Annotated in this window: 43 protein-coding genes (2 of these 43 cut by a window edge); 18 read left to right on the top strand and 25 right to left on the bottom strand. The window is 65.8% G+C overall.

All coding sequences use genetic code 11. The features are described 5' to 3' along the window. A protein-coding gene (locus SMA01S_RS08050; protein WP_066820156.1) for a mandelate racemase/muconate lactonizing enzyme family protein crosses the window boundary here: on the bottom strand, positions 1–1,031 show its 5' portion. Its footprint begins 163 nt before the window's first position; only the first 1,031 of its 1,194 coding nucleotides appear in the window; its start codon is at positions 1,029–1,031; the stop codon falls past the left edge of the window. A 101-nt stretch (positions 1,032–1,132) separates the two neighbouring features. On the opposite strand from SMA01S_RS08050, the gene SMA01S_RS08045 reads away from it, so the two are divergent. Next, positions 1,133–2,026 (top strand): LysR family transcriptional regulator, encoded by an 894-nt coding sequence (locus SMA01S_RS08045; RefSeq protein ID WP_066820155.1) that lies wholly within the window; start codon positions 1,133–1,135, stop codon positions 2,024–2,026. A 22-nt stretch (positions 2,027–2,048) separates the two neighbouring features. On the opposite strand, the gene SMA01S_RS08040 is transcribed toward SMA01S_RS08045, so the two are convergent. The 5 genes from SMA01S_RS08040 to SMA01S_RS08020 form a co-directional block, all read right to left on the bottom strand. Continuing rightward, positions 2,049–5,867, bottom strand: a complete 3,819-nt coding sequence (locus tag SMA01S_RS08040; protein ID WP_066820241.1) for a LamG-like jellyroll fold domain-containing protein — start codon at positions 5,865–5,867, stop codon at positions 2,049–2,051. 124 nt (positions 5,868–5,991) lie between these two features. Next, positions 5,992–7,086, bottom strand: coding sequence for an alpha/beta hydrolase (locus SMA01S_RS08035; RefSeq protein ID WP_066820154.1), 1,095 nt, complete (start codon positions 7,084–7,086; stop codon positions 5,992–5,994). Further along, positions 7,083–9,506 carry a glycoside hydrolase family 20 protein gene (locus SMA01S_RS08030; RefSeq protein WP_066820152.1) on the bottom strand — a complete coding sequence of 808 codons (2,424 nt, stop codon included), beginning with the start codon at positions 9,504–9,506 and terminating at the stop codon, positions 7,083–7,085. The genes SMA01S_RS08035 and SMA01S_RS08030 overlap by 4 nt, the downstream gene beginning before the upstream one ends. After that, positions 9,503–11,509 (bottom strand): alpha/beta hydrolase family protein, encoded by a 2,007-nt coding sequence (locus SMA01S_RS08025; RefSeq protein WP_066820150.1) that lies wholly within the window; start codon positions 11,507–11,509, stop codon positions 9,503–9,505. The genes SMA01S_RS08030 and SMA01S_RS08025 overlap by 4 nt, the downstream gene beginning before the upstream one ends. Before the next feature lie 14 nt (positions 11,510–11,523). Next, positions 11,524–12,933 (bottom strand): glycoside hydrolase family 28 protein, encoded by a 1,410-nt coding sequence (locus SMA01S_RS08020; protein WP_066820148.1) that lies wholly within the window; start codon positions 12,931–12,933, stop codon positions 11,524–11,526. Between the two features lie 331 nt (positions 12,934–13,264). Between SMA01S_RS08020 and mtnB the strand changes: the two genes are divergently transcribed. From mtnB to SMA01S_RS07995, 5 genes are read left to right on the top strand one after another with little or no spacing between them, the layout of a single operon-like run. Further along, positions 13,265–13,891 (top strand): methylthioribulose 1-phosphate dehydratase, encoded by a 627-nt coding sequence (mtnB, locus tag SMA01S_RS08015; RefSeq protein WP_066820145.1) that lies wholly within the window; start codon positions 13,265–13,267, stop codon positions 13,889–13,891. Beyond that, positions 13,888–14,463: a 1,2-dihydroxy-3-keto-5-methylthiopentene dioxygenase gene (locus SMA01S_RS08010; RefSeq protein WP_066820143.1), complete on the top strand. Its 576-nt coding sequence runs from the start codon at positions 13,888–13,890 to the stop codon at positions 14,461–14,463. Before mtnB ends, SMA01S_RS08010 begins: the two co-directional genes overlap by 4 nt. 7 nt (positions 14,464–14,470) lie before the next feature. After that, a complete protein-coding gene (gene mtnC, locus SMA01S_RS08005) occupies positions 14,471–15,109 on the top strand; it encodes an acireductone synthase (RefSeq protein WP_066820141.1) in 639 nt (212 codons plus the stop codon). Continuing rightward, positions 15,106–16,161 (top strand): S-methyl-5-thioribose-1-phosphate isomerase, encoded by a 1,056-nt coding sequence (gene mtnA, locus SMA01S_RS08000; protein ID WP_066820139.1) that lies wholly within the window; start codon positions 15,106–15,108, stop codon positions 16,159–16,161. The genes mtnC and mtnA overlap by 4 nt, the downstream gene beginning before the upstream one ends. A 33-nt stretch (positions 16,162–16,194) precedes the next feature. Then, positions 16,195–17,130 (top strand): ribose-phosphate pyrophosphokinase, encoded by a 936-nt coding sequence (locus tag SMA01S_RS07995; protein WP_066809325.1) that lies wholly within the window; start codon positions 16,195–16,197, stop codon positions 17,128–17,130. A gap of 672 nt (positions 17,131–17,802) precedes the next feature. Here SMA01S_RS07995 and SMA01S_RS07990 read toward each other — a convergent pair. The 4 genes from SMA01S_RS07990 to SMA01S_RS07975 form a co-directional block, all read right to left on the bottom strand. Next, positions 17,803–18,624, bottom strand: coding sequence for a hypothetical protein (locus SMA01S_RS07990; RefSeq protein ID WP_218016853.1), 822 nt, complete (start codon positions 18,622–18,624; stop codon positions 17,803–17,805). 260 nt (positions 18,625–18,884) lie between these two features. Continuing rightward, the gene (locus tag SMA01S_RS07985; protein WP_169804210.1) at positions 18,885–19,205 is read right to left on the bottom strand and encodes a PilZ domain-containing protein; all 321 of its coding nucleotides are present in this window, start codon (positions 19,203–19,205) and stop codon (positions 18,885–18,887) included. Between the two features lie 80 nt (positions 19,206–19,285). Next, complete coding sequence (locus tag SMA01S_RS07980) at positions 19,286–19,987, bottom strand: sulfite exporter TauE/SafE family protein (RefSeq protein ID WP_066820237.1); 702 nt, start codon at positions 19,985–19,987, stop codon at positions 19,286–19,288. Between the two features lie 67 nt (positions 19,988–20,054). Further along, on the bottom strand, positions 20,055–20,564 hold the full coding sequence (locus SMA01S_RS07975) for a sterol desaturase family protein (RefSeq protein WP_066820134.1): 510 nt from the start codon (positions 20,562–20,564) through the stop codon (positions 20,055–20,057). A 115-nt stretch (positions 20,565–20,679) separates the two neighbouring features. Here SMA01S_RS07975 and sucC point away from each other — a divergent pair, with 115 nt between their 5' ends. The 3 genes from sucC to SMA01S_RS07960 all read left to right on the top strand — a co-directional run bounded on the left by sucC (position 20,680) and on the right by SMA01S_RS07960 (position 23,841). Continuing rightward, on the top strand, positions 20,680–21,894 hold the full coding sequence (gene sucC / locus SMA01S_RS07970; RefSeq protein WP_066820132.1) for an ADP-forming succinate--CoA ligase subunit beta: 1,215 nt from the start codon (positions 20,680–20,682) through the stop codon (positions 21,892–21,894). 271 nt (positions 21,895–22,165) lie between these two features. Beyond that, positions 22,166–22,912, top strand: coding sequence for an electron transfer flavoprotein subunit beta/FixA family protein (locus tag SMA01S_RS07965; protein WP_066820131.1), 747 nt, complete (start codon positions 22,166–22,168; stop codon positions 22,910–22,912). Continuing rightward, positions 22,909–23,841, top strand: a complete 933-nt coding sequence (locus tag SMA01S_RS07960; protein WP_066820129.1) for an electron transfer flavoprotein subunit alpha/FixB family protein — start codon at positions 22,909–22,911, stop codon at positions 23,839–23,841. The genes SMA01S_RS07965 and SMA01S_RS07960 overlap by 4 nt, the downstream gene beginning before the upstream one ends. Positions 23,842–24,191: 350 nt before the next feature. On the opposite strand, the gene SMA01S_RS07955 is transcribed toward SMA01S_RS07960, so the two are convergent. The 5 genes from SMA01S_RS07955 to SMA01S_RS07935 form a co-directional block, all read right to left on the bottom strand. Then, positions 24,192–25,415, bottom strand: coding sequence for an MFS transporter (locus SMA01S_RS07955; RefSeq protein ID WP_066820127.1), 1,224 nt, complete (start codon positions 25,413–25,415; stop codon positions 24,192–24,194). Next, positions 25,415–26,419 (bottom strand): histone deacetylase family protein, encoded by a 1,005-nt coding sequence (locus tag SMA01S_RS07950; protein WP_066820235.1) that lies wholly within the window; start codon positions 26,417–26,419, stop codon positions 25,415–25,417. Before SMA01S_RS07950 ends, SMA01S_RS07955 begins: the two co-directional genes overlap by 1 nt. Next, positions 26,419–27,612 (bottom strand): Na+/H+ antiporter NhaA, encoded by a 1,194-nt coding sequence (nhaA, locus tag SMA01S_RS07945; protein ID WP_066820124.1) that lies wholly within the window; start codon positions 27,610–27,612, stop codon positions 26,419–26,421. The genes SMA01S_RS07950 and nhaA overlap by 1 nt, the downstream gene beginning before the upstream one ends. 132 nt (positions 27,613–27,744) lie before the next feature. Further along, positions 27,745–29,322, bottom strand: a complete 1,578-nt coding sequence (locus tag SMA01S_RS07940) for a lysine--tRNA ligase (RefSeq protein ID WP_066820122.1) — start codon at positions 29,320–29,322, stop codon at positions 27,745–27,747. An 84-nt stretch (positions 29,323–29,406) separates the two neighbouring features. Beyond that, positions 29,407–29,832, bottom strand: a complete 426-nt coding sequence (locus SMA01S_RS07935) for a hypothetical protein (RefSeq protein ID WP_066820120.1) — start codon at positions 29,830–29,832, stop codon at positions 29,407–29,409. A 213-nt stretch (positions 29,833–30,045) separates the two neighbouring features. On the opposite strand from SMA01S_RS07935, the gene SMA01S_RS07930 reads away from it, so the two are divergent. Together SMA01S_RS07930 and SMA01S_RS07925 are read left to right on the top strand one after the other, a co-directional pair. After that, entirely contained in the window at positions 30,046–32,772 is a 2,727-nt protein-coding gene (locus tag SMA01S_RS07930; RefSeq protein ID WP_066820118.1) for an ATP-dependent DNA helicase, read from the top strand. Then, a complete protein-coding gene (locus tag SMA01S_RS07925) occupies positions 32,769–33,305 on the top strand; it encodes a SixA phosphatase family protein (RefSeq protein WP_066820116.1) in 537 nt (178 codons plus the stop codon). The genes SMA01S_RS07930 and SMA01S_RS07925 overlap by 4 nt, the downstream gene beginning before the upstream one ends. Here SMA01S_RS07925 and SMA01S_RS07920 read toward each other — a convergent pair whose 3' ends face one another. The 3 genes from SMA01S_RS07920 to SMA01S_RS07910 all read right to left on the bottom strand — a co-directional run bounded on the left by SMA01S_RS07920 (position 33,306) and on the right by SMA01S_RS07910 (position 35,763). Then, entirely contained in the window at positions 33,306–34,598 is a 1,293-nt protein-coding gene (locus SMA01S_RS07920) for a hypothetical protein (protein WP_066820110.1), read from the bottom strand. Between the two features lie 134 nt (positions 34,599–34,732). Then, on the bottom strand, positions 34,733–35,263 hold the full coding sequence (locus SMA01S_RS07915; protein ID WP_066820108.1) for a YceD family protein: 531 nt from the start codon (positions 35,261–35,263) through the stop codon (positions 34,733–34,735). After that, the gene (locus SMA01S_RS07910; RefSeq protein ID WP_066820106.1) at positions 35,260–35,763 is read right to left on the bottom strand and encodes a ubiquinol-cytochrome C chaperone family protein; all 504 of its coding nucleotides are present in this window, start codon (positions 35,761–35,763) and stop codon (positions 35,260–35,262) included. Before SMA01S_RS07910 ends, SMA01S_RS07915 begins: the two co-directional genes overlap by 4 nt. Positions 35,764–35,900: 137 nt before the next feature. Between SMA01S_RS07910 and SMA01S_RS07905 the strand changes: the two genes are divergently transcribed. After that, a complete protein-coding gene (locus tag SMA01S_RS07905) occupies positions 35,901–36,392 on the top strand; it encodes an outer membrane protein assembly factor BamE (protein WP_066820105.1) in 492 nt (163 codons plus the stop codon). Positions 36,393–36,648: 256 nt separating this feature from the next. After that, positions 36,649–37,110, top strand: coding sequence for an RcnB family protein (locus SMA01S_RS07900; protein ID WP_066820103.1), 462 nt, complete (start codon positions 36,649–36,651; stop codon positions 37,108–37,110). 132 nt (positions 37,111–37,242) lie between these two features. On the opposite strand, the gene SMA01S_RS07895 is transcribed toward SMA01S_RS07900, so the two are convergent. From SMA01S_RS07895 to SMA01S_RS07885, 3 genes are all read right to left on the bottom strand, one after another. Further along, positions 37,243–37,677 (bottom strand): hypothetical protein, encoded by a 435-nt coding sequence (locus SMA01S_RS07895; protein ID WP_066820101.1) that lies wholly within the window; start codon positions 37,675–37,677, stop codon positions 37,243–37,245. Between the two features lie 249 nt (positions 37,678–37,926). Further along, positions 37,927–40,152, bottom strand: coding sequence for a penicillin-binding protein 1C (pbpC, locus tag SMA01S_RS07890; protein WP_084250175.1), 2,226 nt, complete (start codon positions 40,150–40,152; stop codon positions 37,927–37,929). 270 nt (positions 40,153–40,422) lie between these two features. After that, positions 40,423–46,227: an alpha-2-macroglobulin family protein gene (locus tag SMA01S_RS07885; RefSeq protein WP_066820099.1), complete on the bottom strand. Its 5,805-nt coding sequence runs from the start codon at positions 46,225–46,227 to the stop codon at positions 40,423–40,425. Between the two features lie 68 nt (positions 46,228–46,295). Here SMA01S_RS07885 and SMA01S_RS24515 point away from each other — a divergent pair, with 68 nt between their 5' ends. After that, complete coding sequence (locus SMA01S_RS24515) at positions 46,296–46,478, top strand: hypothetical protein (RefSeq protein ID WP_157093863.1); 183 nt, start codon at positions 46,296–46,298, stop codon at positions 46,476–46,478. Then, the gene (locus SMA01S_RS07880; RefSeq protein WP_066820097.1) at positions 46,475–47,671 is read left to right on the top strand and encodes an alpha/beta hydrolase family protein; all 1,197 of its coding nucleotides are present in this window, start codon (positions 46,475–46,477) and stop codon (positions 47,669–47,671) included. Before SMA01S_RS24515 ends, SMA01S_RS07880 begins: the two co-directional genes overlap by 4 nt. A 383-nt stretch (positions 47,672–48,054) precedes the next feature. Here the strand turns inward: SMA01S_RS07880 and SMA01S_RS07875 are convergent, their stop codons facing one another. Continuing rightward, on the bottom strand, positions 48,055–49,341 hold the full coding sequence (locus SMA01S_RS07875) for an NAD(P)/FAD-dependent oxidoreductase (protein ID WP_066820095.1): 1,287 nt from the start codon (positions 49,339–49,341) through the stop codon (positions 48,055–48,057). Positions 49,342–49,642: 301 nt separating this feature from the next. On the opposite strand from SMA01S_RS07875, the gene SMA01S_RS07870 reads away from it, so the two are divergent. Beyond that, the gene (locus SMA01S_RS07870; RefSeq protein WP_066820094.1) at positions 49,643–52,006 is read left to right on the top strand and encodes a TonB-dependent receptor; all 2,364 of its coding nucleotides are present in this window, start codon (positions 49,643–49,645) and stop codon (positions 52,004–52,006) included. A gap of 202 nt (positions 52,007–52,208) precedes the next feature. Here the strand turns inward: SMA01S_RS07870 and bla are convergent, their stop codons facing one another. Next, positions 52,209–53,099 carry a class A beta-lactamase gene (gene bla, locus SMA01S_RS07865; protein WP_084250174.1) on the bottom strand — a complete coding sequence of 297 codons (891 nt, stop codon included), beginning with the start codon at positions 53,097–53,099 and terminating at the stop codon, positions 52,209–52,211. A 245-nt stretch (positions 53,100–53,344) separates the two neighbouring features. Between bla and SMA01S_RS07860 the strand changes: the two genes are divergently transcribed. Beyond that, entirely contained in the window at positions 53,345–53,962 is a 618-nt protein-coding gene (locus tag SMA01S_RS07860; RefSeq protein ID WP_066820091.1) for an SCO family protein, read from the top strand. 23 nt (positions 53,963–53,985) lie between these two features. On the opposite strand, the gene SMA01S_RS07855 is transcribed toward SMA01S_RS07860, so the two are convergent. After that, complete coding sequence (locus tag SMA01S_RS07855; RefSeq protein ID WP_066820088.1) at positions 53,986–54,960, bottom strand: cytochrome c oxidase assembly protein; 975 nt, start codon at positions 54,958–54,960, stop codon at positions 53,986–53,988. A gap of 29 nt (positions 54,961–54,989) precedes the next feature. Between SMA01S_RS07855 and SMA01S_RS07850 the strand changes: the two genes are divergently transcribed. Beyond that, positions 54,990–56,015 carry a cytochrome c oxidase assembly protein gene (locus tag SMA01S_RS07850; protein ID WP_066820077.1) on the top strand — a complete coding sequence of 342 codons (1,026 nt, stop codon included), beginning with the start codon at positions 54,990–54,992 and terminating at the stop codon, positions 56,013–56,015. 341 nt (positions 56,016–56,356) lie between these two features. Here the strand turns inward: SMA01S_RS07850 and SMA01S_RS07845 are convergent, their stop codons facing one another. Then, a protein-coding gene (locus tag SMA01S_RS07845) for a TonB-dependent receptor domain-containing protein (RefSeq protein ID WP_066820075.1) crosses the window boundary here: on the bottom strand, positions 56,357–57,671 show its final stretch. The gene runs 1,541 nt beyond the window's last position; the window shows 1,315 of its 2,856 coding nt (coding positions 1,542–2,856); its start codon lies beyond the right edge, outside the window; it ends in the stop codon at positions 56,357–56,359.

Below are 57,671 nucleotides of genomic sequence, written 5' to 3'. Positions count from 1 at the left end.
TCGGGATAGCTTTCATTACCGCCGAGATGCAGCCCGGCCGCGATGTTGAGCGACATCTGGTGCCCGCCATGCGGCACCACGCGCCGCGTCGACCAGCCCTCTTCCTTGAGCACGTCGAGCGTGCGGAGATATTCGACCAAGCCGTACGACAAGGCGCAGTCGAACTGCAGCCAGTCGCGGTCCTTGTGCATGCCGCCGAACTTCAAAAGGTTGCGCGCGTCCTGGTGCGAGAACAGATTCTCCCCGGTCGCCATCGGCAGATCGTAATGCCGGCCGAGTTCGGCCTGGAGCGCGAAGTCGAGCGGATCGCCGACCTCTTCGTACCAGAACAGATTGTACGGCTTGATCGCCTCGCCGAAACGGATCGCGGTGTCGAGATCGAACCGTCCGTTGACGTCGACCGCGAGGCACTGCCCGTCGCCGACCACCTCGAGCGCTGCCTCGATCCGCGCGATATCCTGGTCGAGCGGCACCGCGCCGACCTTCATCTTGCAGACGCGATAGCCGCGGTCGCGATAGGAGCGGAATTCGTCCTGCAGCTGTTTGTGATCCTTGCCGGGATAGTAATAGCCGCCCGCGGCATAAACCCAGACCTTGTCGTCGGGCGTGCCGCTGCCATAACGCTCGGCCAACAATTGATAGAGCGGCTTGCCGGCGATCTTCGCCACCGCATCCCACACCGCCATGTCGATCGTGCCGACCGCGACCGAGCGCTCGCCATGCCCGCCCGGCTTCTCGTTGGTCATGAGGGTCGACCAGATCGCGAAGGGATCGAGATTATCGTTGGCTTTGTCGATCAGGCTCTCGGGATCGGCATCTGTCAGCCGCGCGAGGAAGCGATCGCGCATCAGCGCGCCCTGGCCGTAGCGCCCGTTCGAATTGAAGCCGTATCCGATCACCGGGCGGCCGTCGCGCATCTGGTCGGTGATCACTGCCACGACCGAGCACGTCATCTTCGAGAAATCGATATAGGCATTGGCGATCGGCGAGGCGATCGACACCGTCTGTTCCCGGACTTCTACGATACGCACTTCACGCCCCCATCCCGCTTGATTGGCATCGGGATAAGCCGGCTGACCAGAGCAACGCCAATGCCGTTGCGGGGCATCGCCATGCCGTTTATGCATAGCGCATGGAACTCGCCTGGCTCGAAGACTTCGTCGCGTTGAACGAAACCGGCAATTTCTCGCGCGCCGCCGAACTCCGCCACGTCACCCAACCGGCCTTCAGCCGGCGCATCCGCGCGCTGGAGGATTGGGTCGGCACGCCATTGTTCGAACGCACCCCGCAAGGCACGCGACCGACGCCGGCGGGCGAGCAATTCGCACGCGGGGCGCCGGGGCTGGTGCGGACGATCACCGACTTGCGCCGCGATGCGCGCGAAATCGGAGGACGCGAGACCGCGACGCTCCATTTCGCCGCGACGCACTCTTTGTCCTTCACCTTCTTCCCGGGCTGGCTGCGGCGAGTCGAGCAGGCGGCGACGATCGGTCCGGTGCGCCTGGTCTCGGATTCGATGCAGGCGTGCGAGGAATTGATGCTCCAGGGGCAGAGCCAGTTCGTGCTGTGCCACCACCATCCGATCGCGCCGAGCCGGCTGGAAAGTCCGGCCTTCGCCTCGCGCGACGTGGGCGAGGATTCGCTCGTGCCGTTGGTCGCGCCCGACGCCGACGGACAACCGCGCTGGCGGCTCGACGACGCTGGCGGCGACCTGCCACTCCTCGCCTATAGTGCGGAGTCCGGCCTCGGCCGGATCGTCGCGGCCAATCGCTTCGAGCAACGCGCGCCGACGCTCAGGACCGTTTTCTCGGCGCAACTAGCCGCCACCTTGCTCGGCATGGCGCGCGGCGGCAGCGGGATCGCCTGGCTGCCGGCGAGCCTTGCCGCCGACGATGTCGAGCGCGGATCGCTCGTCCCGGCCGGCGGCGCCGGCTGGGCCGTGCCGGTCGGCATCCGCTTGTTCCGCCCGGCCGCGCGCCAGAGCGTCGCGGCCGAGCGTTTCTGGAGTCACTTGCCGCCCGTCTGATGCCGATCAAGCATCGCCGCCGCTACTTATTGCGGGTCGGGGCCGGCAGTGCGACGGCGTTGTTGAGGTAAGTCACTTCCGGCGTACCGTCTGGCAGTGCGACCCGAACCCGCCAGCCCGACCCGGCTCCCGCCGCGAGCGGCATTCGCACCATCGCCGTCTTGGGCGTCAGGTCGACCGGCGCGTCGAGCGTTGGCACCGCGGCGCTGGCGGCGACCTTGCCGGTGGCGTCGATCAGCTCGGCGCGGCCGCCGCTGGCGGGAAGCGCACCGAGGCTGTGCACGGTCACCTCGACCGAGCGGCCGGCGACCTTCACGTCGTCGACGCCGATACCGAGATCGGCGCGACGCTCGGTGGGCATACCCGGCGTCTCGAGCGTGAACTCGAGCACCGTCGTCGTGTGGGGTGCGAAATTGACATCGACCGATCCGCTGCGTTCGAGCGTCACGTCGCTCGCGGCCGGATTGCCGTCGGCGGTATCGCCATCCGACGCGCTGGTCCCGGCAGTCATCTTCCATTTGCCGGCGGTCACGTTCCAGGTCGACATCGTCGCCGGCTGCGCCACGTCGCTGGTATTGTAGGCGATCACCTTGAAGTGGCCGGTGGTCGCGCCGGGCACCAGGATCGCCACCGCTTCCGCCGCGTCCGGCTTGGCGAAACGCCAGCTGACGGTATTGCCCGGATAGGTCTGGTTGCGCACCAAGGCGATGCCGCCCAGCCGCTGCCGCTGGAGATACTCGTTGGGCATCTCGACGCGGTCGGTCCACCAATGCCCCTCGGTGTACATGTACATATGCTGCGACTTGTAGGCGATCGCGTCGCCAGCTTGTTCCTCGAGCAGCTTGCGGTCGCCGGTCGCGTCCCAGCCGGCGACGCGGCCGAAATCGCTCTTGGTGCCGGCCAGGACCTTGCCCCAATCGGTCTTGCCGAGCTCCGCCACGACATTCTCGTTGAGGTCGTTGAGCGATCCGGGCCCGTTCTTGGCCACGCGGCTCAGCAGCGGGGTCAGATACTTTTTGTCGCCAGTGAAGCGATATGCCGCCCAGGCCGATTGATACGGCGTCGCAATGCCGCCGCCGTCGCCGACGCGCTCGGCATCGGTGCGCCAGTTGATCTCGTTGGGATAGGTCCAATTGCCATCGGCGCCCTGCTTGCCGTGCGCCATCCAGCCGTCGATCACACCAGTGACCAGCCCCTCGGCGGTCGGGTTGGCATTGTACACGCCCATCAGGATCGGCGCGTGCATGACGGTGAAGCTATACGGTTTCTGCCATTCCCACGGGCCCTCGCGATAGACCTTGCGGCCGCCATACCAGTTGCTGGCGAAATGCATGTGCCCGGCAGGGTTCTTGAGGATGATGCCGGTCAGCGCCTTGGCCGTCGCTATCAGCCGCTCGACCGCCTTGGGCTCGCCCCAGTTGAGATAGAGCCGCTCGGCATCCGAATTGAGCCCTTCCTCATAGGCATGGAGCTCGTCGGTGGTGATATAGCCGAGCCCGTTGACCCGCATGCCGTTCTTGTAGACCGAGTCCGACAGCGCACGCAGCGAGGCGTTGATCTTGTCGGGATCGACCCCCATCAGCGCCAGGCCGGGCCATTGTTCGAGCAAGTCGACGTCGTCCGAAATACCGCCGCCGAAATCGCCATAGGGCACCTGGCGGTTGTCGATCCACCAATCGACGAACTGGCGGGTGAGCTTGAGGTCCTCGAGCTGGCGGAACGCCCAGAGCGGCACGCCCGCCGGCGGCGTCGGCTGGGTGAAGGGCGGCATGCCCGTCGCGCCATAGCTGATATCGGCCCAATAACGCCGCCCTTCGAGATTGTCGGGATCGACGCGGAGCAGGTCGGTGATGTCGCCCTTGAGTCGCCGGAACAGCCCCTCGCGGCCCGAGGCGGTATGCTCCTCGACCAGGAAGCCCCAATTATCCTTCACCTGATCGAAGCGATCCTGGATATGCTCCTTCTTCGCTTCCTCGCGGTCCTTGAACACCAATCGCACGTTCATTCCGTCGAGCGAGTCCGCGCCGAAATCGGCCGAAGCGCTGGCGACGGTGATGTAGAAGGGATCGTTGGTCAGGATGCGGTCGCGCAGGTCGAGCCAGACCGTGCGTGCCTGGCCGGGCTTCACCGACACGGTCACGTCGATCATGTCGCGGTCGGGCCAGATCGGATCCTTGATCCGGATATTGAGCGGGATCACCCCGTCCTTGTTCGCCGCTACCTTGAGCGCGGGAATGTCGAGCGCGATGCCGTCGAGCCCGTCATGGACGTTGGCCCAGGTATAGTTCCACGCACGCGCCAGCGGCTTGTCGGGGAAGGCGTCGCCGAAATCGGACGGCACCAGAATGTGGACGATCGGCGCCTCGTTTTTCCCGCGCACCGCGTTGCCGACGGCGGTTGCGCTGCCGGCCCCGGGCGCGGCGTGCCCGGCGCTCGCCGGAAGCGCGACGACGGTGGCCCGCTCGTCGGCGGGGAAGCGACCGGCAATGTATTTGGTCAGCGGCGCGATATTGGCAAAGGCCGGCGCGGTCTTCGAATCGACCACGTAATTGAGCTTGAGCGTGCCCTTGGGCTCGGCGCCTTCCTTGACGTCGTAGGCCCAGATTTCCTGGATCGGCGTTTCCTGCGCGACATTGGTGAAGCGCAACTTGCCGCCAGTCTTGTCGCCGAAGCTGGTGATCGATTTCTCGACGCCTTGCGGACGCTTCGCCAGTGACACGTACTTGCTGCCATCGGCAGCGTAATCGAGCCCGCCATAGGCGGCGCCGCGGATCTCGACGCGATTGACCGTCTCGTTGGCGGGGATGGTCAGGTCATAGGCCTTGCCGCCTTCGACATAGACGTTCCAGTCGGGCAACTCGAAATAATCGTCGCGGCCGGGCAGGCGCGAGCGGTTGTAGACGCCCGGCCAGGTCGTCTCGGCAATGCCGTCGACGCCTTTCCACATCCATTCCTTGAGATCCTTGGCGTCGGCGAACTCGACCTTGCGGATCGTCGTGCTGTCGGCGGTCAGCAGAGGCGGCGAGGCGCCATCGAAGCCATAGCGATGGAGAAACGCGGTGCGCTCGTCGCTCGCGACCGGCTTGTCGTCGGCCGGGGCGCTGTTGTTGGCGAGCGCGGCGACCGCGCCGGCATCGAGCATCCGATCGTAGACGCGGATCTCGTCGACATCGCTGCCGCGCATGAAGCTGTAGCGGCTCTGCACCTGGTGCGGCGAGATGATCCGCCCGGCGAGGCCGAACTGGTCGAGCCCGCTGTCGAGCACGGCCTTCTGATCCTTGCGAGCGACTTCCTTGCCATCGACGAACAGCCGCACGCCGACCGCCTCGTCCCAGGCGAAGGCGATATGGTGCCAGTCCGTGGGGCTCGGCAACGCATCCATACGGAAGGAGACGCGCTCTCTCGCAAGGTTGTTGTCGGTGACGAAGGCGTCGAAGCCGTGGCCGTTCCAGTCGATCCTAAGGAACGCCATGTCCCAGCTGGTATGGTCGGCATATCCCACTCGGAACAGCACGAACGGCGCCTCTCCGACGGGCGTGCGCGAGCGCCAGAAGAAGGACAAAGTGCCGCGTCGCGCATAGATATTGCCCGGCGCCTTCCACGCGACATAGCCGTCATCCTGCCATTCGATCGCCCCGCCCGATTTCCCGGTGGGGACGATTGCGACCTTGGACTGGAAATTGGGCACCGGTTCGCCGGCCGCGGTGTCGGCGGTCAGCGTCTTGTCGGCGGAAACGTGGAACAGCAGCTTGGGCGGCGCTTCCTGCGCGTTCGCAGCCGACCCGATCATCGCCGCGGCGCAAACCGCCGCCAGCAATGCCACTCGCTTGTTGCTCGCCATGCCCGCTCTCTTTCGCATCTGGCCGCTCATTGGCGGCCGACTCTCCCAAGCCCTTGCGGGCGACCGATCGATAGAAACTTATGACACCGGTATCAATAACGATTTTTCGGGCCTTTTCGGCCGCTTATCGGATCCGCCTCAACAGCCACTTTTCGTAGAAGGCGGCGATCTCCAGATTGTTCTTCTCGAGCATCTGCATATGCCCGTTGCCGCGGATACCGACGGTGGGCAGATAGACATAGTCGTTGGGCACGCCCGCCTGAGTCAGGAAAGCCGAGGTGCAATAATCCTGGCCGGCGTGATACGATGCCTCGCCCGACGCGATCAGGATCGGCGTGCCCGCCAACCAGGGCAGGCGATAGCGCGGCGACGGCTGCAACCAGCAATCGACCCCCATCGCCTGTTTCTCGGGTGTCCGCGTCATGCCGAGCGCGGCGGCATCGGGCAAAGCGGGGGTGAAGGTGAGGCAGGCGTCGGTGATCCCGCACGGCGTCGCCGGGCCCTTGCCCGCGCGGCTGGCATTGCCGGTCGGCTCGACCGCCATGATCGCCTTGATCCGCCCCGGATTGGCCTGGGCGATCATCCAGCTGAGCGGCCCGGCCTGCGAATGCGTGACGATGATCGCAGGGCCGATCTTTCTCAGCAACTCGGTCACCGCGCGCGTCGTCAGCGCATATTGCATGTCGACGTCGGGCATGTTGGCGACTTCGGACGCGAAGAATTGCTCGAACACGGGATCGCCGGGGAGGCCGGTGCCCGGCCATTGCGTGTGCAGCTTGGCGGTTGGCCAGGGCGTGGGCGTGATCGTCTGGCTCGCGGTGAAGCGCTCGACGATCTGCTTGCGGCTGGGGTCATGTTCCTGCGGACCATAGGCCTTGGGGAAATAGCCCGACCGCCCCTTGCCCGGCTGATCGACGACATAGACCGGCCAGCCGCGCGACACGAACCAGGTCGCCCAGCCGGGGCGGCCATCGGGCGTGCCGAGGAACCCGGCGCCGGTCAGCCGGCTGCCATGGATGAACACGATCGGATAATGGCGCGGCGGCACGCGCGCCGGGATTTGGTAGAAGACGTGCATCTGGCCCGACATGCCGTCGCCCGACACCTCGCCGCCGGTATAGAGTACGCCTTGCTCGCGGATCGTGACGGGCAACGGCCGCGTAGCCGCGGCGGCGACGCCCGCCATGAGCAGCAGCGCGAGAGGGGCCCGCGCGATCATCGCGGATCGATCACCCAGAAGGGCCGCGTCTCGGCCTGGAGCGGGAAGCTGCGCGCATTGCCGCCCACGTCCTGCACCTCGACCGCATACATCAGCCCTTCGCGCGTGAACGGTACTTCCGCGCGCCAGCCGTCATTGCCCATGATCATCTCCTGCGCACGCCAATGCGCATCGCTCGGCAACGGCTTCCACCACAGGATCACGCGGTCGATCGGCCGTGCCGCACTGGCCTTGGCGGTCACCGCGATGCTCTTGCCGTCCGCCGCGATACGATAGGTCGGTTGCCCCGCGACGCCGAGCCCGCCGGTCCCGCCCTTGTCGGTGTCGGTCAGCAGCAGCGGATTATGATGCGCGCCCTTGGGCCGGGCGTTCCACAGATCCTCGGTCGTCGCATCGAGCTTTTCCAGGTCGGCCAGCGCCGGTCCCCAGCTGAACGCCTTTTGCCGGCGCAGCGGATTGTTGAGCGGCTGATAGACCGGGTCCGCTAACCCTGCGAGCGCCGCCCAGGCGTCGCGCGAGCGCTTGAGCAGGACATTGGCCTGGTCGATCTCGCCGCGCTCGTTGGTTCGCACGCCATGATCGAGCCACACCAGCCCTTCGATCCGATCGGCATGATAGTCGCCGAGCCGCGCCGCCGCGGCCAGATCGGTGTGCAGCAAGCGCCATTCGTCCGCCGCGCGGCCGGTCAGCGGTGGCATGTCGGCGATCGCCCTGTCCGCCTCGCCGCTCGCGTCGTGCAGCCGCGCAGCGACCGCGAACGGACCGTAGCGGCCATCCACCAGGCCATCCATCTTGCCGAGCACGAATTTGTCGATGGGCAGGAAGCTGCGGTCGTCCTCGGTCTGGTCCTGGGCATATTGCAGCAAGCTCAGCGGGATCGGCGTGCGCGACCCGACCACGCTGTCGTTGGTCGTATAGCCGGTCTCCGTCTCGGGCGAATAATCGCGATGATCGGCGCCGATGAAGCGATAGGCATAGACCAAAGGCACCACTCGGCTCGCCGCCTGCATAGCGCGATAGGCCGCATCGCCGCCCGCGCCATAATGGTCGCGCCATGTCTGGATCAGCGTCGCTTCGGGCAGCTCCGGATCGTATCCCAGCCTTCCCCAGGCCAGATACCACATCCAGTCCTTCTGCCAGACGTACGGGAACACCGCCTGGTCGGCCGGCGCCCGATACATCTTCGCGGCATAGGGGCTGAAATAGGAGACCGGCGATTCGAGCGTGAAACCGCGCGCGTCGCCCAGCCGGAACGTTCGCACCGTCTGGCGGATGAAATCGGTATTCGCCCAGGACCAGAAGCGATGCGTTCCGTTGGAGCGCACTTGCCACAGGATGCCGTAATCCGCCGGGCGGTCGAGATAATGTTCGTAGCTATAAGTCGCGAACCGCTCCTGCATCGCCTGATAGGGCAGGCCGAGATGCTCGCCATTATATTTGATCTCGACGTCGAACTTGCCCGGCGCCGCCGCCGCGATCGGCTCGAGCTGCTCCTTCGAGGTCAGCCACGAGCGCGTGTAGAGGCGCAGCGAGTTGTTTCCCGCCATCGCGAACCCGCGCAGATAGGCTTGTTTGAAAAAATCGGCCGGTTGCCCGGTCTCACCGACGCGGAAGCCGAGCATGTAGAGCTGGGGCAACTCGCGGATCAGCTGCGCGGTCGCCTTGGCGGTATAGTCCGCGATCTGCCCGGCCGGGACACCCTTGATCGGCGATGGCGGCTTGGTCGGCGAACGCGGGCGATCCTCGTTGATCGAATAATTCATCAGCGCGACGCGAACGCCCCGGCTGGTGGCATAGGCGACAATCGCTTTCAGCGACGCCAGGTTCTTCGCTTGCTCGGCCGGATTGCCGACGCCGGGATAGCCGGGCACCCGGACCAGCATCGGGTAGAGGTTGGAAAAGCCGGTCGTGTCGAGATCATAGGCGCCGTGCAGGTCGAGCATGTTGAAACGGTTGCGCGCCAGCATATCGATATAGGCGCGCCACATCGTCAGGTCGTTGAGCACGAACGGATGGATGTGGATGAAGGCATTGTCGGCGCGGATCGCTACCCAGGGCTTCTGCTTCGTCGATCGCAGGCCGGCGACGATCTCGCGCCAGTTATCGCCCGACGCGGCGCGCACCTGTTCGGCCAGTTCGAGCAGGCCGTATTTGGCTCCCGCCGGCCCACCCGCCGCGATCGTCACCGTCGTCCCCGACCGATCGAGCGCAAACGCCTGATCGTCGGGTTCGGGTTTCACGGCGATGGTCACCGTGGCCTCGATATTCGCACGCGTCAGGCGATGTTGGGCGAGCGCCTGATCGAGTTCGCCCGCCGCCCAGCGCACCTGATCGGGCACGGTAGCCGGCAGGCGCAAGGCAGCATGCGCGGGCGCGGTGAAGCCCAATGTCAGCAGCAGGCAGAAGAACAAGCGCTTCACGGCTGCATCTCCGTTGCCGACCAGCTCCAGGTCGCGCCCTTGGGCATCAATCTCGTCACCTCGGTTTCGCGAAGGGGCACACCGACCGGGTCGACCGGTGCGACCAGCTCGACCGGGCGCCCGTCGAGCGCACGGATGACATCGCGCAGATCATAGGCCTTGAGCACGCCCGGCACCGCGATCGCCGGCAAGTCGGGCGCGATCGGGCGGCTGACGGCGTCGCGGAAGGACACCTGGCTGCCGGTCAACCGCACCGCCGCGATGCGCGGGTCGAGCGCTGCCGCCTGCAAGGCGATCGGCCCCATCGTTCCGCTCGCCGCCACGGTGATCCGCGCGCCAGGTTCGAGCCTGGCGAGCCAGTCGATGGTCGCGATCACATCGTCGATGCGAATCCCGGTCAGCGTACGCCCGACGAGCAATGCCCTGAGCGCGAGCAGATTCTGGTCGCCCACCAGGCTCGACTTGATCTCCTCGCTACCGTCGGCGCCGCGCGGCTGGAGCGCGACGACGGTCCAGCCGGCAGCGGCAAGCTTCGCCATCCGGCCGTTGGACGCGGCCAGGGCGTCGAGTGGCGTACCAGGATCGAGCAGCAACAGAATCCGGCCCGATGGCTCCGCCGCTCGCTTGATCCGCGCCTGGAGCGGGCCATTGGCAAGCGCGAGCGTCATTCGCCCGGCCTCTCCGATATCCGCGTCGGGCGCTGCCCCCGATAGGCCTTTCGCGCCGGTCAGCGCGCGTATCGCCTCGCGGACCCTTGCGGGAGGCGAGTCAGGCGTGACGATCGCCCTGGCGCGCGCGCGGTTGATGTCGGCGATCGTCGTCCCACCGCCCGAGGTCGCGATCTGGCCGGTCGGCGTCACCAACACATCCTCCGGCCGCGGGGGCTGGAGCCGCTCGAACGGCACGACTGGCCCGGTCGCACGCAGGTTGCGGCGGAAAAAGTCGATGATCCGATTGGCCATCGGCGCGATCGCACCATGCGGCCCGGGCCCGGTATACCATTCGAGCCGGTCGGCCTTGCCATAGGCGCCCCAGAAACGCCTGGCCTCGGCGACCGCTGCCTTGGCGCCCTCGAACGGGAACATATCCTCGGTGGTCGAGATCACCGCATAGGGTTTAGGCGCGGCGAGTTCGACCCAGTCGGGAACGTCGAGTCCGCTGCTGATGAATCCCGGAATACTCTGTTCGCCATCCTGCGGCCCGGGTCCGGCGAGCAGATGCTTGAAGTCGTTGACATAGCAGGCGACACCCGCTGCCCGCACGCGATCGTCCATTGCCGCGACATAGGCGGTCGCGGTACCGCCACCCGAACAACCGAACGCACCGATCCGGTTCGCGTCGACCTCACGGCGCGAAATGAGATAATCGATCCCGCGCATTTCCTCGTTGATGAAATAGCGCGCGAGATGATCGCCGGTCAGCATCGTCTGGAACCCGGCGATGCTGTGGTCGCCGGTCGGCCGCTCGCCGCGCGACCGCCCGGTCATCGCATCCCAATATTCCATCCGCTCGCCTTCGCCGACGATGTCGTAAGCGAGCGCGACGATGCCGTTGCGCGCGAAGCTGGCGGCGAAGGCGTAATTGCCGGCCTTGCCGTTGGGGCCATGGCCAGGTGCGACGATCACCGCGGGATAGGGGCCGGTGCGGCCGGTCGGTACGAACAGATTGGCGGTGATATGCTGGCCGGGCATGGCGTCGAACATCACTTTTTCGACGCGGAAGCCCTTGCCGGCAAAGCTGCCCGTCACCTTGGCGGCGAGCGGTCCGGTACGGGGCGGCAGGCCGCCGATCCGCTTGAGGATTTCGGCCCTGACCCAGGCCTTGCGCGCATCGGCCGCGGCCGGCGTCGCGATCCGCGCGACCGCGGCCGCGCGCGCATCGAGCCGCGCGTCGGCGGCCTTGTCGAGTGCTGCGATCAACGCGCTGCGGCTATCGTCCTTCGCCTCCGCCGGCATCGCGCCCGGCAATGCCAAGGCTGCCAGGACCAGCGCCGTCCGCATCATGCCCGCGCTCCTTTTCACAGGTGAGTGACCGGAGCGCCGTTGACGCGCACGCGGTCGACCACCAATCCATTGGCATAAGCGATCGTGCTCGGGCTGGTGACGCCGTCGAACGCGCAATCGCTCAATCGCAGGCGTTCTATCGGTGCGTTGGGCAGTCCCTGCGCATCGAGCGCCATCACCGACCGGCGCGCCGCAATCCGCTGGATCGTCACGTCGCGCAGCACCGGCGTGAATGCGCCCTTGGCGCCTTCCTCGTAATTGAAGTCGCAGGCGATCACCGCACGCTTGACCTCGCCGACGGTGATGTCGCGGTAATGGAAGCCCTCGAGCAATCCGCCGCGCATCGCGTTGTTCTTGAACCGGATGGCGTAATCGAGATTGGGGCTGTTCATGGTGCAGCGCTCGGCAAAGACGTTACTGCATCCGCCCGAAATCTCGCTGCCGATGGTGATGCCGCCATGACCTTCGCGCATCGTGCAGTCCCGGATGACGAAATTACGGCTCGGGACCGCGACTCGCCGGCCATCCTCGTTGCGGCCCGATTTGACCGCGATGCAATCGTCGCCGGTATCGAACAGCACGTTCTCGATCAGCACATCTGTGCACGATTCGGGGTCGCAGCCGTCGTTGTTGGGGCCATGCCCCAGGATATCGAGGTTGCGCACGATGACGTTGCGGCACAACACCGGATGAACCTGCCAGAACGGTGCGCCGCGCAACTTGACGCCCTCGATCAGCACGTTGTCGCAGGCATAGGGTTCGATGAAGGCGGGGCGCAGATAGTCGCTGGCGCCGAATATGCGCTTTTCGACCGGCGCGCGGCGCTCGGCCATGTCGAACAGCCGGCGACGCGCGGCGAGCTGGTTAGGCATGCCGTCGCGCCAGCCACCATCGACCGTGCCTTTCCACGGCCCCTTCCACGACCACCAATGTCGGCCGCTGCCCTGACCGTCGAGCGTGCCCGATCCGGTGATCGCGACGTTGCGTTTGCCGTGTGCGTAGATGAGCGGCGACAGTCCCATCATCTCGACGCCCTCGAACCGCGTCAGCACGATCGGGAAGTCGGCCGGGTCGGTGCTGAACAGGATGGTCGCCCCGTCGCCGACATGGAGCTCGATGTTCGAGTCGAGATGGATCGGCCCGGTCAGGAAACGACCGGCAGGCACGATTACGCGTCCGCCACCTTTGCCCGCCAGCGCGGCGATCGCCGCCGCGAAGGCACGGCTGTTCAGGGTGACGCCGTCACCCTTCGCGCCATAATCGACAATACTGACCGAGCGTGCCGGAATGCGCGGCGGGCGGATGCGCGCCAGGATTTCGGCGGCGCCGGCCCAGGGGTCGGCGGTCATCGCCCAGCCAGGCAGCGCCAGCAATGACGCCCCCGCGGCGCCCGTGGCGATCAATTGGCGTCGGTTCAGTCGCATTCGTGCGATCCCCTCCAGTCTGCCGACGGGCACATGGGCGCAGGGGCCTTTTGACCCTCTGCCGCCACGTTTTCTGCCCGGATGTACGCAGGCGCGCCCGGCGCGGAGGAATTATGGGAAACCGGTGTCATTGGCAAGCAGGCAACGCGCTTGCGCTTTCATTTGACACCGGTTACCATGGTGGCTGGCCGATATGCTCCCTGACGGGCCCATGGTTGGCCGCTTACACTTTCCTCCCCTAAGGGCGCGGCTCTATCCGGAGTGGCGCCCGATTTTTTGCCGGAGCCACCGCGTGCTGGCGCGTCGGCACGACTCGCCGTAAGTGGCCGGCATGACGACGACCAGCTTCGACGCCGCACGAGCCGGAATCATCGCGGTGGGCCGCCGCCTCGACGCGCGCGGCTGGGCGCCGGCGACGGCAGGCAATTACTCGATCCGGCTCGACGACGGCTTCGCGGTGACCGCGTCGGGCTGGCACAAGGGGCGGCTGAGCGACGAAGGCGTGTTGCGACTCGACATGGATGGCCATGTCGTCGGCGCGGGCAGGCCGTCGGCGGAAACGCATCTCCATCTGGCGATCTATCGCCAGTTTCCCGACGCGGGCGCGGTGCTCCATGGCCATTCGCCGCAAGCGGTCGGCCTCACCCGTGCCTTTCGCGACCTCAAGGCATGGCATTTCGTCGGCCACGAAATGCTCAAGGTGTTTCCCGGCCAAACCACGCACGAGAGCGAAATCGCGCTGCCGATCGTCGACAACAGCCAGGACATGACCGTCATCGAAGCGGCGATCGCCCCGGCATTGGCACGGCCTGGCGCAGCGCCTGCCTATCTGATCCGCGACCACGGCCTCTATGCCTGGGGCAAGGACCTTGACGAAGCCGAGCGCGTGCTCGAAGCCGTCGAGTGGCTGATCGCCGCCGAGCTGGCCGAGCGCAGTTTCAGGGAGAGCGCGTCATGACTCGCCTTCGCGTCTTTACCGCCGATGACGGCGACCATCCGGTGCTCGACACCTGCGACCCCAAATGGATCGGCGATGCGCTGAAGCGGATCGGCGTGCGCTACGAACGCTGGCCGTTGCGCGACACCGCCGGCGCCGACACCGACGCCGTGCTTACCGCTTACGCGCCCGAAATCGACAAATTGAAAGCCGAGCAGGGCTATCAATCGGTCGACATCATCGGCGTGGCGCCCGACCATCCCGATCGCGCGGCGATGCGCGATAAATTCCTGTCCGAACATCGCCATTCGGAGGACGAGGTGCGTTTCTTCGTCGCCGGCGAAGGACTGTTCACGCTGCGCACCGACGACGACCGAGTCCATGCCGTCCTGTGTACCGCAGGCGACCTGATCTCGGTCCCGGCGGGTATGCGCCACTGGTTCGACATGGGTCCCGAGCCGAGCTTCACCGTGATCAGATTGTTCGAGAATCCCGACGGCTGGGTCGCCAAATTCACCGGCGATACGATCGCCGACCGCTTCCCGCGGCACGAGGCCGGCGCCAGCGGGCCGCAAACGAACCGATCCTCCTGAGTCCACCATGACCGATACGCCGCCCAAGGTGATCCTGCTCGATATCGAGGGGACGACCACCAGCATCGCCTATGTGGCGGACGTGCTGTTCCCCTATGCCCGAGCGCGCATCCCCGCCTGGGTACCGATCCATCGCGAGGAACTTGCCCCGGTGATCGCCGCGATGCCGCCGGGCGATCCGGTCGCGACTCTGCTCGCCTGGATGGACATCGACGCCAAGGAAACCGCGCTCAAGCATATCCAGGGCCGCATCTGGCGCGAAGGTTATGAAGCGGGCGAGCTCAAGGCGCATGTCTATCCCGACACGCCCGAGGCGCTGAAGCGCTGGACCGAGGCGGGGATCAGGGTGTGCATCTATTCGTCGGGATCGATCGAAGCGCAGAAGCTGATCTTCGGGCATAGCGAGGCGGGCGACCTGACCTCCTATCTCTCGGGCTATTTCGACACGACCACGGGTCCCAAGCGCGACCCTGAATCCTATGCCAAGATTGCCGCCGCGCTGGACCTGGATCCCGCCGAGATCTTGTTCGTGTCCGACGTCGCCGCCGAGACGGATGCGGCGACATCGGCCGGCCTGCGCGCGCTGCTGATCGACCGCGATACCGGCCTGGGCGATGTGACCAGCTTTGCCGAGATACTGCCATGATCCTGGACGGCGAACGCACGCGGTCGATCACGCCGACCGCCGACCGCCAGGGCGCGCGCATCCTCGACCAGCGCCAGCTCCCCTGGGAAGTGCGCTGGGTGGAGCTCAGGACCGAGAACGACGCGGCGGTCGCGATCCGCGACATGTGGACGCGCGGCGCGCCGATGATCGGCGCGGTCGGCGGCTATGGCCTGGCCATGGCGATCGCCGCCGATCCCGGCGATGCGGCAATCGACGCGGCCTATGCACGCCTGCACGCAACGCGTCCGACCGCGATCAATCTCAAATGGGCGCTCGACCAGGTCGCCGCCGCGGTACGCCCGCTGCCGCCGGCCAAGCGCGCCGCCGCCGCTTTCGCCCGCGCCCAGGCGATCGTCGACGAGGACGAGCGTTTGTGTCGCTCGATCGGCGAGCATGGCCTGGCCCTGCTTCGCGATCTCCACGCCAGGCACCCCGATCGCCCGCTCAACATCCTGACGCATTGCAATGCCGGGTGGCTGGCGACGGTCGATTACGGCACCGCGACCGCGCCGATCTATCTCGCGCACGATGCCGGGCTGCCCTTGCACGTCTGGGTCGATGAGACGCGACCGCGCAACCAGGGCGCGCTGCTGACCGCGTTCGAACTGCACAATCACGGCGTCCCGCACACCCTGATCGCCGATAATGCCGGCGGCCTGTTGATGGCGCGCGGCCAGGTCGACGCAGTGATCGTCGGCACCGACCGGGTCACCGCCAATGGCGACGTCTGCAACAAGATCGGCACCTATCTGAAGGCGCTCGCCGCGCACGACACCGGCGTGCCCTTCTATGTCGCGCTGCCCTACACCACGTTCGACGCCGCGACCCCCAGCGGCGACGCCATCCCGATCGAGGAACGCTCGCCCGCCGAGCTGACCGAGATCACCGGCGCGACCGATCACGGGCTGGAAACGGTGCGGCTGACTCAGTCCGACGCCTACAACCCCGCCTTCGACGTCACCCCCGCGCGGCTGGTCACTGGCTACATCACCGAACGCGGGGTGCTGGACCGGCTGCAGACTCCCTTCTAAGGAGGCGCGCAAACCTCGAAGGGGCGAGCACCAATGAAGCTGATGACCGGCAATTCGAACCTGCCACTGGCCAAGGCGATTGCCGGCTATCTCGAACTGCCGCTGACCGACGCGCTTGTGCGCCGTTTCGCCGACGAGGAGATCTTCGTCGAGATCAACGAGAATGTCCGCGGCGAGGACGTCTTCGTGCTGCAATCGACCTCGTTTCCGGCGAACGACAATCTGATGGAATTGCTGATCTGCATCGATGCGCTGAAACGCGCATCGGCCAAGCGGATCACCGCGGTGCTGCCCTATTTCGGCTATGCCCGCCAGGATCGTAAGCCCGGCCCGCGCACCCCGATCTCGGCCAAATTGGTCGCCAATCTGATCACCATCGCCGGCGCCAACCGCGTGCTGTCGGTCGATCTTCACGCCGGGCAGATCCAGGGCTTCTTCGACATCCCGACCGACAATCTGTTCGCCGCGCCGGTGATGTCGACCGACATCCTGGCGCGTCATTCGGGCAAGAATTTGATGGTCGTGTCTCCGGACGTCGGCGGCGTGGTCCGCGCGCGCGCGCTGGCCAAGCGACTCGACAACGCCCCGCTGGCGATCGTCGACAAGCGCCGCGAACGCGCCGGCGAATCCGAAGTGATGAACATCATCGGCGATGTCGAGGGGCGCTTCTGCATCCTGATCGACGACATCGTCGATTCGGCCGGCACCCTGTGCAACGCCGCCGCCGCGCTGAAAGAAGCCGGTGCCGAGGGCGTCGTCGCCTATGTCACGCATGGCGTGCTGTCGGGCGGCGCGATCGCGCGAGTCGAGGGGTCGGTGCTCGAGGAACTCGTCATCACCGATTCGATCGGCAACCACGACACGATCGCCGCCGCGAACAAGGTCCGCCATCTGACCATCGCGCCGTTGCTCGCCGAAGCGATCCGGCGGATTGCGGATGAGAGCTCGGTGTCCAGCCTGTTCGACTGAGGCGGCGGCCAATCTCCGCAGTGCTCCTGCGAAAGCAGGAGCCAAGAGCCCGCGCAGAACTGCGCTGCCCCAGGTCGCGAGCCCCTAAACTACCGCTATCGGCAAAAGGACTGAATGGCCGACTATGGGTGGTTAGCTGCCATGCGGCTTCCGCAGGTAAGATCGGGACCGGCAGCCCGCCGAACAAGTCACCTCAGTACTTCCTATGAGCGATCCTTTCGCAGCAGCCAACGAATGACGCCAACCCAAAACGCGACTACGACCGCGATAACGACCCAATACAGAACGTTCACTATGCCTTCTCCACACGCTTCTGATTCACGACGCCACGCTACTCGTCGACGTGCGTGTCGTTGCTGACCATCCAGATTTCAGCATGAAGCACCAATGACCGCAAATGGGTCGTCACCAGCCCGACCGCTTTTTGGATCGTCCGCAATCTGGATCGCTAGAGTTCGCAAGCGACGAGTGCGATTCGATCACCGGCAACCATCGTATCGGCAAATTTAAAGTATAGATCTGCTGGTGTGCCGCCCGTTGGTGCCCGACCATAAATGTCTACGATAATCTCGCGCAGTTCCGAACCGTCGTCAGAGACGTCGGTCTTGAGGCCGCCCCCTCATGTCTTTCGATTAAGAATGTCCCTCGACGCTCGGATCGATAGGAGGTTTGTTACACGCGCATTATGCGATGCGCCGTCGCATGCCACCAAGGCTTGTCCCAAGCCATGACGACCAAAGTCGTCGCAGGAATGTAAAACGCGAGGAACACCCAATAGGCCTGATGAACCCGACGGTGACGAACCAGGTCCCAGACGAATAATGGGGCGAGGCTGGCCAACACGTAGACGTAACTCGCCCATGGGCTCCCGGGCATGCTGGACGGCAGCCAGGACATCCGGTCGATTGCAGCACCGAGCGGTACCGCGGTCGCGAGGAACATCATCCGCTTGTGCAGTCCCGAGTTCGTTGCGCGCGCTTTCAGTGCAATTGTCATGAAAATGCCGAAGAGCACGCCCGCGCTGATCTGAAGCAACAGGATATTCTCCACGATCGGCACGATCGGCGCCAATGCTGACCGGACGTTAGGCGGGCCGAATTTCGCCCCGCCCCAGACCTGGTAGTACATGGTCGGCGCCAGGAGAAATCCAACGCCTATCAGGGCTGGTACCAGCACATATGCCGCGATGCCGACTTGCTTGTGTAGCGCGCCGCGTCCCGTCGCGACCATGACCGTTTGCGAAAGCAGCAGCAGGAGAAAGCTGCCCATCAGCACAGCGTGAACGTGCAGAATGAAAGGAAAAGGCGCTCTCGCTCCAGCTTTGATCATCGCCACCTTCATCATCGAATCCGGAACGAAGCCCACCAGGACGATGGCGATAAACCAGAGCGCCATACCGACGAAGATCCAACGGTCGACGGAATGTGCGCGCGGCATGCCCGATGGATGATCATCGCGGCGCTCCCCGAATTGAGCGTCTGCGACTGTCGCCATGATTTTTCTCCCCTGTTTCGATCCCCGGCCCGATTAGGTCCGGCCCCCTTCCGAAGAACCTGCGTTCGTCCGTAAGCCGCGTCGCACCGGGGCTCGCCATTGTTGCCAACGTCGCTTCCCCTTGGCCGATCGGCACGTCCGGCCAAATTCTGGCATCCAATCGGTATCGTCACGAAAGGGTCAGCGTATTGGATCAATGCGACGCCAGCTTGTCGGCTATGGGTCGGAAGCAGACAGGCCGCTTGTTACGAGACTACGGCCTAATGCCCCAGCGTCTTGACGATATGATCGAGCACCGGCGGGTAGAGCGGCTGACGGAAACTGCAGCCGATCTCCAGACCGTGGCGCCAGGCGATCGTCGCTTCCAGTCCCTGCATGCCGGGAATCGCCAGCCAGACGATCTGCCCCGCATCGAGCGAATAATGCGCCTCCGCGCGGAAACCCGTGACCGACAGATCGAGCAGGCGAACATCATATTTGTTGGAGTGCCGATCGCGCAATCGCGCCCGCATGACGATCGGGACGCGCTGCTGGTGGCGATGCTCTTCGTCATCGCCAGTCGCTCGATCGAATCCGAACATATGGGCGTCCATGACACACAGTATCGCCCGGCCGCTCTTAACATTTGGCAAAGACCCGGCCGATCCGGACCGATACGCGGTCAGGCGAGGGCGTCCCACAGCAATTTTGCCCCGACCAGCACCATCAGCACGTAAATCGCAGCATAGAAGCGCTCGGCCGAGACGCGCCGCACCAGCCAGACGCCGGCGAAGGTCGAGGCGATCGCGACTGGCAGGAGCATTGCGGCGGTCAGCAGATTGGCCTGGGTGAACTGGCCGAGCGCGATATAGGCCGGCACCTTGATCCAATTGACCGCGGCGAAGAAGATCGCGGTCGTCCCGACCAACACATCGCGCGGCAGGCGGCGCGGCAACACCCAGACTTGGAATGGCGGTTGGCCGGCATGGGCGATCTGGCTGGTGAAACCCGAGGCGATTCCGAACAGCATGCCGAGCCACTCGGGAAATCCCTTGGCCATTTGTGGCGGACCATTGCGATCGGCCCAGAGGCGATAGAGGCCGAACAGCAACGAGATCGCACCGACCGCGCCGAGCACCGCGCTTTCCGACAAGCGCGCGGCGAACAGATAGCCGAGCACGATCCCCAGGATCGCCCCGGGCATCATCCAGCCGAGCAGTCGCCAGTCGACCGTGCGGCGGAACGCCCAGACCCCGACCACATCCTGCACGATCAGGATCGGCAACAGGATCGCCGCCGCCTGGACCGGCGAGATGGCGAAGGCGAGCATCGGCAGCGACAGCGCGCCGAGTCCCGCGAACCCGCCCTTGGACAGGCCGAGCATCAGCACCGCCGGGATCGCCAGCGCATAGAAATGCCAGTCGAGAATCACCGCGCGTTGATGCCCGTATCTATCGAGCGAGATCGCTAGCCGGCGCGCGAATCCCGGCATTGCCGCGGCGGTTGAGCTCGGCCTTGAGCGACTCCGGCGGCGGCGCCCAGAGGAAACCGAAGCTGACCGCGCCGCGTTTCGTCTCGACCACATGGTGCAGGCGGTGCGCCTGGACGATCCGCTTCATATAGGCCGACCGTGGCAGATAGCGGGTCGCGACGCGGCGATGGACGATGACGTCGTGGAACCCGAAATAGATCGCGCCATAGGCCGCGATTCCCGCACCGATCCAAGTACACCCCCACCACCAGCCGAGATCGACGCCGCCAAGCAGCAGCAGGATCGAGGGCACGGCGAAGATCACCGCGTAGAGATCGTTGAGTTCCCATCTGCCGGCCCGCGGCCGGTGATGGCTGGCGTGGAGGAACCAGCCGGGGCCGTGCATCACCCAGCGATGCATCACATAGGCGAACCCCTCCATCGCGATCACGGTCGCGAGGAACAGCAGCATGCCAAGAGCCCAGGTCATCGCGCGCGCTATAGAACTACTGACAGCTCAAGGCGAGCGGGGGTGGATTCATCGTTCCCGCTGTGCTTAAGGCCTCCCCATTCCCTTTCTTCGAAAACCCGAGAGAAGGCCCTTCATGAACATTCACGAATACCAGGCCAAGGAACTGCTCGCGAAATTCGGCGTGCCCGTGCCCGCCGGCTATGCCGCGATGACCGTCGACGAAGCGGTCGACGCCGCCAAGAAGCTGCCCGGGCCGCTTTATGTCGTGAAGGCGCAAATCCATGCCGGCGGCCGCGGCAAGGGCAAGTTCAAGGAACTCGGCCCCGACGCCAAGGGCGGCGTCCGCCTCGCCAAGACGCTCGATGAGGTGCGCGCCGCCGCGGCCGACATGCTCGGCAACACGCTCGTCACCGTCCAGACCGGCGAGCACGGCAAGCAGGTCAACCGCCTCTACGTCACCGATGGCGTCGACATCGCCAAGGAATTCTACCTCGCGCTCCTCGTCAATCGCGCGACTGGCCGGATTTCGATGGTCGCCTCGACCGAAGGCGGCATGGATATCGAGACCGTGGCGCACGACACCCCCGAGAAGATCCACGCGATCGACGTCGACCCCGCGACCGGCTTCATGCCCCACCACGGCCGCGCCGTTGCCGCCGCCCTCGAGCTCAAAGGCGATCTCGCCAAGCAGGCGGCCAACGTGGCGTCCAAATTGTACGACGCCTTTCTCGGCACCGATGCCGAGCAGATCGAGATCAACCCGCTCGCCGTGACCGAAGCTTCAGGCGATTCTGGGGCAAAGTTGATGGTGCTCGATGCCAAGGTCGGTTTCGACGGCAACGCCATGTTCCGCCACAAGGACCTGCTCGCGCTGCGCGACGAGACCGAAGAGGATCCCGCCGAGCTCGAAGCGTCCAAATACGACCTGGCGTACATCAAGCTCGACGGCGATATCGGCTGCATGGTCAACGGCGCCGGCTTGGCGATGGCGACGATGGACATCATCAAGTTGAACGGCATGTTCCCGGCCAATTTCCTCGACGTCGGCGGCGGCGCCAACAAGGAAAAGGTCACCGCGGCGTTCAAGATCATCCTGAGCGATCCGGCGGTGAAGGGCATCCTGGTCAACATCTTCGGCGGCATCATGCGCTGCGACATCATCGCCGAGGGCATCGTCGCGGCCGCCAAGGAAGTGAATTTGAGCGTGCCCTTGGTCGTCCGGCTCGAAGGCACCAACGTCCAGCAGGGCAAGGACATCCTGGCCAATTCCGGCCTGGCGATCGTTCCTGCCAACGATCTCGGCGACGCGGCACAGAAGATCGTGGCCGAAGTGAAGAAGGCGGCTTGACCCATAAACCCTCTCCCCTTGAGGGAGAGGGTTGCGCAGACTTGGGTCGCGCATTTCGCGCGGCCCTAGTCGGAGCTGGGTGAGGGGTAAGCGCTCGCACTGGCGAGCGCGCGATTGCCGAGGCAATCGCACCACCCTCATCCAACCTCCGCTAGGCGGTTACGCCGCCAAGCTGCGGTATCCTTCTCCCCTCAAGGGAGAAGGGTGCTAGAAGTTTCTAACCTCCTCCTCTCCTCCCCGGGAAGGAGTTGGGACCACAGGAGTGGATGGAATGAAAGTCTTGGTGCCGGTCAAGCGCGTGCTTGACTATAACGTAAAGCCCCGCGTGAAAGCGGACGGGACGGGGGTCGACCTGGCCAACGTCAAGATGTCGATGAACCCGTTCGACGAGATCGCGGTCGAAGAAGCGATCCGCCTGAAAGACAAGGGCGTCACCGAGATCGTCGCCGTGTCGATCGGCGAGCAGAAATCGCAGGAAACCTTGCGTACCGCGCTCGCAATGGGTGCCGACCGCGCGATCCTCGTCGTCTCGGACGAGAAGGTCGAGCCGCTGGGCGTCGCCAAGCTCTTGAAGGCGATCGTCGAGGCCGAGAAGCCCGATCTGGTGATCCTGGGCAAGCAGGCGATCGACGACGACAACAACCAGACCGGCCAGATGCTCGCGGGCCTGCTCGGCGTCGGCCAGGCGACCTTCGCCTCGAAGGTCGACCTGACCGCGGACAGCGTCACCGTGACGCGCGAAGTCGATGGCGGGTCGGAGACCGAGAAGCTGTCGCTACCCGCGATCATCACCACCGACCTTCGCCTCAACGAGCCGCGCTATGCTTCGCTGCCCAACATCATGAAGGCCAAGTCGAAGCCGCTCGATCAGAAGACGCCGGCCGATTACGGGGTCGACGTCACGCCGCGGCTGACGACGCTCAAGGTCGTCGAACCGCCCAAGCGCACCGCCGGCGTCAAGGTCGCCGATGTCGATGAGCTGGTCGCCAAACTCAAGGCTCTGGGAGTCGCCAAATGAAGACGCTCGTCTGGGTCGAACATGACGGCAAGACCGTCAAGGACGCCACGCTCGCCGTGGTCACCGCCGCTTCCAAGCTCGGCGAGGTCGATCTGCTGGTCGCCGGATCAGGCGTCGATGCCGTCGCCGCCGAGGCAGCGAAGATCGCCGGGGTCAGCAACGTGCTGACCGCCGACAATGAAGCGCTCGAACATCCGCTGGCCGAAACGGTCGCGCCGTTGGTGGTCAAATTGATGGCCGATCACGACGCGTTCCTCGCGCCCGCCACGTCGAACGGCAAGAACATCGCGCCGCGCGTCGCCGCTCTGCTCGACGTGATGCAGATCAGCGACATTCTGTCCGTCGAAAGCGCCGATACGTTCACGCGCCCGATCTATGCCGGCAACGCGATTGCCACGGTACAGACCAGCGACAAGAAGCTGGTCATCACCGTGCGCGGCACCGCGTTCGAGAAGGCCGCGCCCGAGGGCGGCACTGCCACGGTCGTGTCGACCGACGGCGCCGGGCTGGAGCAGTCGGTCTCGACCTATGTCGGGTCGGAAATCGCCAAGCTCGAGCGCCCCGAACTGACCAGCGCCAAGGTCATCGTCTCGGGCGGCCGCGCGCTCGCCTCGAGCGAGAACTTCCACGCGGTGATCGAGCCGCTCGCCGACAAGCTCGGCGCCGCGGTCGGCGCGTCGCGCGCCGCGGTCGATGCGGGCTATGTCCCCAACGACTATCAAGTCGGCCAGACCGGCAAGATCGTTGCCCCCGAAGTCTATATGGCGATCGGCATTTCGGGCGCGATTCAGCATCTGGCGGGCATGAAGGACTCGAAGACGATCATCGCGATCAACAAGGACGAGGACGCCCCGATCTTCCAGGTCGCGGACATCGGCCTGGTCGGCGATCTGTTCAAGATCGTGCCGGAGCTGACGGAGAAACTCTGACCGCGCGAGGCGCGTAGCCTGAGGCTACGCGCCAGTGCGAGCAAGCAAAGCGCAGAGCGCACGCGCGGGCACGGCCGGCGGCGCTCCAGCGCCGACCGACGACGCGGAACTTGCTTCCGCGTCGTTGCCGTTTGGGAGAGGTGCCATCCAAAGCCGCTTCGACAGCGCCGGATAAACCAGGTCCAGGCTGTCAGCCCCAAAAGAGTAAGCCCCGTCGCACATGGTGCGGCGGGGCTCCCTAAGACGATCCTACGCGTGAAGCGTCTGATCGTCGAAATGCTCTCTCTTTCGTTCAAGCCAGGTAAAAACGCTCCGTGTCGCGCCGGGTTCCCGCTCGTGACGAAATTATTTCAGTCGGTGCCGAGCGGCTTGGGCGGCGTCACCTCGTTCTGCGGCAGCGGCGGGATCGTCCTGAGGATCAGCCCCAGGATCAACGCGATCGTGCCGAGTGCCCCGCAGAACCACGCTACCCCGGGCCAGCCCGCGCGCGTCCAGGCGATCCCGCACAACGACCCCAGCACGCTCGATCCCGCATAATAGAAGAACAGATAGAGCGCGGCTGCCTGCCCGCGTTGCGCGAGGGCGCGGCGGCCGACCCAGGCGCTGGCGATCGAATGCGCGCCGAAGAAACCGATCGTCACGACGCCGATCCCCGCCACGACCAGGGCGAGCGGCCCGGCCGCGGTCAGCGCCACGCCAACGATCAGCAGCACGACGGGCATCCAGAAGATCCGCCGACGCCCCAGCCGACCGGCGACGCCGCCGAACCAGGCCGAGCTCCACGACCCGAGCAGATAAAGCAGGAAGATCGCGCCGACCGCGGCGTGTCCCAGCGAATAGGGCGGCGCCATCAGCCGGAAACCGGCATAATTGTAGATGCTGACGAATACGCCCATCAGCACGAACGCCTCGAGAAACAGCAGCTGCATCGCGCGGTCGCGAAACAGGTCGAGGAAACCGCGCGCCACCTCGCCCAGCGGCGGTGCCGAGCGAACGAAATGCCGCGATTCCGGGGCGAGCCGGCGGAACGCCTCCGCCATTGCGATCCCCGCCACCCCGACCAACGCCACCGCGCCGCGCCAGCCCGCGACATCGGTCAACAGGCTGACCCCGAGCCGCCCGGCCATCCCGCCGATCGCGCTGCCGCCGATATAGAGGCCCATCGCCGAGCCGACCGAGGCATGATCGACCTCTTCGCTGACATAGGCCATCGCCACCGCCGGCACGCCGGCCAGCGCAACCCCGGTCAGGAAGCGCAAGGCGAGCAATGCCGGCCAGCCGGGCGCCGCGGCGGTCGCCAGGCTGAACCCGCCAGCCAGGAACATCGCCGCGACCATCATCGGCCGCCGCCCCCAGCGGTCGGACAGCGCGCCCGCGATCAGGATGCCGACCGCCAGCGGCCCGGTCGCGAGCCCGACGGCTAGGCTGGCCGCTTCGGCGCTCAGGTGGAAGTCATGCGCGAACAGCGGCAGCAACGGCTGCGCCGAATAGAGCAGCGAGAAGGTCGAGAACCCGGCGAACAACATCGCCATCGTCAACCGGCGATAATCGGCGCTGCCCTTGGCCAGCGGCATCAGAAGCCGCTCAACAGGCTCGCGACATTCTCGCCGAGCGCGTCGACCGCATAGCCGCCTTCCATCACGATCACGGTCGGCAATCCCGCGGCGGCGATATCGGCGGCAAGCACGGCATAATCGGACGTCTCGATCCTGAAAGCGGAGATGGGATCGCCGATATAGGTGTCCGCTCCGAAGCTAACCACCAGCAGTTCGGCGCCGAAATCGGCGATCGCCTGCAAGGCGCGGGCCTGCGCGCGGCGAAAGGCATCGAGCGTCGTCCCCTGCGGCAATGGCAGGTTGAGCGTGGCGCCATGCCCTTCGCCCTCGCCGACCTCGTCCTCATGGCCCCAGTAAAAAGGGTAATCGGTCGCTGGATCGGCATGGAGCGAGGCGTAGAACACATCGCCACGCGACCAGAAGATGTCCTGCGTGCCGTTGCCGTGGTGATAGTCGATGTCGAGGATCGCGACCCGGCGCTTGCCCGCATTTCGCGCGGCTTGCGCCGCGATCGCTGCAACGTTCAGATGGCAATAGCCGCCATAATAGTCCGCGCCGGCATGATGGCCGGGCGGGCGGCACAAGGCGAAGGCGGCGGGTTCGCCGTCGAGCACGACTTGGGTCGCGGCCAGCGCCGATTGCGCGCTCCAATAGGCGCTGTGCCAAGTGTGCGGCGTGAGCGGGGTCGAGGCGTCGAAGCTGTACTGGCCGAGCAGCGCGTCGATGCGGTCGAGTCGCAGCGGCCGGCGCCCGACCACCGGCCAGACATAGCCGACCGCATCGCCCGGCCGCCCCGCCTCCGCCCAGCGCGCCGCCGCCGATTTGAGGAAGGCGACATAATCCATATCGTGCACCGCCAGGATCGGCGCCTCGCCGCGATCCCCGGGCGGTTCCGCGCCGCCGATCGCGGCCAGGATCGCCTCGGCGCGCGATGGCGTCTCGGCATAATCGGTGAAGCCGCCATTATGCAGCTCGCGCGCCGGCGCATGGAGCAATTGCCGGGGATCGAAGAATTTGCGCATCATGCCCCACGCGTCGGCCGCGCCACCCAGCGCAGCACCACGAACCCTGCCAGTCCCGACAGGATCGATCCGATCAGCACCCCGACCTTGACCCGGTCGATCAGCGCCGGATCGACAAACGCCAGCCCGCCGATGAACAGGCTCATGGTGAAGCCGATCCCCGCGAGCAGCAATACGCCATAGACCTGCGTCCACGACGCCCCGCCCGGCCGCTCCGCCCAGCCCAGCCTTACCGCGAGCGCGACGGCGCCGAGCATGCCGGTCTGCTTGCCGACGAACAGGCCCGCAGCCACCGCGATCACCAGCGGCTCGGCAAGGACATGGAGCCCCTGGCCGCCCAGCGACACGCCGGCATTGGCGAACCCGAACAGCGGCACGACCATGAACGCGATCCACGGGCTGAGCGCGTGCTCCAGCCGATGCAGTGGTGATTCGGCATTGTCGGGCGCGCCCGGCGAGGTCCGGATCGGGATCGTCATCGCCGCCAGCACGCCGGCGATCGTCGCATGCACACCCGATCGCAGCACCAGCCACCACAGCAGGCCGGACAGGATGATGTAGGGCAGCAGACGGACCACGCCGCCGCGGTTCATCGCGATCATGATTCCCAGTACCACCGCCGCGCCGGCCAGCGACACGAGGTCGAGCCCATGGCTATAGGCCACCGCGATGATCGCCACCGCGCCCATATCGTCGACGATCGCGACCGTGGTCAGAAACAATTTGAGCGGAGCGGGCACGCGCGATCCGAGCAACGCCATCACCCCGACCGCGAAGGCGATATCGGTCGCCGCCGGGATCGCCCATCCGCGCACCAGGGTCGGATCGCCCGCGACGACGGCAAGATAGACGATGGCGGGAGCGATCATCCCGGCCGCCGCCGCGATCACCGGCAAGGTACGATCGGCGGGCCGCGATAATTCGCCGTCGATCAGCTCGCGCTTGATCTCGAGCCCGACGAGGAAAAAGAACCCCGCCATCAGCGCGTCGTTGACCCACAGATGCACCGTCATCGGCCCGAGCTTGGGCGCAAGCACCGGGCCGGTTTCGATATGGAGCAGATGGAAATAATCGGCGGCGAGCGGCGAGTTGGCCGCGATCATCGCGAGCACGGCCGCGACGATCAGCACGATCCCGCCAGCCGCTTCGTCCTTGAGGAAATCCCGGAGGATGGAACCGCGTTTCGCCACCATCACTTTACTCCGTCATGCCGGCCTTGTGCCGGCATCCACTGTGCAGCAGGCGCCGCACTCGGTTGGTTTGCGGCACGGTGGACCCCGGGACAAGCCCGGGGTGACGCAGGTTTTTGGTTAGCTTGGTAAATCCTACCGCGCCAGCGCCTCGGCGATCAGTTTCCGCGTATTCTCCACCCCGTACAGCGCGATGAAGCTGCCCATGCGCGGCCCCTGGCTCGATCCGAGCAATGTCTCGTACAGCGCCTTGAACCAGTCGCGCAGCTCGGCGAAGCCGCCCGTCTTGCCGATCTCGTAGACGATGTTCTGGATATCCTCGGCCGTCGCGCCGGCGGGCAAGGCGGCGAGGTCCGCATCGAGCCGCTTCAACGCCTCGCCCTCGACACCCTCGGGCGCGCGGCGTTGAAGCGTCGGCGCGACGAAATCGCGGGCGTAAGCGAGCGCATAACCGATCAACTGGTCGAGCGCCGGATACTTTTCCGGCGAGGCGTCGGCCACGTAATTGCCGAGATACCCCCAGACCTGCTCCTTGGTCGCATCGCCGCCCATCACCCCGACCAGGTTGAGCAGCAGGCCGAACGTCACCGGCAAAGTCTCCGCCGGCGGTGGCCCGTTATGGATATGGTGGACCGGATTGCCCAGTCTTTGCTCGACCGGCTGACCCGCATAATTCGCGCGGAACTGCCAATAATCGTCGACCGCGCGCGGGATCAGCCCGAGATGGAGCGACTTCGCCTTCTTGGGCTCGCGGTAGATGTAGAAAGCCAGGCTCTCGTCGGGGCCGTAGGTCAGCCATTCGTCGATCGACAGGCCGTTGCCCTTCGACTTCGAGATCTTCTCGCCCTTTTCGTCGAGGAACATCTCGTAGTTGAATCCTTCGGGCGGGCGACCGCCGAGCGCGCGGGTGATCTTGCCCGACTGGATCACCGAATCGATCAGATCCTTGCCCGCCATCTCGTAATCGACGCCGAGCGCGACCCAGCGCATCGCCCAGTCGACTTTCCATTGCAGCTTGGCGCCGCCCGACAGGATCGACTGTTCGACCGGCTCGCCGTCATCCTCGAAGCGGACGATCCCGGCATCGGCATCGACCACTTCGACCGGCACCTGCAGCACGATCCCCGACTTCTTGCTGATCGGCAGCACCGGCGAATAGGTCGCCTGCCGCTCGGCGCGCAACGTCGGCAGCATGATGTTCATGATGTCCTGATAATGGCGCAGCACACCGCGCAGCGCGTCGTCGAACTTGCCGCCCAGATAATAATCGGTCGACGATACGAACTCATATTCGAAGCCATAGCGATCGAGAAAGTCGCGCAGCATCGCGTTGTTGTGCGCGGCGAAGCTGTCATGCGTGCCGAACGGATCGGGAATCCTGGTCAGCGGCTTGCCGAGATATTGCGCCAGCATCTCCTTGTTCGGGACATTGTCCGGCACCTTGCGGAGCCCGTCCATGTCGTCCGAAAAGGCAATCAACCGGGTCGGGATATCCGACAAGGTCTCGAACGCGTGGCGCACCATCGTCGTGCGCAGCACTTCGTTGAACGTGCCGATATGCGGCAGACCTGACGGGCCATAGCCGGTCTCGAACAGGACATGCCCCTTGGCCGGCGCCCCGTCGGGATAGCGCTTGAGCAATTTGCGCGCTTCCTCATACGGCCAGGCCTTGGACGCGAGAGCAGCGGAGCGGAGTACGGGATCGGTAGTCATGACCCGCGAACCTCTGCCCGCTCAGGATGCGTCACGCAATCGCTGCGTCCAATTTGAAAATTCAAGATGTCGTCCTTACGGCGGCTATGAGCGCGTGGCGGCGCTTCCGTGACGAAGGTGAGCGTCGCATCCCTCGACACCCGCCATGACGCCGGCTTCTTGGTAGCGCCCGCGCGCTTCCTGCCAGAGCGCGGCAGCGTCACTGTCCCGGCCAGACGCTTCTAGCGCAAGCGCGGCAACGCGGAGCGCGTTGGCGAACTCGAGTGCCGGTGCTGCCATCGTTCGACAGACCGAAACCGCTTCCGATCCCGCCGCCAACGCTCGACCGGGGTCGCCGGTTTGCCGCGCAATCTCACTGACATGGCGGAGGGCATTAGAGAGGTTCGGGAGATCGCCCGACGCGCGAGCGGTGGCCGCGACGGCGGCATAGCCGAGCAGCGCCTCTTCCACACGTCCCTCAGCCCGTGCCCGGTAGGCGGCATCGAGTTCGGCTTCGACCGATTCGGGCATAACGGCTCCCCCACGAAGGGCGCGAAGTAGCATTTTCCCGCCGCAACGGGAAATCGTTGCCATTCTGTTCCCTATCGCGCAGGGTCGCGCGGTGCCCGCCGCTGCCCGCCTGCTGATGCCGCTCGCTACCACTCCGTTCGTGTTGGGTCGGTTGGACCATGGCCTTCCCGGTCGCAACGCCGCTGCAACCTCGCAGCCGGCGGAGGGCAGGACGTGGTGACCCTCCCTTATCCCGCCCTCCACGCCAGCCACGCCGGGGTGTGGATCGCCGATGCCGAGGGCTGCCGCGCGGTCGGGCGCGGCGAGGCGATCCGGTTGGCCGCCGATACGCCGATGATCGTGCTCAACGCGCCGCTGATCGGGCAGCGGTTGGGCTATGCCGATCTGTCGGGGCTCGATCTGCTCGAGCTCTACGCTTTCCTCAAGCCCGCGACCTTTCTCGCCCCCACGCCGCGCGGTTTCGCCCGGGCGCTCGGCCTGACCGAGCCGGAAAGCGAGGATCGCATCGCGCCGTTCCTGCGCGATGCTGCGGCGGCATTGCTGGCGCTCGCCGAGGGCGACTGGCCCGAGCGTGAAGGCGCCTGGACCGCCGCGCAAAGCCTGGCGCGGTTGCGCTGGCCGTGGTCGCCGCTCGTCGCCGAGCGCATCGCCAAACCGCGCGAGCACGAACGCTGGCTGTTCACCAAATTGCCCGAATGGGATGAGGCCGCGCCGCGCCCCGCACCGCGACCGGTGACGTTGCACGACGCCGATATCGCCGCACGGCTCGATTACCTGACCGGCGCCGGGGCCGAGCAGCGCTCCGGCCAGCGCGCCTTTGCCGAGGCCTGCGCCGCCGCCTTCGCGCCGCGCATCTTGCGCGACAATCCCAATATGGTGCTGGCCGAGGCGGGCACCGGGATCGGCAAGACTTTGGGCTATCTCGCGCCCGCCTCGCTCTGGTCGGAAGCGGCCGGCGGGCCGGTATGGATCTCGACCTTCACCAAGGCGCTGCAACGCCAGCTCAATCACGAGACGTCGCGGCTGATCCCCGACCCCGTCGAGCGCCGCCGCCGCGTGGTGACGCGCAAGGGGCGCGAGAATTACCTCTGCCTGCTCAACCTCGAGGACGCGTTGCAGGGTGGGTTCGCCGGCCGCGCGGCGGTGCTCGCGCATCTCGTCGCGCGCTGGGCGGCCTATACCGCCGATGGCGACATGATCGGCGGCGACTTGCCCGGCTGGCTGCCGACTTTGTTCCGCCGCAACGGATCGACCGCGCTGACCGACCGGCGCGGCGAGTGCGTCTATGCCGGCTGTCCGCATTACCGCAAATGCTTCATCGAACGCGCCGCCCGGGCCAGTGCCGAGGCCGATATCGTCATCGCCAACCACGCACTGGTGATGGTCAACGCGGCGCGCGGGCGCGAAGCCAATAGTCGCCCGACCCGCTACGTGTTCGACGAAGGCCATCATCTGTTCGACGCCGCCGATTCGATGTTCGGAGTCGCTTTGTCGGGCCAGGAATCGATCGAGCTCAGGCGCTGGATCGTCGGTCCCGAATCGACGTCGCGCGGGCGCCGCCGCGGGCTCGCCGCACGGCTGAGCGATGTCGCCAGCTATGATGAGGCGGGCGGCCGCGCGATCCAGGACGCGGTCGAGGCCGCGCGCGCATTGGCCAGCGACGGCTGGCTGCAGCGCGTGGCGGAAGGCGAGCCGTTCGGGGTGGTCGAACGCCTGCTCGCCGCGGTGCGCGGGCTGACCTATGCGCGCGCAACCCGGGACGGCGATGCCGGTTATGGCCTCGAAACCGAACTCGCCGAGCCCGATGGCGCATTGATCGAGGCCGCGGCCGAGGCCGCGCAGGGCCTGGAGGCATTGCTCCGCCCGCTAATGACACTGGGCCAGCGGCTCGAAGCCGTGCTGGCCGAAGCGCCCGACTGGATGGACGGCCAGGCCCGCGCGCGAGTCGAGGGTGCGATCGCCTCGCTCGGTTGGCGGACCGATACGGTGGGGGCCTGGATCGGCCTGCTCGCCCGGATCGGCGGCCCGGCCGATCCCGATTTCGTCGACTGGCTGGCGGTCGAGCGGATCGAGGGGCGTGAGATCGATATCGGCCTCCACCGCCGCTGGCTCGACCCGACGCGTCCGCTCGCCTCAACCGTGCTCAAGCCGGCGCACGGCGTGCTCGTCACCTCGGCGACGCTCAAGGCGGGTGATCCCGACTGGGTGACGGCCGAGGCGCGCGCCGGTATCCCGCATCTCGACCGCGGCGCCGGCCTGTTCGAGGTCAACAGCCCGTTCGATTATGCCAGCCAGGCGGAAGTGCTGATCGTCACCGACGTCAAGCGCGGCGACCTTGCGGCGCTGGCCAATGCCTATGCCCGGCTGATCGAGGCGGCGGGCGGCGGCACGCTCGGCCTGTTCACCGCGATCCGGCGGCTGCGCGGCGTCCACGCCCGCATCGCCGATCGCCTCGCGCGCGACGGCCTGCCGCTCTACGCCCAGCATGTCGATCCGATCGACCCCGGCACCCTGGTCGACATGTTCCGCGACGACCGCCGCGCCTCGCTGATCGGCACCGATGCGTTGCGCGACGGCGTCGACGTGCCCGGCGAATCGCTGCGTCAGGTGATCCTGGAGGGCGTACCCTGGGCCAAGCCGACCGTGCTCCACGCCGCTCGGCGGCTGGCCGGGGGCGGCTCTGCTTATGACGATCGCATCGTCCGCGCCAAGCTGGCCCAGGCATTCGGCCGGTTGATCCGCCGCGCCGACGATCGCGGCGCGTTCGTTTTGCTGTCGGCGGCGATGCCCAGCCGGCTGCTCTCGGCCTTTCCTGCCGGCGTGCCGATCGCGCGCGTGCCGCTCGACGAAGCGGTCGCGAGGGTCAGATCGCGTCTTTCTTCTGTCGCACAGGTCGGGCAAGGGGCGGTGAACAGTCCGATCAACCAGAAGGCGCCATGAAGACGCTCATCCTGCTCCGGCACGCAAAATCGAGTTGGGACGATCACGGCGTCCGCGATTTCGATCGCGGCCTCAATCCCAAGGGCGAACGTGCCGCGCGCACGATCGGCAGCCATATGCGGGCGATCGGCCTGTCCTGGGATTATGCCATCGCTTCTCCCGCCACGCGCGTGATCGAGACGCTCGAACAGGCATCGCAAGGCTATGGCCGCCGCATCGACCCCGATTGGGACCGCCGCGCCTATCTCGCCTCGGCCGCGACCTTGCTCGAACTGGTCCACGAGGCGCCGGTGATGGCGGACAGCCTGCTGCTGTCGGGACACAATCCCGGGCTGGAGGATCTGATCCTGCTGCTGGTCCCGGACGGCGACACCCGACGTGATCAGGTCGAGATCAAGTTCCCGACCGCCAGCCTGGCGGTGATGACCTGCGAGACCGACAATTGGGCCAACGTCGCGGCGGGCGGCTGCACGCTCACGACCTTCGTGCGTCCGCGCGATCTCGACCCGGGCCTGGGGCCGGATGCCGACTGATCAGGAATACCAGTAATTGTCGGCTTCGTTGGTCTGCAGCCGCCGCTGGAACAGCAGATAGGCACTGTCATCCGGATCTGTCGAGGGGCTCCACCAGCTGTCGCCATCGACGAAGATCGACCGATACGGCCCCGGCATCGAGGGCAGGCTATTGGGGCCGAGCACGGGCATCGGCGTTCCGTTGCTGTCGCGATTGACGTCGGTCCACAGCCGCAGCTGGCCCGACGGCAGGTTGAAGCCCTGATTGGCGAGCGCGGTCGCGAAATAATCCGCCCCGCCGCCGCCGACGCTGCCGCCGCAGTGATTGAGAAACTCGACCAGCGTGCCTTGATAAGGGACGTTCCACGATGTCGGGATGTCGGTCGACACGTCCTGGATTTGACCAACGCCGGTGATGCGCAGGGTCAACTGATTGTATTGCTGATCGAAATCGTCGAAACCCGGGCCCTGGCCGCGACTGATCGGACCGACCGGCGTCAGGCAATAAACCATCGGCGCGCCCGATGTCGTGGTGATGACGATACCGGAGGGAAACCAGTTGACCGGGGTCCAGACGACTTCCGACCCGGTGCTCGACGGATCGGTCTCGGTATAGACGAACCTCTCGGTGGGATAGGGCATGCCGCGCAACAGGGCGATCTGCGCGGTGCGATCGGTCCGCCACTGCTTGAGCGTGCGGAGCGCGCCGGCGCGATCGCCCTGATGGTTCAGCCACTCGACGCAATACATGATCGATTGCGCCTGCTGGGCGTCGATATAGGACCAGTGCTTGGCGAGCGCGAGCGACGCGTCGTGCCCGAAGAAATCATAGTGAAGGCGAACGACGCGGTTCCATGCCTCGATCAGATTGACCGTGGTCCCGTCCCCGCCGAGCGCATTGTTCCACGCGCTGGGGGCGCTGGTGATCGACCCATCGAGCACGTCGAGGATCGCCGCCTTGCAATTGGCGAGTGCGGTCGCGTCCGTCGCGGTCGCGAGATCCTGGAATAGCCCGTTGAGCGCCGCGTTCTTGTCGATCCAGGGCAGGATGCCGCTCTCGACCTCGCTATATTGGAGCTGGCTCATCGCCGCGTCCATGTCCTGCTTCAAGGCCGCGACGTCTTGTTCGAGCTGGTTGATGCCGGCCAGGATCGCGCTTAGCTCGGACTGGATCGCCGCCTGGGGATCGGTATCGAGACCAATCGCCGACAGGATCTGTCCGACGACGAACGACCCCGCCGCGCTCGCCGCCGAATCGGCCAGTTGCTGGCCGATCGCCTGTGCCGCACCACTGAAGAAATCCGGGTCCGCCATCGTTCTTCTCCGCCAAGAAAACGCATCGCAGCGCGGTCACGCGCATATCGTAACGATTGCGGAATGAAAACAGAGAAACCGTTTGAAATGGATGGTTTACGCCGACCCGGCGAGGGCGCGCCGAACCGCTGCGACTATGTTTTGCCCAATTTGTCCCTGAGCGCCGCGAGCGCCCCAAACGGCCCAAGCGGCGCCGCGTCTTCTTCGCTCAGCACGCCGGCTTCTTTCAGCACGGTTGCGGCATTGGGGCCACGCGGGAAGGGATCGAGCGCCAGCGCCATCGTCTCGGCGGCAACTTCGCCCAGGTCGATCGTCCCGCCCTCATAGGGAATGACGTCGATATCGCTGTCGCCCAGTTCGACCTCGTCCTGGCCGGAATCCTCTTCGGCGACGAATCGCAGGGCAACCGGCTCGTCGACCGTCGCGGGCAGCGGATCGCCGGTGATGCTGCACGCCTGGGTCACTGCCGCCGCGACACGCCCCTCCGCCACGATGCCGGCGGCGTCGCGGCGAATCGTGAACTTGCCCGTCAGCCGCTCGATGCCGATCAGGTCGAACCGTTTGGCCAGCGCGGCGCGTTCCTGCGCATCGGCGTCGATCTCGATGGTGCGCGCATCGTCGCCGATCGTATCGACGCGCTGCGGCCGCGCGAATTCGACACTCACGGCAGCCGACCCGCGATCAGCGCATCGAGTGCGATGCCATCGAGGCCCTGGCGCAACGCCAGCAAGTCGCGCTCGACATGCGCCAGCGCCGCCGGATCGGGCGCCTCGCCACGATAGAGGTTGCGGATCAATGCCGGCTTGAGGTCGCCCGCCGCCAGCCCGTCGCGATAGGCGCCCAGCCGCCCGCCGAGCATCCCCATCATCCGCCCGACATGCTTGCCGACCAGCAAGTCGCCGATCCCGATCTCACGCAATTGCGGATCCATGTCGTCGACGAACGCTTCGGACAGATGTGCCGCCGCCGCGACTCCGGCCGGATCGGCCTCCAGGCGCAGCATGACCATCGCCAATATCGCCGCGATCATGTCGAAGCGGCCATCGACCGTATCGGCGACCGCGCCGTCCAGATACCAATGCGGCTGGCGCGCACGCGCGACCAATGCCGCGTACAGCGCCGCGGTTTCGTCACGTTTCGCCCTGAACCTGTCGAAAAAACCCATCAATCTCGCCTTTAGCAGCCCTGTGCGAGGCCATTGCGGCGCCGGCCTTGTGCCGTCCGCCCACCCCGCATATTGAGGCGAACGGCGCGCGATGCAAATGCGCCGGGTGATTGGCGTCGGCGCACGGAGAGTATCGAATGGTGAAGGCAGTCCGGATGGTTGGTCGGTTTGGCGGCCTGACCGCGGCAATCGCGGTTGTGGCGCTCGCCGGCGGCTGCACTTCGCTGCGCTCGCACCAGGGCTATATCATCGATGCCGACCTGGTGAACTCGGTCCAGCCGGGTGTCGACAATCGCGCCTCGGTGCTCCAGACGCTGGGCAAGCCCAGCTTCGCCAGCCAGTTCAACAACGGCGAATGGTATTATGTCGCGCGCGACAGCCGCAACCTCGCTTACATGAATCCCAAGGCCCGAAGCCAGCTGACGCTGAAGATCGCGTTCGACCAGAAGGGCGTCGTGTCGAACATCACGCGCACGGGCCTGGATCAGGTCGCGTCAATCCGGCCGTATGGCAAAACCACCCCGACGCTGGGCCGCAAGCGCAGCTTCTTCGAGGAATTGTTCGGCAATATCGGCTCGGTCGGCGCGGCCGGGGCCGGCACCGGCGGCGGCGACGACAGCCAGCCGTAGGCCACCAGGCTATACTCTATTTCGTCATGCCGGACTCGTTCCGGCATCCAAGGAGCCGCAAGCGATATCGCTTGGGGTGCGTTGGACCCCGGCACAAGGCCGGGGTGACGAGGAAGAAATCTACCGCCCGCAGCTCACCCAAATCCTTGCTGTAACCTGACCGACGCGTTCGCGACGCGTTCAGCGTCGCCGCCCTAATCCTCTCCGACATGGCGGCGCTGGAGACGTGCCGTTCGGAAAAAGAAGGGAGACGATCATGCGTACACTGATCCTCACCGCGCTGATCGCGGCGACCGCCATGCCGGTCGCGGCGCAAGCGCAATCCTGGGGCCAAGTCCGTCACGACCGTCGCGAGATCCGGGAAGACCGCCGCGACCTGCAACGCGACCGTCGCGAGCTGCGCGAGGACCGCCGCGACTGGCGCGAGGACCGCAACCGCCGCTGGGCCGACAATGACTGGCGCGACTGGCGCAACCGCAACCGCGGCATCTATTCGCGCGGCAATTGGCGCGCGCCGTTCCGTTATTATGCCTTCCGCCCCGGCGTGCGCATCGCGCCGACCTATTGGGGCTCGGCCTATTGGATCAACGATCCGTGGCGTTATCGCCTGCCGCCCGCCGGCTACGGCCAGCGCTGGGTGCGCCATTATGACGACGTCCTGCTGATCGACACGCGCCGCGGCGTTGTGCTGCGCGTGATCAACCACTTCTACTGGTAAGCTCCCAGTGGAAGGCGGGGCGTCCGGGCGAATTCAATGCCCGCCCGGACGCCCCGTTTTTTTTTGGCGATAGCTTTTGATGCCGATCGGCGGCCGGCAGCCGTCCGGTGGAACGCGGGTGCGGACGTCAGGTTAGGCCTCGCTGTAACAGACACCATGGATACGAATGTTGAGACCGTCAGATTCGCACTTAGTTACGGCATCAAGCCAATAAGTTGGCGCCTTGCGATCTCCTGAAAACGCGGCAAACAACTCGTCACGCAGATGATGCCCTAACACTACGAGCAGCGCCTCTTCATTCTGGGTAATTAATTCAAAGGCCGGATAACCAGTCTTCGCAAGAGCGTCGTAGGCGCAGCCGGTAACCTCATCGTCTTTTCGCAGCTCGTCGACCAGACGGTCATACTTCGGTGCCAAGATCTCGATAGCACACGCGGTCTTCAAAGAGAGGCTGAATTCGTGTGGCACCATGGTCGCCCGAGCGGAGCTGAGACTCATCTCCGGAACCGCGAGGTCTGCCAAATCGGTGTTACGATTATCAATAATTAGTGTGGCCACCGGTTGCATAGCGCGATGCTAAACTTCCCTTCTGCTCGCCGCAACGCCCGCAATTCATGGTAAGCTGCCGCTACGTCTGAGTCGCGTCGATCGTCGCCATCGTGAAGCTAGTCTAAAAGCTCCTCTCCCTTTGGGAGAGGAAGGGGCCCGCTCGGCATAGCCGAGTGGGAAGGTGAGGGCAGGTAAAGAAGCTTCCGACTGCCCTCACCCTTCCGCGCCTTCGGCGCTCCCTCCCTCTCCCACAGGGAGAGGGATTCTTCACCGCATCGTGAACATCACCTGATCCACCACTTTCCCGGATAGATCGAGCAGCGCTAGCCGGTGCCGCCCCGGCCCGGGCAGGATCAGCGGCGCGGTGCTGGCGTCGCCTAGGTCCTTCTTGTCGAGCACCAGCCGATGCGTGACCGCGTCGCCTGAAACAGCGACGGCGAGGCGCTGGCGATCGATCGGGATGTCGGGGTCGATCGCGTAGACGCTGCCCGACACCGGATTGGTGATGCGCGGGCGGCGTGATGTGTCGGGGGCCGCGGTGACAACGTTCATCCCGGTCCCCGCCAGGAAATATTCGCGTCGCGGCTGTTCGATATTGTCGGCGAAGCGGATCGCGCGTGCCTCCACCCCGTTCGGCATCGGCGGCGCCTTGCTCGGGCGGTCGGCGTGGAGCGCCAGCATCACGTCGCGCCATACCGGTGCCGCACCGCTGGTCCCCGACACCGCGCGCATCGGGTCGCCTTCCATGTTCCCGACCCACACCGCGACGGTGTAGCGATCGGAAAAGCCGACGCACCAATTGTCGCGCATCGCCTTCGACGTGCCCGTCTTCACCGCCGCCCAGAACGGCAGCCGCAGCGACGAATCGAGCCCGAACGTGACCGCGCGCGCATTCGGATCGGCCATCATGTCGGCGACGATCCACGCGGCTTGCGGCGTGGTGATCGGCTTGGACGCCGGGACCGGGTCGCTGGCCGTCATCCGCACCGGCGCCCAGCGACCGGCATTGGCAAGGCTGCGATAGGCATTGGCCTGTTCGAGCAAGGTCACCTCGGCCGAGCCGAGCGCGAGCGAAAAGCCGTAATAATCGCCGTCCTCGACCAGCCCCTGATAGCCGGTGTCCCACAGCCGATCGCGGAACGAATCGACCCCGATCAGCAGCAGGGTGCGCACCGCGGGCACATTGAGCGATCCCGCCAGCGCCGAGCGCGCCGATACCGGCCCCTTGAACCCCTTGTCGTAATTCTGCGGGACGTAGAGCCCCGATGCGGTGTCGAGCTGGACCGGCGAATCGTCGAGGATCGAAGCGGGGGTGAGATATCCCTTCTCGATCGCCTCGGCATAAAGGAACGGCTTCAGCGTCGATCCCGCCTGGCGGTACGATCCCGCGCCATCGACCGAGGGCGCGGTCGAATTGCCGCCGATCCCGCCGACATAAGCGAGCACATCGCCGGTCGCATTGTCGAGCACCACCACCGCGCCGTCACGCGCGCGGCTGCCGCCGAGCCCCTCGAGCTGGCGCTTGAGCGCGGCGATCGCGGTCCGCTGGATATCGGCGTCGAGCGTCGTGGTGACGCGCAGCCCCGGCTTGGTCAGCAATTTGTTGGCGAGGTGCGGCGCGAGTCCGGGGTCGAGCGCCAGACTGCGCGCCGGACCGAGCATCGAATAGGCCTCGCCCTCGAAGCGCGAGCAATCCTTCTCGTGACTGAGCAGGCACGCGCGCCGTGCCACCGATCCTGCCCCCGCTTGCGGATCGGGCAGCAAGGCGGCCAGCATCAGCGCGTCGTCGCGGCTGAGCGCGTCGGGCGTCTTGCCGAACAGCCCGAGCGCGGCGGCGCCGATCCCCTGCGCCTCGCCGCGGAAACCGGCGAGGTTGAGATAGGCTTCGAGGATCTCGTCCTTGTTCCAGTCGTTCTCGACTTCCCAGCCCGCGCGCATCTGGCGGATCTTGTCGAGCCAGCCGCGCGCGCCTGGCCGGGCAAGGTCGGGCGAGAGGAACCCCGCCAGCTGCATGCTGAGCGTCGAGGCGCCGCGCGACTTTCGCCCCTCGATCCGGTCGCGCAGCGCGCCCAGGCTCGCCAGCCAGTCGACTCCCCAATGGCTGTAGAAGCGGTGGTCTTCCGCGGCGACCAAGGTCGTCCTCGTCGTATCCGCGACCTTGTCGAGCGTGACCCAGGCCAGGCGGCGCCGGGCATAATCGACTCGCGACGAATCGATCAGCACGCCGTGCCGATCGTAGAGCCACGCCTCGGACGATTTCCAGCCGGCGCGGACGTCGCGATAGCTCGGGATCGGCGGGGGCAGGGTCAGATAGTCGACCACCCCGCCCGCGACGACGAGCAGACCGAGGGTCGCGACGATCCAGTGCGCGCGGGTGCGCGGGCGGTGGTCGACCAGCCAGCGCCCGGCGGCGGCGATACCGTCGTCCACCCGCGTCTCGACCGCCCGGCCCCATGCCCAGGCCGACCGCAAGCGGTCACGCCACCCGCTCATCGCACGATACCTAGAACTTCAAATCTCGCCGGGATTATTGAGGACGCCTCGCGGGATGGTGTTCGATCCGCTCCACCCCTCGTCACCCCGGGCTCGTCCCGGGGTCCAACCCTCCACAACGGAATCCGTCCACTGGGGAGCGTTGGATGCCGGAACAAGTCCGGCATGACGGTCGAACTCCACGGCACAGCTCTGCACTCACCCCAAAATCAATCTGCGATCGCCCTGCCCTGAAAGGGAGGGGCGTTCTTGGCCTACACCCGAACCCCATCACTTCTGCGCGATGGTCATCGACGCATTGGGCAATTGGGCGTTGATCGAGGGCGAGTACATTGCCTCGACCCGCGTCGACGGCATGCTGAACGTGCCCGCGCCGTTGAGCCGCATCAGATAGACGACGGCGAAATTGCCGCGCGGGACCCAGTCGAAAAAGCCGCGCCACGAATCGCGCCGCCGCTCGATGTACGCGGGCGAGACCCCGGCCTGGACGTCCCACAGCTTGCCGTCCTTGTCGGTCACGCTGAACCGCGAGCCGCCGCCGGCCTGCTCCTGCCCGGCGAGCATCTGCGACTGGCCGCCGAGATCGCTGACTAACGTCGCGCCCGCCGGGATCGGGTCGTTGACCACCACCCAATTGCGCTCGGCGGTCGCCTCGACCAGCAAGGTCACCTTGAGCACGTCGCCGCGGCTATACTGGCCCTTCACCCGCTGGCTGACCGGCTCGACCTTCTTCGACACGCGGTAGCCGGCGAACAGCGGCTGGGTCAGCGGCACCGCCGCCGAGACCTGGACCGTCGCCCATGGCCCCGCGCCTGCCGATTGCCGCAGCAACAGTGGCGTCTGGACCGAGGGCAGAGCGAAGCTCGCCTTGCGCGCGTCGGCGGCCAGCGGCCAGGATTTCAGGACCGATTGTTGCCCCAGGCTCAGGCTGGTCGTCCCCATGATCGCGCTCGCCGGATAGAGCCCGCCGAACTTCTTCGCCGCGATCGTGCCCCAGGCGTTGGCGGTGGTGGTGTCCCAGCGCCCGCGCTGCTGGCGCAGCGACACGCCGACCATCATCTTGGGCGCATCGTCATTCCAGCCCGGCCGGCCGAGCGTCGCGATCACTGCCTTGATCGCGCCCTCGTCGCCCGACGACATCAACCACCAGGGCGCATTCGACTGATCCGAGAGATCGAGCCGTGTCCCTTCATAGACCAATCGCGTGCGCAGCACGTTCTCGGCGGTCCCGCGCAGGGCGTTGGCATTGGCCAGCCCCGACACCTTGTCGAGCGCGACCATATAGTCGGACAGCATAGAGGTCGGCATTTCCTGCGGCGTGATGCCGATCTGGCCAAGCATCGCCGGCGTCGCCGCGCCGGCGCGGGCGAGCGCGTTGAACGCATTCAGCCGTTGCAGCCGAACATCGCCATAATCCTCATGCCGCAAGCGCCCGTCGAGCACGGCCTTCAGCCCCTCGACCATCCTGGTCTTGGCGGCATCGGGGATCGGCAGACCGGCGTCGCTGGTCAGTTCGAGGACATAGGAAGTCAGCGCTTCCGACCCCTTGAGCGAGGCCTGCGGCCAATAGCGCAGCAGGCCGTCGTCTGCCTGATAGGTCGGGATTTCCCCCGCGAGCTGGATCCAGCCGGCGGAATCGCCCAAGGCGACGATCCGGCTGAGCCGCTGCTCGAAGCAATCATAGGGATAGGCCGCCATGAAGCGGCGCACGCCCTCGAGCGGTGGCGCCAGGCTGTCGTCGAGCTTGATATCGACCACGCCGAAGCCGGGGAGCGCGCCCTTGGGTGGGGTGATCGCGATCGAGGTGTTGGGCCCGACCCGGGCGAGCGTCGCCGCCCAGACCTCGGTCGGCACCGCGGGCACGACGTCCTGGACGGTGGTCATCTTGTCGACCGCCTTGCCGTCCGACGACTTTGCGCTGACCGTCCATTTGAGCTGGCCGCCTTGCGCCGGCGCGGTCAGGTTCCAGGCGATCGGCGCGGCGCCGCCGGCCGGGATCGTCACCGTGATCGGATTGCCCTTGGCGATCCGCGGTTCGAGCGCGACATTCGCGGTCACCGTCATCGGCTTGTCGGAACCGTTCCTGAGCGTGAAGCCGGCGGCATATTGGTCGCCGGTACGGACCAGGCTGGGCAGGCCGGCATAGACCGACAGATCCTGCGCGGTGCGGATATCGGTGCTGCCGGTGCCGAACAATTGCGCGCCGTCGGTCGCGATCGCCACCAGCTTGAAGCTGGTCAGCGCATCGTTGAGCGGGACCGGCACCTGGGCGTGGCCATTGGCGTCGAGCGCCACGCGACCCTTCCACAGCAAGACCGGCTGGAAATTCTCGCGGTTCAACCCCGACAGATCGCCGCCGCCGCCACCACCGGCCTCGACCGCTTTCTTGCCGTAATGGCGCTTGCCCACCACCTGGGTCTGCGCGGTCGCGGTGAGCACCGACAAGGGCCGGTCGCCCATCATCGCGTCGAGCACATTCCAGCTGTCATTGGGCGCGAGCTGCAACAGCGCCTGGTCGACCGCGGCGAACGCGACGTCGGCGGTCCTGGCCGGCTTGCCGTCGGGACCCTTGACCGAGACGTCGACCGTGGCGGTATCGCGCGCGGCATAACGTTCCTTGTTGGCCTTGACCGTCACGCCCAATTGATGCGCTTCCCAGCCGACCTTCACCTTGGCGATGCCGAGGCGATAGCTCGGCTTGGCGAGGTCGACCAAGGCGGTCGGTTCCTGCGCCTCGCTCGGTGCGCTGGTGAAGCCCAGGGCCTTGCCGATCCCCTGGAACCAGCTCCACACGCCCGGCTGCGCGCGCCCACGCACCGCCATCACCGAGACGAACACGTCGGGCGCGTAGCTGCCCGGCATCTTGACCTCGACCACCGGATTGGCGCCGGACAATTTGGTCACGAAGCTCGACAACACGCCTTCGCGCTCGACCGTGACCAGAGCCTCCGCCTCACGGAACGGCATGCGAACCTGGAAGCGCGCGGTTTCACCGGCCTTGTAGCTCTGTTGCTCAGGAATGACGTCCATCCGGTCGCCATTGTCGCCGCCGAACCACCAATCGTCATCGCCCGCCAGCCATACCGAGCGCACCGCGCGCGAGACATTGCCATCGGCATCGCGCGTGGTCGCGACGATATAGACTTCGCCCGACACGCCGGGATCGATCGTGCATTTGGCGAGCCCGAGCTCGTCGGTGGTCGTGCTGCACGATCCGCCGAGCTTGGTCGTCTTCATCTGGTTGTCGTACGCGTAGAAGCCACCGATCAGCCGACGCCGCGCGGTCAGCACCTGACGGCTGTAGAGCGCGACGTTGATCGCCTGACCCTTCTTGGGCTTGTTGTCTGTGTCGAGCGCGACGAAGCTCAGGCGCAGATCGTCCTGCTTCATCAGCCAGCCGTCGGTCTTGGCGCCCAATTGCACCGCCGACGGGAAGATCGGGATGCGCTTCGACGCGGTCAGCACTTCGCCATTGGCGTCCTGGTAATCCATCTCGACCAGCATGTCGGTCGCCTGGTCGACCTGGGGCACGTCGACCGTGGTTCGCGTCGTGCCGTCGCCGCCCAGGGTCGCGGGCAGGGTCTGGGTCGGCGGCAGCGGCGCGCTTTCCTCCTCGCCATCGCCGTTGAGTGGCTTGGTGCCTTCCTGGACGTCGGTCCCGCCGAACGTATAGCCGTCATAGCCCTCGGGCGTGGCCGAGCGTCCGAAATAGCCGACCCGCATTTCGACCGGCAGGTTCGATGCGCCGCCGCCCGCCAGATAGCCGACGAACAGATCGAGCGGCAGCGACTTGGGTCGGATCGCCGCTTCCTTCGGACCCGTCACTGTCGCGCGCATTGTCGGCAGCTTGTATTCGTCGACCTTGAACGACTGATTGGTCGACAGCGTCTTGTCGCCGTCGATCACCGAAATGTCGTAATCGCCCATTGGCGCGCCCTGCGGCGCGGTCCATTCGGTTTCGCCGATGCCATTGGCGTCGATCGTCAGCGGCAAGTCGAAATTGGTGTCCGACCCGCGATGCGACAGCCTGAGCGTGCCCGAGAAGCCCGGCGCCAGCGCGAACCCGGCGCCGTCGGGCTGGCGCAGGATATGCTTCATGTGGATCGTCTCGCCCTGGCGGACCAGCGCGCGGTCGAACACGGTGTGGAACACGTCGCCCTGCGCCGAATAGCCATAAGGCAGGTCGAAATCGTACGGCCGGATGCCCTCGCCCCAATCGGTCAGGGTGAAGCTGAAATCGTCGCCGGCGCGCGCCGACACCATCAGCGGGTGGTTCTGATAATCGCTGTCGCAGCCGCCATAGGTTTCCGGCTGCGGCAGGCCCGCGGGGATGAACACCGCGCCCGATTTGTCGGTGGTGCCGTTGGCGAGCAATTGCCCGGTGCAGCTGTCGGTCACCGCGACCGCGGCATTGCCGACCGGCAGGCCGGTGTCGAGATTGGTCACCCAGGCCAGGCTCTTCTCGCGCCCCCATTTGAAATGGACCGCCATGTTGGTGACGAGCGCGGCGGTCGCGACGTAGCGCGGCGCCTTGCGGCCGAGCAACGCCTGGCCCAGCACCGGGCTGGCCAGCTCGACGACATAGAATCCGGGCTTGGTCAGCGGGATGCCGACCACTTCGAAATCCTTGCCCTTGCCGGGCAGGCCGATCTTCATCGACGCGCCGGCATTGGCGCCGGTCAGGATCGGGGTCGCCCCGGTATTCTGGATATGGCCGACGACCTCGTCACCCTTCTTGATATCCTCGATATTGGTGTCGTCGGCGGAGTTCACCGTGCGCAGCCATTCGGCGATCTTGCCGTCCGAACCCTCAACGCGGAGCGTCTGTCCGCCGATATTGAGGTTCTGGCCCTGTAGCGAGGGCTCGACATTGCGCACCGTGACCGGCAGCACGCCGCCTTCCTTGGCCTCCAGGATGCCGAACCCCGCGGCGAACTTCACCAGCGGCGGCGCCTGGTCGATGCGGATATCGAGCGGGAAGCGCTCGGCATTGGTCAGCGGCCGCCCGCTTTCGTCCTTCACGTCCGCCGGGATCGAGACCTTGGCGGTGGTCGCATAGGGCATCGGCGCGGCGAACTTGATGTCGCTGATCGTCGCCGATTTCTGCTCGTCCTTGTCGAATACCGGCGCGATTACCGTGCCGTCGGCGGTGGTGATCTTCACCTGTTTGGCGAGCGACATCGGGATCGGCGCGGTGAAGCGCAGATAGGCTTTCTCGACCGGGTTGCAGCCGGCCTGGGCATTGGTGCGGCTGCATTCGAAGCGCGCCGCGAACGGCTTGCGGACGGTGAAGTCGAAGCGCTGATCGGTGCCCGCGGGCTTGCCGCTCGCGCTGGCGATCTTGCCCGACCAGACCAAAGACATATCGTGCCCCGGCGGCAACGGCCGGCGGCAGCGGAGCGCGGTCACGCCTTCATAAGCCTTGGCGCGATCGGCCTCGCTCGCCGGCACCGTCGCGGGCAGACCGCCGCTCTCCAGGAAGCTCTGCACCGCGTAATTATTATCGGTGCCCATCTCGGCGATCAGCTTGCCCGCGGTGTCGGGCGGCAGCACGTCGACCGGGATCTTCTCGCCCAAACCGGCGACCGAGCAATAGGCATTGGCGCCGACCGATTGCGGCGTCGCCGGCAGATTGGCCGCGATCAGGAAGACCTGGCCCTCCTCGATCTCGTCGCTATTCTCGCCCGGCAGGATCGCCTTGGCCATCGGTCCGCCGGCATCGACCGTGTAAGTGTTGCTGTCGTTGAGCGCATAGCCCGACACGCTCTTGGTCCCGGCCTTGACCTTGAACTCGCACTTGGTGCCGCCCGGCAGCGGGTTTGCGAACTCCCACACGAACGTCTGCTGATCGGCCCAGCGCCCCTGGCCGCCGACCGCGCAGGTGACGTCGAAGGGCGCCGGCGCGCGCGGATCGCCCAACGCCACCATCGGCTGGCTGAACCGCGCGGTGAAACGCTCGATCGACCCATTGCCGACGCCAGGGGTCGCGACGGTGATGTGGGGGGAATTGTCGCCAAAGGCGAGCGCCGGTGACAGCGCCAGCGCAAGGACCGCGAGACGGGCCGCGAGCTTCATACATCCCCCTTCTATCGTGGCTTCGTTGAGCGGGAGGGAGGCTAGCGGAGGTGGGGGGGATGTCTAGTATGAAAGCGGCATTGGGGGTGATGGCGGCAATGCTCCGATGCCGGAGCGGCCGTCTATTTAGCCAGCCTGTGGCGCGTGCTAGCGGTGGAAAGCTGATCGGCAGCGCCTGGATTGAAGAGCTGGAAAATGGCCGTGCCGTGATGCATGCTGCACGCATGACCGCCCTGAATTCACGCGGATGAGACTATTCGCCAGCACGGCCATCGCTATCGCGCTTCTCACCGTTGCGCGCGCAAACGCCAGCCCTCCGTCGCCCGCTCCCACCCGCATCCAAAACCAGCGCGGCGCAATCATTAGTGTCGAGCCGCTCAACGTGATGGAGCTGGCCGACCTGCAGCGGATCAGCGCCGACTTCCCCGGCGGCATCACGGTGCAAGGTGGCGCGAGGTTGTTCCGCATTGTGTATTGGACCGTCCTGAAAGGACGGTCGACACGCGCGTCCGGGCTATTCGCGACGCCGCTCCCGACCACGCCGGCGAAGGGCATTTTGCTGTTTCTCCACGGCACCAACGCTACAAGGGCACTGGCACCATCCCAGCCCGGCCGGGTCGACGGCAACGAAGAGACCGCGGTCTTCGCCGGCAACGGCTTCATCGTCGCGCTTCCTGACTATCTCGGCCTCGGGGTCTCACGAGTCCCTCACCCCTACCTGATCGTTCAGCCGCAGATAGACGCCACCGTCGATTTGTTGCGCGCCATCTGGCAGGCTGAACCCAGCCTCCGGGCCCGTTCCTCGATCGACCTGTTCATGATGGGCTTCTCGGAGGGCGGGCAGGTAGTTGCCGGGGTCCATCGTGCGCTCGAACGGCAACCGCTCGCGGGCTACCGGCTGCGCGGCTCGGTGGGCATCGCCGGCCCATATGATCTCCGCGACACGTCGCTACCGAAGGCGGTTGAGAATAATTGTCGACTATGCGTCGGCTATCTGACCTGGGCGACGTATGCCTATGCCGCCTATTACGGCCATCCGCTCCGCGAAGCATTGCGGCCGCGCTACGTCGGGGTCGTTCCCGGCCTCTTTGACGGATCGCATACCGCTGAAGAGATCGGGGCCGCCCTGCCCGACGATCCCGCGGCGATGTTCCAACCAGACTTCTTGCGAGCCATGCGAACCGGAAGAGGCAACTGGTTCACGCAGGCCTTGGCACGAAACGAGACCTATGCTTGGACGCCGGTTGCGCCATTTCGGCTTTACTTCGGCGATCGCGACACTGACGTACCACCGGCGGCGGCCGGAATGTTCTTTGATTATGCGCACGCACGCGGCGGCAACATTTCTCTCCACTCGCTGTCAGGTGCCGACCACCAGGCCAGCAGCGCAATGGCTTATGCCCCCACACTAGCCTGGTTCAACGCGCTGGCTGAGCAGCGGTGAGCGAACGCCTATAAGGCGAGTCGAGCAGCCTGACGGTCGTGCGCCTAAGCTCGGGCGGCCGACGGGGCTACGGACAGCACCCCAAAACGGACATCTTCAAGCTCAAGGCGAGTGGCGGCTAGACCGGGTCGCCCGGCATGATGATGAGCATTTCGGTGACAGTTTACTAGACACACCGAATCTGACTTGGCCGAGCGTTTATGGCAGCGCGCCATCGTGAAGTTTCGGTCATTTAGTAAACTAGCACTGTAATCCCGGTGAAAGCGCCAGCGCCAGAACCGCGAAACGGGCCGCGAGCTTCATACATCCCCCTACTATCGTTGCTTTTTGCGAGCGGGAGGGAAGCTAGCGGAGGTGGGGGGAAGTCTAGTATGAAAGCGGCATCAGTCGAGCGCGGCTTCGCCGTTCGGCCGAGTGATCAGCCGGGCAGCACGCTGATTCCGGGTGTAAATCCATAGCCAGCTGAGAGCCACGCTCAGCCGCGCGCGCACGCCGACCAGAAAATAGATGTGCGCAATTCCCCAGAGCCACCACGCGACCGCGCCACGCAGCCTGACCCAGCCGAAATCGGCTACTGCCTTGCGCTTGCCGATCTGCGCCAGGCTGCCCTGGTGATGGTAGCGAAACGGCCCGGGCTCAGTCTTGCCGGTAAGCCGGCGCCGGATCGTCTCGCCGACGAATGCGCCTTCCTGCTTGGCGGCCGGCGCGATCCCCGGCACCGGCGAGCCGTCTGGCGCCTTGACCGAGACCGTATCGCCTATTGCGAAAATCTCCGGATGGCCGGGCACGCTGAGGTCGGGCTCCACGATGATCCGGCCGTTGCGGTCGGCCGCCACTCCCAGCCATTCGGCGGCAGGCGAGGCGCGCACGCCGGCAGCCCAGACGATCGTCCGAGCCTCCACACGGCGTTCGCCGAACGTGATCGCGCCCCGCTCGATCTGCGTCACCGGCGCGCCAAGGCAGACCTCGACGCCGAGCTTTTCCAGCGCGTTCTTGGCATAGATCGAAAGACCGTCGGGATAGCCGTTGAGCACCTTGGGCCCGGCTTCCACCAGCAGCACCCTGGTCCGATGCGTATCGACCGCGCGGAAGTCCCGCGGCAGCGTATCATGGGCAAGATCGGCGATCGTACCGGCGAGCTCGACGCCGGTGGGACCGGCACCGACGATCGCGAAGGTCAGCAAGGCCTGCTGCCGAACGGGATCGGTTTCGCGCTCCGCCTCCTCGAACGCCGCGAGAATACAGCCCCGGATGGCGGTGGCGTCCTCGATCGTCTTGAGGCCGGGTGCGAATTCTTCCCACTCGTCATGGCCGAAATAGCCATGCCGCGCGCCGGTCGCGAGGATCAGCGTGTCATAGGCGATCCAGTTACCGTCCGCGAGCTGCACGGCACGACCCGCCACATCCACATCCGTTACGGTAGCGAGGATGGTCGTGACGTCGCGTCGATCATGCAGCATCGATCGTATCGGCCATGCTATTTCGGATGGCGCCAGCGACGCCGTGGCGACCTGGTAGAGCAGTGGCTGGAACAGATGATGGTTGCGCTGATCGACGACAATGATGTCGACCGGTGCGCCTTTCAGGCATTTTACCGCCCATAGCCCGCCAAAGCCCGCCCCGACGATGACAACACGGTGCCGCCCCACCTCATGCGCACGAACAGTCATCGATCGCCTCCGCTTACCTCGATGTCCGATCACGGACCATGTAGCCTCAGCTATATAGGATGGCGGCAACGAGCAGCCCATTACCGGCGGCGTCATCCGGGGTTACGCCTGCCTCATGACCGGTTCGGATTAGATTGATGGCGCGCGCGACTGTTGCTCCGCCGCCGCACTCGCCGGCCGACACGTTCCCGTACCTCGCCGATCTCCCCTTTTGACGCACTGTCGTCACAATTCGCGGCCAGGGCGCAAATCCAAGTGGTGCCCAAACCAATAACCGGCGCCGCACAAAGGGATTATCATCATGAATTATAAGAATTTTGCCGCCATGCTTCTGGTCGGCACCGCCGCCATCGCGACAGCGCCGTTCGCCAGCGCGCAGACCGCCGCCACGCCGGCGGCGGACAGCCAGGCAGACAGCGCGAGCGACAATGGCGACATCATCGTCACCGCGCAGCGCCGCTCGGAAAGCACGATGAACGTGCCGGTGGCCGTGTCGACGATGGCTCCCGAAGCGCTGCATGACTTCCAGGCGGCCGGCGCCGACACGCTGCTGTCGCTGTCGGGCAAGGTGCCGGGGCTTTACGTCGAATCGACCACCGGCCGCATCTTCCCGCGCTTCTACATCCGCGGGCTCGGCAATATCGACTTCTACCTCGGCGCCTCGCAGCCGGTGTCGATCATCCAGGACGACGTGGTCAAGGAGCATGTCGTGCTCAAGTCGAACCCGGCGTTCGACATCGCGCAGGTCGAAGTGCTGAAGGGCCCGCAGGGCTCGCTGTTCGGCCGCAACACGACCGCCGGTATCGTCAAGTTCGACAGCGCGCAGCCGACCGCCACTTGGCAGGGCCAGGGCTCGCTCAGCTACGGCAGCTATAACAGCGTCAACGCCGATGTCGGCATCGGCGGCCCGCTGACCAAGGACGGCACGATCAGCTTCCGCCTGTCGGGCCTGTACCAGCGTCGCGACGACTGGATCAGCAACGTCTATACCGGCCCGTCGGACGACGGCACCGTGCCCGGCCACAACGTGATGGGCGGCTATGACGAGCGCGACGTGCGCCTGCAATTGCTGTTCAAGCCGAGCGACGCGCTGAGCGTCCGCCTGTCCGGCCATGTCCGCGATTACACCGGCACCGCCTCGATCTTCTATCGCGGCTCGATCATCCGCGGCACCAATGCCGTCCCGGCGTCGTTCGACCGCTCGGTCGTCTCCTACGACGAAGCGCAGAACAATCCGCAGGCGTACAAGAACCAGGGCGTGTCGCTAAAGGCCGATTACGATTTCGGCGGCGCCACGCTGACCTCGATCACCGCCTGGGAACATGCCTCGGGCTATAGCCGCGGCGACACCGATGGCGGTGCGGCGGCCAATTTCGGCGGCGTCACGCCGAACATCTGCGCTGCCGGGTGCGGCGAGTCGCAGGGCCGGTTGCGCGGTCTCGACCAGTGGACCGAGGAAGTCCGCCTCGCCAGCCCCAACACCGGCCGCTTCAAGTGGCAGGTCGGCGGGATCTATTTCGATGCGCGCGACAATACCGAGTTCGACCAGCGCTCGTTCTTCCTGACCAACAATTCGCTCGGCACGACGCCTAACCCGAAAAATTTCGTGCTGCTGCATAACATCAACACCAGCTGGGCGGCGTTCGGTCAGGCAAGCTACGACATCACCGAACAGCTCACGCTGAGCGGCGGCGTGCGCGTCACCAATGACACCAAGAGCACCAATTTGCTGCTCCACCCCAATTTCGCCAACCTGACCGTGCCGGCCACCGCGCCGACCTCGTCCTATGCGTGCGGGGCGGCGACCTATTGCCGGCTGTCCGACACCCAGCCCAGCTGGGACGTCAGCCTGCTCTGGCGCCCGGACCACGATGTGAGCTTCTATGCCCGCTACGCCCGCGGCTTCCGCGGTCCGACCGTGCAGGGTCGCTCGGCGGTGTTCAACTCGGCCTATTCGACCGCCAATTCGGAAAAGAACACCAGCTACGAGGCGGGCATCAAGACCGTCTTTGCCGACGATCGCGTTCATCTCAACGTCGCCGGCTTCTATTACACTATCGACAACATCCAGCTGAACGGCAACGACAGCAACGGAAACGGCGTGCTGTTCAACGGCAACAAGGGCAAGGGCTATGGCGTCGAGGCCGAGCTCGAGGCGCGGCCGACCAACAACTTCCGCGTCAATCTCGGCCTCAGCCTGCTGCACACCGAGATCAACGCGCCCAACGTCTATGCCCAGGTCGGTGCGGCGGGCGGCGTGATGTCGCAGACGGTGCTCAATCCGACGGTGCGGATCGGCAACAATTATTACGCCAACATCAACGGCAATCCGTTCCCGAACGCGCCGGACTATAACATCAACCTGAGCGCGCGGTACGATTTGCCGCTGGGCGGGGAGAGCAAGCTGTTCGTCGCCGGTGATTTCAACATCCAGGGCAAGACCAACTTCGTGCTCTATCGCTCGGTCGAATATAGCGCGGACGGCAATTACGAGCTGGGCGGCAAGGTCGGCTATGCCTGGGGCAAGTACGAACTGGCGGTATTCGCCCGCAACCTGACCAACACGAAGAACCTGATCGGCGCGATCGACACGTCGAACTATCGCGCGGGCGTCTACAACGATCCGCGCGTCGTCGGCGTGATGATCAGCGGCTCGTTCCGCTGAGGTAGGACCAGGCTCAAACAGGCTGCGGGCGGATAGTCCGCAGCCTGTAGGCTAGAGCGTCGCGCGGAAAAGTGGATACCGGTTTTCCGCAAAAAGCGACGCGACAACAAATACCTGGAGTGGAGTGACTGATTCGGAAATCAGGCACTCCGCTCTAAGGGCCTCGTCCTGGCCGGACACAAACGGTGCTGGTCGATCCGTTTTACGCGGACAAGCTCGCGGCTGCGATGCGGCCGACTTCGGCGAGCGCTGCCGTCGCGACCGGATCCATCGGCTCCACGAGCCGCGCGGGCTCGAAGTAAGCGGTAACGATCAGCGGTGTCCGAGCGGCGGGACCGCCAAATGCCAGATCGACATAAGTGTGCTTGGTGTTTCCAATGCCCGTGCCGGTCTTGTCGCCGGAGTCCCATCCGGTGGGGAAGCCCGATCGAATGCGGTCACGACCGGTTCTCACTTCTCTCATCCACGCCTTGAGCTTGGCGCGGCTGGCGCGGGAAAGCGTTTTGCCGTGTATCAATGCTGCTGTGGTAGCCGCCATCGCCGCGGGCGTCGTCGTATCGAGTTCGGTCCCTGGAGGCGTCTGGTTCAATTCGGGCTCGTAGCGGTCGAGGCGACTGACATCGTCTCCGATCGACCGCCAGAAGCGGGTCAGTTGCACCGGCCCGCCGAACCGGCGCAGGAGGACATTGGCCGCCGTATTATCGCTGGTCACCAGGGTTGCCCGCGCCAGATCCTCGACGGCAAGGCCGGCATCGATCTTGGCTTCGGTGACCGGACTCACGCCCAGCATGTCGGCCTTGGTCCAATGCAACACCTCGGCAGGGTCGATCTCGCGGCGATCAGCCTTGGCGAGGATCATGGCGGCGAGCGACATTTTGAACGAGCTGCAATGGGCGAAGCGCTCGTTTTCCCGCCAGCCGAATCGCACACCGCGGACCGGATCGAGAACATAGGCGCCCAGCCGACCCTTTGCGCGCCGTTCCAACGCCCTGAGATCGGCGACCCTTGCGGCAATATCGGCTGCCGCCGGCCGGGACGCGCCAGTAAGTAAAAGGGCGGTGCCGCCAATCAACGCGGCTCGACGATCAAGCATCCTGCATTCTGTATGTCAGCGACGCGCCCGGCGAAAGCCCGGCCCGACGGGGTCAGCTGACCATGGAGGAGTGGATCGGCGGCTAGCCGCGCTTTCGAGCTGCGTCGAACCGACGCCTCCCCGCAGGCCGTGGACGTCAGCCTTTTTCACGTCTGGCCCCCGGAAACGTCGACCCGGGGAGTTGAGTCACTCGCTTCTCGCGCGCATGGCCCGCGCGTCGCCAGAAGCGGAAGGAAGGTCGAGGCATGAGGATCGGTGCAGGCAGCAGGACCATCGCGCTCGGCATCGCCCTCGCCGTGCTGGCTGGGGTATCGCTCGGCGGCTGCCGGCGAGCGGCGGCTTGGCACGCGACCGACGTATCGGGTGCGGCGCCGGCGCTGCAATTGTCGATGACGCGGACGCGGGACGGTAAGGCGGTGACCGCCGCCGATTACCGCGGCCAGGTGACCTTGCTCTATTTCGGCTACACCTATTGTCCCGATGTCTGTCCGCTGACGCTGAGCAATGTCGCGCGCGTGCTGAAACGATTGGGGCCATCGGCCGACCGCGTGCGAGTGTTGTTCGTCACCGTCGATCCGAACCGCGACAGCCCGGCGGTCCTCAACCAATATGCCGCGGCATTCGGCCGCGATGTCGATGCCTTGCGCGGCGACCCCGACCAGCTGGCGTCGCTCGCCCGGCGCTACCGCGTGGCCTATTCGGTCGATCCGCACGGCGCCGGCGGCGCGTATGAGGTCACACACAGTTCGGGCATCTATGTCTTCGATCGCGACGGCAAGGCGCGGCTGCTGATCAGCTCGCTGTCGACCGGCAAACCCGATATCGACGGCACGGCGAGCGATCTTCGCGCTCTACTAAGCTAAACGTCGCCGGATCGACCAGGACCTCAGCGACCGGTCCAGGGCGCCGCCATGACCTCCTGCCCCTCGGACTGGCGCTCCTCGTTCAAACGCAGCGCGTTGAGCACCAGGATCAACGCGACGACGCTCATCATCGCCGGCGGAATCCACACGATCAGCCCGCCGTAATTCTGGTCGTCGAGTGGACCGATCGACGGATAGAGCCGCCCGCACCATGTATAAAAGGCGTAGAGATCGCGCGTCGACAGCGCGATCACGGCGCCGATCGCGATCTGCGGGAACATGATCGCGACCGCGAGCAGCGCGCGAACCCCGAACGAGGTTCCCGCCTCGCTGCGGTCGCGGGGATCGAGGACCAGGCTCCAGAACAGCACGCCGTCGCCGACCATGGTCCAGTTCATCACCAGATAGAGATCGGGATCGATCATCGCGCGAAAATGCACGTCCGGGATGAGCCACAATGCGATCAGGCCGACGAACAGAAAGGCCGCGACGACCGGCTGGCGCGAGGCGGCCAGCAGCCGGCGAACCGGCTTCGTCTCGACCAGGCGGCTGACCGCGGGCGGCGCACCGGCAAGGATCGTCGCCCAAGGCCAGGCCAGCGCGATCAGGAACGGGCCGAGGTGATGCATGACGACATGCTGCAGCCGGTTGAGGAAGAACATGTGCTGGGCGAGATATTCGAGCCGCGTCTGCAGCACGGCATAGATGAGCGCCATGCCGAGCAGGAAGAGCGCGACTCGCCACCAGCCCGGCCGCCGCTCGGCCGGCGTCCTGCGCCAACCGCGGACATACCAGAGCAAGGGGAACGCGGTCGCGTAGAACCAGGAAAAGGAGAAGTCCCACGGCGCCCAGGAGGGCATGGCGGCGGCGTGGAAGGTGCTGAGCCACCACAGGATCGCGCTCGTCGCGACGATGATCGTCGCCGCAAGGCTCGGGCGGCCGCCGGACAGGACCGAACTCACGCGCGCCGAGGTCCAGGGCGATGTGAAGACTGGCATAACATCGGGGCGCGCGTTAACGCATCGCGATGAGCGATCCTAGTGCGGCGTTTTTCGTGGCGGGTGCGATCCCGCTGATCTTGATCGGCTTGACCTACGAAATGGGCGCCCGACGACGGGCGACGGTCGAACGACCGGTATCGACCTTGCGCCGCGCGATGTTCGTCACCGGCGTCGTCGCTTTCCTGCTGTCGATCGAATGGCCGTTCGCCGACTGGGCGCACGAACTGTTCTCGGTCCATCAGATCGGCATCCTGATCGCGCGCATCGTCTCGCCGATCCTGATCGTCGCGTCGCGGCCGGCGGGGTTGCTGATCGCCGGCTTGCCGCGGCCAGTCCGACGGCGCGTTCTCAAGCCGGGGCTGTCGCATCCGGTCGTGCGGCGAACCTGGTCGATCATCGCGATCCCGGCGGTTGCGCTGTCGCTCTATGTCGCGACGCTGTATTTCTGGGAAATCCCCGCGTTGCAGGCCGATGCCATCAGCGAGCCCGCCGCCGGGCTGGCGATGCATTTCAGCCTGCTGTTGATCGGATTACTGTTCTGGAGCCGCGTGTTCGAGCGGCGCCCCGCGCCGCATGCGCCAGCGCATGGCTGGCGGCTGATGATGATCCTGATCGCGGTGCTCAGCCAGGTCCTGCTCGGCGCCTATCTCACGGTGAAGAGCGAGATATTCTATCCCGCTTATGCGCCCGGTCAGCACCTCGCCGCGGTCCGCGCGATCATCGACGAACAGACCGGCGGGTTCCTGATCTGGGTGCCCAGCAGTTTCCTGTCGCTGGTGGCGCTGATCGTCGCGATCGACCGCTGGGGGCGCCACGAAACGAAGATGGACATAAAGCGCCGGCGATGGTCGCCGTCCAACTCGGCGATCCTGCTCTATCCGGAAACGGCCGCGGCGCTGCGCGCGATGGTCAAGACGAAGAATCGGCGCCTCGCGATCGGCATGATCGCATTCGTCGCCTTGGTCTTCTGCGCCGCTTTCGGCAGCGCGGTGACCAGCCACGACGTCAGCCGCGCCGAAAATTTGCGCGAATACCAACTGTCGAAGGGCTGAGCCCCTCAATAGAGCGGAGTGCCTGATTTCTGAATCAGGTACTCCGCTCTAGGTATTTGTTGTCGAGTCGCTTTTTGCGGAAAACCGGTACCCACTTTTCCGCGCGACGCTCTAGTCGGTCGACAGCGCCAGGAACCGTCGACGCGGCGCGGTCGAATAGGCCGGAAGCGTAGACCACCGTTCCGGTCGAGGGGCCTAACGCGTCCCTCCTGCCGATCCGTTCGTTTCCTGTTTCACCAGCGCAAGCTGTCGACCCTTGTCCGCGGCGCTAGAGCCGGTGGAGGTCGGTGATCGGGAGTCGGTGGCGAGCGCACGCGCCCGCCACCGTCGTCGACTTGCGATCAGAACCCGTAGGACAACCGCGCATAACCGAATTGACCCGGGATATCGTAGGTCGTCGGATCGAAGTTCGCGCTGTCGCACGTGGCGCAGACCGGCGGGTTCTTGTTAAACACGTTGTTCACGCCGATCGTCAGGCGCATGTCATGGTTCATCCAGGGCGGCGAATAGTAGAGTTGCACGTCTCCGTAGAAGGTCGCCGACATGACATGGCCGTTCCCTTCGGTCACCGCGCTGATGTAGCGCGCGGTGAACGATGCGCCGAAGGCGGGCGACGACCAGTCGATCGTGCTGTTCAGCTTGAAGCGTGGGAATGCCTGGTCCGTCGCCAGGCAGCGTTCGGTCCCGGCGCAGACCTGGACCGGTGCGGATGGCGGCGCGACATTGTACTTCAGCAGATAGGCGGCATTGGCCGACAACCCGATCGTCCCGCCGCGGACCTTGGGCGAGCGATAGATGAAGGTGGCGTCGAGCCCGTCGGTCTTGATCGCGTTGAGGTTGAGCAAGCCGGCGCTGATGCCCGCGATCGTGCCGCTGGGCGTGCGCTTGATCGCGGAACAGCTGACCGGGTCGGCGTTGAACGCGCAGCGCGCCAAGGTGAGCGACGCCGGCACCGAGTCGATCGCGTTCTTCAGGCTGATATTATAGTAATTGACCTCCAGGCTCAGCGCCGACGACCATGGTTTCGCCCAGGACGGGCTGTACACGCCGCCCGCGGTCCAGGTCTTGGCGGTCTCCGGCTTCAACGCCGCATTACCCTTGGAGAACACGCCGAGCTGTCCGCCGGTCGGGTCGGCATAGCTGCCATTGGCCGGCACGCCGTTGGCGATGCAATTCGCCCTGACCGTCGCATTGGTCTGGAACGATCCGCCGGCGCCGCTGGTGCAGGGGTCGTTGATCGTCGCGTCGCTGCGCGACAGGCCGGCATAGAGTTCGCCGATGCTGGGCGCGCGAAGGCTTTCGGCATAGCCGCCGCGGAACAGCAGGTCGGCGACGGGTTTCCACAGGCCCGAAGCGGTGAAGGTCGTGCTGCTGCCGAACGACGAATAGTCCGAATGGCGGACCGCACCGTCGAGTTCGAGCCGATGGAAGAACGGCGTGTTGGCGAGGATCGGCACGCGAAGCTCGCCATAGACTTCGTCGACATTGAAGCCGCCGCGCGCCGGGCTGGTCGGCACGTCGGCGCCGAGCCCCGCCACGATCACCGGATCGGGATCGTAGCTCGCTTTCTGGACGCGATGTTCGTAGCCGATCGCGATTCCGACCGGGCCGGCGGGCAGGTCGAACAGCTCGCCCGACAGATTGGCGGTGTAATCG

Origin of the sequence: Sphingomonas mali NBRC 15500 (assembly GCF_001598415.1) — a bacterium.
GTDB classification, from domain to species: domain Bacteria; phylum Pseudomonadota; class Alphaproteobacteria; order Sphingomonadales; family Sphingomonadaceae; genus Sphingomonas; species Sphingomonas mali.
This window is presented reverse-complemented; position numbering and strand designations above follow the sequence as displayed.

Coding starts and splice junctions, on each gene's coding strand:
- SMA01S_RS07885 (WP_066820099.1), bottom strand. CDS start 46,227: ATGAAGCTCGCGGCCCGTCTCGCGGTCCTTGCGCTGGCGCTGTCACCG.
- SMA01S_RS07855 (WP_066820088.1), bottom strand. CDS start 54,960: ATGCCAGTCTTCACATCGCCCTGGACCTCGGCGCGCGTGAGTTCGGTC.
- SMA01S_RS07910 (WP_066820106.1), bottom strand. CDS start 35,763: ATGGGTTTTTTCGACAGGTTCAGGGCGAAACGTGACGAAACCGCGGCG.
- SMA01S_RS24515 (WP_157093863.1), top strand. CDS start 46,296: ATGAAAGCGGCATTGGGGGTGATGGCGGCAATGCTCCGATGCCGGAGC.
- SMA01S_RS07995 (WP_066809325.1), top strand. CDS start 16,195: ATGAAGCTGATGACCGGCAATTCGAACCTGCCACTGGCCAAGGCGATT.
- SMA01S_RS08025 (WP_066820150.1), bottom strand. CDS start 11,509: ATGATGCGGACGGCGCTGGTCCTGGCAGCCTTGGCATTGCCGGGCGCG.
- SMA01S_RS07980 (WP_066820237.1), bottom strand. CDS start 19,987: ATGCTCGGCCTGTCCAAGGGCGGGTTCGCGGGACTCGGCGCGCTGTCG.
- SMA01S_RS08010 (WP_066820143.1), top strand. CDS start 13,888: ATGACTCGCCTTCGCGTCTTTACCGCCGATGACGGCGACCATCCGGTG.
- SMA01S_RS07975 (WP_066820134.1), bottom strand. CDS start 20,564: ATGACCTGGGCTCTTGGCATGCTGCTGTTCCTCGCGACCGTGATCGCG.
- SMA01S_RS08020 (WP_066820148.1), bottom strand. CDS start 12,933: ATGCGACTGAACCGACGCCAATTGATCGCCACGGGCGCCGCGGGGGCG.
- bla (WP_084250174.1), bottom strand. CDS start 53,099: ATGCTTGATCGTCGAGCCGCGTTGATTGGCGGCACCGCCCTTTTACTT.
- mtnC (WP_066820141.1), top strand. CDS start 14,471: ATGACCGATACGCCGCCCAAGGTGATCCTGCTCGATATCGAGGGGACG.
- SMA01S_RS07955 (WP_066820127.1), bottom strand. CDS start 25,415: ATGCCGCTGGCCAAGGGCAGCGCCGATTATCGCCGGTTGACGATGGCG.
- SMA01S_RS07880 (WP_066820097.1), top strand. CDS start 46,475: ATGAGACTATTCGCCAGCACGGCCATCGCTATCGCGCTTCTCACCGTT.
- SMA01S_RS07960 (WP_066820129.1), top strand. CDS start 22,909: ATGAAGACGCTCGTCTGGGTCGAACATGACGGCAAGACCGTCAAGGAC.
- nhaA (WP_066820124.1), bottom strand. CDS start 27,612: ATGGTGGCGAAACGCGGTTCCATCCTCCGGGATTTCCTCAAGGACGAA.
- SMA01S_RS07895 (WP_066820101.1), bottom strand. CDS start 37,677: ATGCAACCGGTGGCCACACTAATTATTGATAATCGTAACACCGATTTG.
- SMA01S_RS07965 (WP_066820131.1), top strand. CDS start 22,166: ATGAAAGTCTTGGTGCCGGTCAAGCGCGTGCTTGACTATAACGTAAAG.
- SMA01S_RS08045 (WP_066820155.1), top strand. CDS start 1,133: ATGGAACTCGCCTGGCTCGAAGACTTCGTCGCGTTGAACGAAACCGGC.
- SMA01S_RS07900 (WP_066820103.1), top strand. CDS start 36,649: ATGCGTACACTGATCCTCACCGCGCTGATCGCGGCGACCGCCATGCCG.
- SMA01S_RS07935 (WP_066820120.1), bottom strand. CDS start 29,832: ATGCCCGAATCGGTCGAAGCCGAACTCGATGCCGCCTACCGGGCACGG.
- sucC (WP_066820132.1), top strand. CDS start 20,680: ATGAACATTCACGAATACCAGGCCAAGGAACTGCTCGCGAAATTCGGC.
- SMA01S_RS07985 (WP_169804210.1), bottom strand. CDS start 19,205: ATGTTCGGATTCGATCGAGCGACTGGCGATGACGAAGAGCATCGCCAC.
- SMA01S_RS08040 (WP_066820241.1), bottom strand. CDS start 5,867: ATGGCGAGCAACAAGCGAGTGGCATTGCTGGCGGCGGTTTGCGCCGCG.
- SMA01S_RS07990 (WP_218016853.1), bottom strand. CDS start 18,624: ATGGCGACAGTCGCAGACGCTCAATTCGGGGAGCGCCGCGATGATCAT.
- pbpC (WP_084250175.1), bottom strand. CDS start 40,152: ATGAGCGGGTGGCGTGACCGCTTGCGGTCGGCCTGGGCATGGGGCCGG.
- SMA01S_RS07905 (WP_066820105.1), top strand. CDS start 35,901: ATGGTGAAGGCAGTCCGGATGGTTGGTCGGTTTGGCGGCCTGACCGCG.
- mtnA (WP_066820139.1), top strand. CDS start 15,106: ATGATCCTGGACGGCGAACGCACGCGGTCGATCACGCCGACCGCCGAC.
- SMA01S_RS07940 (WP_066820122.1), bottom strand. CDS start 29,322: ATGACTACCGATCCCGTACTCCGCTCCGCTGCTCTCGCGTCCAAGGCC.
- SMA01S_RS07925 (WP_066820116.1), top strand. CDS start 32,769: ATGAAGACGCTCATCCTGCTCCGGCACGCAAAATCGAGTTGGGACGAT.
- SMA01S_RS07950 (WP_066820235.1), bottom strand. CDS start 26,419: ATGCGCAAATTCTTCGATCCCCGGCAATTGCTCCATGCGCCGGCGCGC.
- SMA01S_RS07860 (WP_066820091.1), top strand. CDS start 53,345: ATGAGGATCGGTGCAGGCAGCAGGACCATCGCGCTCGGCATCGCCCTC.
- SMA01S_RS07850 (WP_066820077.1), top strand. CDS start 54,990: ATGAGCGATCCTAGTGCGGCGTTTTTCGTGGCGGGTGCGATCCCGCTG.
- SMA01S_RS08035 (WP_066820154.1), bottom strand. CDS start 7,086: ATGATCGCGCGGGCCCCTCTCGCGCTGCTGCTCATGGCGGGCGTCGCC.
- SMA01S_RS07875 (WP_066820095.1), bottom strand. CDS start 49,341: ATGACTGTTCGTGCGCATGAGGTGGGGCGGCACCGTGTTGTCATCGTC.
- SMA01S_RS07870 (WP_066820094.1), top strand. CDS start 49,643: ATGAATTATAAGAATTTTGCCGCCATGCTTCTGGTCGGCACCGCCGCC.
- SMA01S_RS07920 (WP_066820110.1), bottom strand. CDS start 34,598: ATGGCGGACCCGGATTTCTTCAGTGGTGCGGCACAGGCGATCGGCCAG.
- mtnB (WP_066820145.1), top strand. CDS start 13,265: ATGACGACGACCAGCTTCGACGCCGCACGAGCCGGAATCATCGCGGTG.